Annotated in this window: 48 protein-coding genes, 1 tRNA gene, 3 rRNA genes and 1 pseudogene (1 of these 53 cut by a window edge); 15 read left to right on the top strand and 38 right to left on the bottom strand. The window is 63.6% G+C overall.

Annotated elements, in window-relative coordinates; translation table 11 throughout:
• Window positions 1-96: the final stretch of a nicotinate phosphoribosyltransferase gene (locus tag DB708_RS20510; RefSeq protein ID WP_108925126.1), read on the top strand. 1,209 nt of this gene lie to the left of the window's left edge; the window shows 96 of its 1,305 coding nt (coding positions 1,210-1,305); its start codon lies beyond the left edge, outside the window; its stop codon occupies window positions 94-96.
• A 10-nt stretch (window positions 97-106) separates the two neighbouring features.
• Window positions 107-2,122 carry an ATP-dependent DNA helicase gene (locus tag DB708_RS20515; protein ID WP_235616867.1) on the top strand — a complete coding sequence of 672 codons (2,016 nt, stop codon included), beginning with the start codon at window positions 107-109 and terminating at the stop codon, window positions 2,120-2,122.
• A gap of 6 nt (window positions 2,123-2,128) precedes the next feature.
• On the opposite strand, the gene glgP is transcribed toward DB708_RS20515, so the two are convergent.
• Window positions 2,129-4,738 (bottom strand): alpha-glucan family phosphorylase, encoded by a 2,610-nt coding sequence (gene glgP, locus DB708_RS20520; protein WP_108925128.1) that lies wholly within the window; start codon window positions 4,736-4,738, stop codon window positions 2,129-2,131.
• Window positions 4,739-4,972: 234 nt separating this feature from the next.
• Here glgP and DB708_RS20525 point away from each other — a divergent pair, with 234 nt between their 5' ends.
• Entirely contained in the window at window positions 4,973-7,063 is a 2,091-nt protein-coding gene (locus DB708_RS20525) for an alpha-1,4-glucan--maltose-1-phosphate maltosyltransferase (RefSeq protein WP_201263571.1), read from the top strand.
• Between the two features lie 26 nt (window positions 7,064-7,089).
• Complete coding sequence (gene glgB / locus DB708_RS20530; protein ID WP_108925132.1) at window positions 7,090-9,294, top strand: 1,4-alpha-glucan branching protein GlgB; 2,205 nt, start codon at window positions 7,090-7,092, stop codon at window positions 9,292-9,294.
• Here glgB and DB708_RS20535 read toward each other — a convergent pair whose 3' ends face one another.
• Both DB708_RS20535 and DB708_RS20540 read right to left on the bottom strand, forming a co-directional pair.
• The gene (locus DB708_RS20535; protein ID WP_108925134.1) at window positions 9,295-10,209 is read right to left on the bottom strand and encodes a thioredoxin family protein; all 915 of its coding nucleotides are present in this window, start codon (window positions 10,207-10,209) and stop codon (window positions 9,295-9,297) included.
• A gap of 178 nt (window positions 10,210-10,387) precedes the next feature.
• On the bottom strand, window positions 10,388-11,569 hold the full coding sequence (locus tag DB708_RS20540) for an acetyl-CoA C-acetyltransferase (protein WP_108925136.1): 1,182 nt from the start codon (window positions 11,567-11,569) through the stop codon (window positions 10,388-10,390).
• A 78-nt stretch (window positions 11,570-11,647) separates the two neighbouring features.
• On the opposite strand from DB708_RS20540, the gene mce reads away from it, so the two are divergent.
• On the top strand, window positions 11,648-12,115 hold the full coding sequence (gene mce, locus DB708_RS20545; RefSeq protein WP_165839875.1) for a methylmalonyl-CoA epimerase: 468 nt from the start codon (window positions 11,648-11,650) through the stop codon (window positions 12,113-12,115).
• A 13-nt stretch (window positions 12,116-12,128) separates the two neighbouring features.
• Here mce and DB708_RS20550 read toward each other — a convergent pair whose 3' ends face one another.
• Together DB708_RS20550 and nucS are read right to left on the bottom strand one after the other, a co-directional pair.
• Window positions 12,129-12,437, bottom strand: a complete 309-nt coding sequence (locus DB708_RS20550) for a hypothetical protein (RefSeq protein WP_108925139.1) — start codon at window positions 12,435-12,437, stop codon at window positions 12,129-12,131.
• Window positions 12,438-12,460: 23 nt separating this feature from the next.
• Entirely contained in the window at window positions 12,461-13,132 is a 672-nt protein-coding gene (gene nucS / locus DB708_RS20555) for an endonuclease NucS (protein ID WP_108925141.1), read from the bottom strand.
• Between the two features lie 45 nt (window positions 13,133-13,177).
• Between nucS and DB708_RS20560 the strand changes: the two genes are divergently transcribed.
• Window positions 13,178-14,788 (top strand): adenylate/guanylate cyclase domain-containing protein, encoded by a 1,611-nt coding sequence (locus tag DB708_RS20560; protein WP_108925143.1) that lies wholly within the window; start codon window positions 13,178-13,180, stop codon window positions 14,786-14,788.
• A gap of 13 nt (window positions 14,789-14,801) precedes the next feature.
• Window positions 14,802-15,596 carry a PIG-L deacetylase family protein gene (locus DB708_RS20565; protein WP_108925145.1) on the top strand — a complete coding sequence of 265 codons (795 nt, stop codon included), beginning with the start codon at window positions 14,802-14,804 and terminating at the stop codon, window positions 15,594-15,596.
• Here DB708_RS20565 and DB708_RS20570 read toward each other — a convergent pair.
• Both DB708_RS20570 and DB708_RS20575 read right to left on the bottom strand, forming a co-directional pair.
• Window positions 15,593-16,651, bottom strand: coding sequence for an alpha/beta hydrolase (locus DB708_RS20570; protein WP_108925147.1), 1,059 nt, complete (start codon window positions 16,649-16,651; stop codon window positions 15,593-15,595). The two genes, DB708_RS20565 and DB708_RS20570, sit on opposite strands and share 4 nt — an antisense overlap.
• A gap of 205 nt (window positions 16,652-16,856) precedes the next feature.
• On the bottom strand, window positions 16,857-18,083 hold the full coding sequence (locus DB708_RS20575) for an MFS transporter (protein WP_108925149.1): 1,227 nt from the start codon (window positions 18,081-18,083) through the stop codon (window positions 16,857-16,859).
• A gap of 90 nt (window positions 18,084-18,173) precedes the next feature.
• Here DB708_RS20575 and DB708_RS20580 point away from each other — a divergent pair, with 90 nt between their 5' ends.
• The 3 genes from DB708_RS20580 to mbtM all read left to right on the top strand — a co-directional run bounded on the left by DB708_RS20580 (window position 18,174) and on the right by mbtM (window position 21,259).
• A complete protein-coding gene (locus DB708_RS20580) occupies window positions 18,174-19,043 on the top strand; it encodes a LysR family transcriptional regulator (protein WP_165839877.1) in 870 nt (289 codons plus the stop codon).
• A 387-nt stretch (window positions 19,044-19,430) separates the two neighbouring features.
• Window positions 19,431-19,694: an acyl carrier protein gene (locus DB708_RS20585; RefSeq protein ID WP_108925153.1), complete on the top strand. Its 264-nt coding sequence runs from the start codon at window positions 19,431-19,433 to the stop codon at window positions 19,692-19,694.
• Window positions 19,691-21,259, top strand: coding sequence for a long-chain-fatty acid--ACP ligase MbtM (gene mbtM / locus DB708_RS20590; protein ID WP_108925155.1), 1,569 nt, complete (start codon window positions 19,691-19,693; stop codon window positions 21,257-21,259). The genes DB708_RS20585 and mbtM overlap by 4 nt, the downstream gene beginning before the upstream one ends.
• 8 nt (window positions 21,260-21,267) lie before the next feature.
• Here the strand turns inward: mbtM and DB708_RS27790 are convergent, their stop codons facing one another.
• From DB708_RS27790 to DB708_RS20600, 3 genes and pseudogenes are all read right to left on the bottom strand, one after another.
• Window positions 21,268-21,471, bottom strand: coding sequence for a VOC family protein (locus DB708_RS27790; protein ID WP_369692933.1), 204 nt, complete (start codon window positions 21,469-21,471; stop codon window positions 21,268-21,270).
• A gap of 95 nt (window positions 21,472-21,566) precedes the next feature.
• A pseudogene (locus DB708_RS28255) lies at window positions 21,567-21,746 on the bottom strand (VOC family protein); the annotation flags it as partial.
• Between the two features lie 32 nt (window positions 21,747-21,778).
• Window positions 21,779-22,216 carry an Lrp/AsnC family transcriptional regulator gene (locus tag DB708_RS20600; RefSeq protein WP_108925157.1) on the bottom strand — a complete coding sequence of 146 codons (438 nt, stop codon included), beginning with the start codon at window positions 22,214-22,216 and terminating at the stop codon, window positions 21,779-21,781.
• 183 nt (window positions 22,217-22,399) lie between these two features.
• Between DB708_RS20600 and DB708_RS20605 the strand changes: the two genes are divergently transcribed.
• The 3 genes from DB708_RS20605 to DB708_RS20615 all read left to right on the top strand — a co-directional run bounded on the left by DB708_RS20605 (window position 22,400) and on the right by DB708_RS20615 (window position 25,996).
• Entirely contained in the window at window positions 22,400-23,953 is a 1,554-nt protein-coding gene (locus tag DB708_RS20605; protein WP_108925159.1) for an acetolactate synthase large subunit, read from the top strand.
• Between the two features lie 67 nt (window positions 23,954-24,020).
• Window positions 24,021-25,508 carry a DNA-3-methyladenine glycosylase 2 family protein gene (locus DB708_RS20610; protein WP_108925162.1) on the top strand — a complete coding sequence of 496 codons (1,488 nt, stop codon included), beginning with the start codon at window positions 24,021-24,023 and terminating at the stop codon, window positions 25,506-25,508.
• On the top strand, window positions 25,505-25,996 hold the full coding sequence (locus DB708_RS20615; protein WP_108925164.1) for a methylated-DNA--[protein]-cysteine S-methyltransferase: 492 nt from the start codon (window positions 25,505-25,507) through the stop codon (window positions 25,994-25,996). Before DB708_RS20610 ends, DB708_RS20615 begins: the two co-directional genes overlap by 4 nt.
• A gap of 46 nt (window positions 25,997-26,042) precedes the next feature.
• On the opposite strand, the gene rrf is transcribed toward DB708_RS20615, so the two are convergent.
• The 4 genes from rrf to murA form a co-directional block, all read right to left on the bottom strand.
• Window positions 26,043-26,155: ribosomal RNA gene (gene rrf / locus DB708_RS20620) — 5S ribosomal RNA — on the bottom strand.
• Window positions 26,156-26,250: 95 nt separating this feature from the next.
• Window positions 26,251-29,337: ribosomal RNA gene (locus DB708_RS20625) — 23S ribosomal RNA — on the bottom strand.
• Between the two features lie 286 nt (window positions 29,338-29,623).
• Window positions 29,624-31,142: ribosomal RNA gene (locus DB708_RS20630) — 16S ribosomal RNA — on the bottom strand.
• Together the 16S, 23S and 5S rRNA genes form the textbook arrangement of a ribosomal RNA operon.
• A 398-nt stretch (window positions 31,143-31,540) precedes the next feature.
• The gene (gene murA / locus DB708_RS20635) at window positions 31,541-32,794 is read right to left on the bottom strand and encodes a UDP-N-acetylglucosamine 1-carboxyvinyltransferase (RefSeq protein WP_108925166.1); all 1,254 of its coding nucleotides are present in this window, start codon (window positions 32,792-32,794) and stop codon (window positions 31,541-31,543) included.
• 70 nt (window positions 32,795-32,864) lie between these two features.
• Between murA and DB708_RS20640 the strand changes: the two genes are divergently transcribed.
• Window positions 32,865-33,437, top strand: a complete 573-nt coding sequence (locus DB708_RS20640; protein ID WP_108925168.1) for a cob(I)yrinic acid a,c-diamide adenosyltransferase — start codon at window positions 32,865-32,867, stop codon at window positions 33,435-33,437.
• 25 nt (window positions 33,438-33,462) lie between these two features.
• Here the strand turns inward: DB708_RS20640 and DB708_RS20645 are convergent, their stop codons facing one another.
• The 22 genes from DB708_RS20645 to argS form a co-directional block, all read right to left on the bottom strand.
• A complete protein-coding gene (locus tag DB708_RS20645; RefSeq protein ID WP_108925170.1) occupies window positions 33,463-33,906 on the bottom strand; it encodes a DUF2550 domain-containing protein in 444 nt (147 codons plus the stop codon).
• 6 nt (window positions 33,907-33,912) lie between these two features.
• The gene (locus DB708_RS20650) at window positions 33,913-34,278 is read right to left on the bottom strand and encodes a F0F1 ATP synthase subunit epsilon (RefSeq protein ID WP_108925172.1); all 366 of its coding nucleotides are present in this window, start codon (window positions 34,276-34,278) and stop codon (window positions 33,913-33,915) included.
• 29 nt (window positions 34,279-34,307) lie between these two features.
• Window positions 34,308-35,759 carry a F0F1 ATP synthase subunit beta gene (atpD, locus tag DB708_RS20655; RefSeq protein WP_108925174.1) on the bottom strand — a complete coding sequence of 484 codons (1,452 nt, stop codon included), beginning with the start codon at window positions 35,757-35,759 and terminating at the stop codon, window positions 34,308-34,310.
• Window positions 35,760-35,782: 23 nt separating this feature from the next.
• Complete coding sequence (locus DB708_RS20660) at window positions 35,783-36,703, bottom strand: F0F1 ATP synthase subunit gamma (RefSeq protein ID WP_108925176.1); 921 nt, start codon at window positions 36,701-36,703, stop codon at window positions 35,783-35,785.
• 6 nt (window positions 36,704-36,709) lie between these two features.
• Entirely contained in the window at window positions 36,710-38,383 is a 1,674-nt protein-coding gene (gene atpA, locus DB708_RS20665; RefSeq protein ID WP_108925177.1) for a F0F1 ATP synthase subunit alpha, read from the bottom strand.
• Between the two features lie 44 nt (window positions 38,384-38,427).
• Complete coding sequence (locus DB708_RS20670) at window positions 38,428-39,768, bottom strand: F0F1 ATP synthase subunit B/delta (protein ID WP_108925179.1); 1,341 nt, start codon at window positions 39,766-39,768, stop codon at window positions 38,428-38,430.
• 6 nt (window positions 39,769-39,774) lie between these two features.
• A complete protein-coding gene (locus DB708_RS20675; protein ID WP_108925181.1) occupies window positions 39,775-40,284 on the bottom strand; it encodes a F0F1 ATP synthase subunit B in 510 nt (169 codons plus the stop codon).
• Between the two features lie 9 nt (window positions 40,285-40,293).
• Window positions 40,294-40,539 (bottom strand): F0F1 ATP synthase subunit C, encoded by a 246-nt coding sequence (locus tag DB708_RS20680; protein ID WP_090609504.1) that lies wholly within the window; start codon window positions 40,537-40,539, stop codon window positions 40,294-40,296.
• Between the two features lie 83 nt (window positions 40,540-40,622).
• Window positions 40,623-41,381, bottom strand: a complete 759-nt coding sequence (atpB, locus tag DB708_RS20685) for a F0F1 ATP synthase subunit A (RefSeq protein ID WP_108925183.1) — start codon at window positions 41,379-41,381, stop codon at window positions 40,623-40,625.
• Window positions 41,374-41,838, bottom strand: coding sequence for an ATP synthase subunit I (locus DB708_RS20690; protein ID WP_108925185.1), 465 nt, complete (start codon window positions 41,836-41,838; stop codon window positions 41,374-41,376). The genes atpB and DB708_RS20690 overlap by 8 nt, the downstream gene beginning before the upstream one ends.
• Before the next feature lie 224 nt (window positions 41,839-42,062).
• Window positions 42,063-43,271 carry a glycosyltransferase family 4 protein gene (locus tag DB708_RS20695; RefSeq protein WP_108925187.1) on the bottom strand — a complete coding sequence of 403 codons (1,209 nt, stop codon included), beginning with the start codon at window positions 43,269-43,271 and terminating at the stop codon, window positions 42,063-42,065.
• Window positions 43,272-43,313: 42 nt separating this feature from the next.
• Window positions 43,314-43,967: an L-threonylcarbamoyladenylate synthase gene (locus DB708_RS20700; RefSeq protein WP_108925189.1), complete on the bottom strand. Its 654-nt coding sequence runs from the start codon at window positions 43,965-43,967 to the stop codon at window positions 43,314-43,316.
• Complete coding sequence (gene prmC, locus DB708_RS20705; protein ID WP_108925191.1) at window positions 43,964-44,809, bottom strand: peptide chain release factor N(5)-glutamine methyltransferase; 846 nt, start codon at window positions 44,807-44,809, stop codon at window positions 43,964-43,966. The genes DB708_RS20700 and prmC overlap by 4 nt, the downstream gene beginning before the upstream one ends.
• Window positions 44,806-45,879, bottom strand: a complete 1,074-nt coding sequence (gene prfA, locus DB708_RS20710; RefSeq protein ID WP_108925293.1) for a peptide chain release factor 1 — start codon at window positions 45,877-45,879, stop codon at window positions 44,806-44,808. The genes prmC and prfA overlap by 4 nt, the downstream gene beginning before the upstream one ends.
• Window positions 45,880-45,978: 99 nt before the next feature.
• On the bottom strand, window positions 45,979-46,221 hold the full coding sequence (gene rpmE / locus DB708_RS20715) for a 50S ribosomal protein L31 (RefSeq protein WP_108925296.1): 243 nt from the start codon (window positions 46,219-46,221) through the stop codon (window positions 45,979-45,981).
• A 184-nt stretch (window positions 46,222-46,405) separates the two neighbouring features.
• On the bottom strand, window positions 46,406-47,980 hold the full coding sequence (gene fadD1 / locus DB708_RS20720) for a fatty-acid--CoA ligase FadD1 (protein ID WP_108925193.1): 1,575 nt from the start codon (window positions 47,978-47,980) through the stop codon (window positions 46,406-46,408).
• Window positions 47,981-47,991: 11 nt separating this feature from the next.
• Window positions 47,992-49,893 (bottom strand): transcription termination factor Rho, encoded by a 1,902-nt coding sequence (gene rho, locus DB708_RS20725; protein ID WP_108925195.1) that lies wholly within the window; start codon window positions 49,891-49,893, stop codon window positions 47,992-47,994.
• Window positions 49,894-50,160: 267 nt separating this feature from the next.
• A complete protein-coding gene (thrB, locus tag DB708_RS20735; protein ID WP_108925299.1) occupies window positions 50,161-51,096 on the bottom strand; it encodes a homoserine kinase in 936 nt (311 codons plus the stop codon).
• Window positions 51,097-51,121: 25 nt separating this feature from the next.
• A complete protein-coding gene (gene thrC / locus DB708_RS20740) occupies window positions 51,122-52,204 on the bottom strand; it encodes a threonine synthase (protein ID WP_108925196.1) in 1,083 nt (360 codons plus the stop codon).
• On the bottom strand, window positions 52,201-53,526 hold the full coding sequence (locus DB708_RS20745) for a homoserine dehydrogenase (RefSeq protein ID WP_108925198.1): 1,326 nt from the start codon (window positions 53,524-53,526) through the stop codon (window positions 52,201-52,203). Before DB708_RS20745 ends, thrC begins: the two co-directional genes overlap by 4 nt.
• Before the next feature lie 3 nt (window positions 53,527-53,529).
• Entirely contained in the window at window positions 53,530-54,924 is a 1,395-nt protein-coding gene (gene lysA / locus DB708_RS20750; protein WP_165839878.1) for a diaminopimelate decarboxylase, read from the bottom strand.
• Window positions 54,921-56,573 (bottom strand): arginine--tRNA ligase, encoded by a 1,653-nt coding sequence (gene argS, locus DB708_RS20755; protein ID WP_108925200.1) that lies wholly within the window; start codon window positions 56,571-56,573, stop codon window positions 54,921-54,923. The genes lysA and argS overlap by 4 nt, the downstream gene beginning before the upstream one ends.
• 114 nt (window positions 56,574-56,687) lie before the next feature.
• On the opposite strand from argS, the gene DB708_RS20760 reads away from it, so the two are divergent.
• Window positions 56,688-56,763: transfer RNA gene (locus DB708_RS20760), tRNA-Arg, on the top strand.
• Between the two features lie 78 nt (window positions 56,764-56,841).
• Here DB708_RS20760 and DB708_RS28330 read toward each other — a convergent pair.
• Window positions 56,842-57,168, bottom strand: a complete 327-nt coding sequence (locus tag DB708_RS28330) for an alpha/beta hydrolase (RefSeq protein WP_409347620.1) — start codon at window positions 57,166-57,168, stop codon at window positions 56,842-56,844.
• Window positions 57,099-57,575, bottom strand: a complete 477-nt coding sequence (locus tag DB708_RS20770) for an alpha/beta fold hydrolase (RefSeq protein ID WP_165839879.1) — start codon at window positions 57,573-57,575, stop codon at window positions 57,099-57,101. The genes DB708_RS28330 and DB708_RS20770 overlap by 70 nt, the downstream gene beginning before the upstream one ends.
• Window positions 57,576-57,671 lie beyond the last annotated feature (96 nt).

Here is a 57,671-nt window from a genome sequence, read left to right on the forward strand (position 1 = left end):
CGCGAACTGGTGGCCTCCGGCCTGCGCAGCCTGCCGTGGGAGGGCCTGAAGCTGGCGCACGGCGACCCGGCAATTTCGACGGTACGTATCCGATAACGTCGACGACGTGTCGGAGTCCGTGCCCAAGCTGCTGGCCATCGCCGTGGCCGCGCTCGGCGGCAGCGAACGCAGCGGCCAGCTGGAGATGGCCGAGGCGGTCGCGCGAGCATTCGAAACCGGTGAGCACCTCGCCGTGCAGGCGGGCACCGGAACCGGCAAGTCGCTGGCGTACCTGATTCCCGCGATTGTGCGCGCAGTCGCCGACGAGATGCCGGTGGTGGTCTCGACGGCAACGATCGCCCTGCAGCGTCAACTTGTCGATCGCGACTTGCCGCGGCTGGCCGACTCACTGGCCGATGCGCTCCCGCATTCACCGCGGTTCGCGTTGCTCAAGGGTCGGCGAAACTATCTGTGCCTGAACAAAATTCACGGAGGCGTTCTAGGCTCCGCCGACGAGCCGGATGGCGACGAGGAACGGCCACAAGAGGAGCTCTTCAACCCGATGGCCGCCAGCGCGCTGGGCCGCGACGTGCAACGGCTTACCACCTGGGCCTCGACCACCGACTCGGGTGACCGCGACGATCTCAAACCCGGTGTGCCAGACCGATCCTGGGTGCAAGTCAGCGTCTCAGCGCGGGAATGCCTCGGGGTGGCCCGCTGCCCATTCGGCACGGAGTGCTTCTCCGAACGCGCACGCGGCCGCGCCGGCGTGGCGGATGTCGTCGTCACCAATCATGCCCTGCTGGCCATCGATGCCGTCTCTGAATCGACAGTGCTGCCCGAACATTCGCTGCTGGTGGTCGACGAAGCGCACGAGCTGGCCGACCGGGTGACATCGGTGGCCACCGCGGAGCTGACGTCGGCCGGCCTTGGTGTCGCCGCGCGGCGAATCGCTCGACTGGTGAATCCGGAGTTGATCCAGCGCCTGGAGGCGACGACCGCCACCTTCGCCGCGGCCATCCATGACGCCACCCCGGGCCGAATCGATCACCTCGACGACGAGATGGCGACCTACCTGCGAACGCTGCGCGACGTGGCCGGCGCGGCGCGGTCCGACATCGATACCACCAGCGACGCGAAGGCAGCCGCGGCGCGAGCGGAAGCCGTTGCGGCACTGAGCGAGATCACCGATACCGCATCGCGGATCCTGACGTCGTTCGGGCCCGCGATCCCCGATCGCACCGAAGTGGTCTGGCTGGACCACGAGGACAACCGGGGTACACCGCGACCGGTGCTGCGGGTAGCACCGCTGACGGTGGCCGGGTTGCTGCGCAACCACGTCTTCACGCGGTCGACGACCGTGCTGACCTCGGCCACGCTGACAGTCGGCGGTTCCTTCGACGCGATGGCCTCGGCATGGGGTCTGACCGGATCCGACGATAGTGCGGTCTACCCGCCGTGGCGCGGCCTCGACGTAGGCTCGCCATTTGAGCATACGAAGGCTGGAATCCTTTACGTGGCAGCGCATCTGCCGCCGCCAGGGCGCGACGGCACCGGCTCGGCCGAGCAGCTCGCAGAGATCGCCGAACTGATCACCGCCGCCGGCGGGCGCACCCTGGGCCTGTTCTCGTCGATGCGCGCCGCCCGGGCCGCCGCCGACGCGATGCGCGAACGGCTGTCCACCCCGGTGTTGTGTCAGGGCGACGACAGCACCTCGGCGTTGGTCGAACAGTTCAGCGCCGACGCCGAGACCTCGCTGTTCGGCACGCTGTCGCTATGGCAGGGCGTCGACGTGCCGGGACCGTCGCTGTCGTTGGTGCTGATCGATCGCATCCCGTTCCCCCGGCCGGACGACCCGCTGCTGGGTGCCCGGCAGCGCGCGGTGGCCGCTCGCGGCGGCAACGGCTTCATGGCCGTCGCGGCCAGCCATGCGGCGCTGCTGCTGGCGCAGGGTTCGGGTCGGCTGCTGCGCCGCATCACCGACCGTGGCGTGGTGGCAGTGCTCGACTCGCGGATGGCCACCGCCGGTTACAGCGGTTATCTGCGCGCGTCGCTGCCGCCGTTTTGGCAGACCACCAACACCGCGCAGGTTCGCGGTGCCTTGGAGCGGCTGCGGGTCGCTCCGGACGGCCTGCCCGCCTGACCCGGGCTATCGAGCCAATGCCACCAGGCCGAGTTCGTTGCCGGCCGCGAGCATCGGGTGATGCGGCAGCACCCGGACCGTGTAGCCGACCGCACCCGCCACCGGCAGCGAAGTCGTGGTCGAGAAGACCTGGTTGCCGCCTTCGGCGGTGCCGGTGTACGACATTTCGACGGTGACCGGGTCCAGCAGCGCGTCACCGGAATCGACCCGGCCCACCACCGCCTCCACCGTCACCTCGTCGGACGCGAGACCGGCCAGCTGCACGGTCGCGGTCAGGGTGAGCTTCGAGCCGAGCACCGGAGTATCAGGCAGACCGGTGGAGTCGACGTCGGTGATCGCAACCTTGGGCCACGCCCGCTCGGCGCGCCGCCGGTAGTCGGCCAGCTCACGCGCGGCGCCGAACGTGCCGTCGCCGGTGTCAGCGATGGTCTTGCGCAACGAATCGGCCGCCGGCAGGTAGTACTGCTCGACGTAGTCGCGCACCATCCGGGAAGCCAGCACCTTAGGCCCGAGCGTTCCCAAGGTGTGCCGCACCATTTCGATCCAGCGCGGCGGCACCCCGTGTTCGTTGCGTTCGTAGAACTTCGGCGCCACCGCTTGTTCCAGCAAGCCGTACAGCGCAGTGGATTCCAGCTCGTCACGACGGGCCTCGTCGCTGACGCCATCGGCCGACGGTATCTCCCAACCGTTTTCGCCGTCGTACCACTCGTCCCACCAACCGTCGCGGATGGACAGGTTCAGACCGCCGTTGAGCGCGCTCTTCATTCCCGATGTGCCGCAAGCCTCCAGCGGCCGCAGCGGGTTATTCAGCCAGACATCGCAGCCCCAATACAGCAGCCGGGCCATGGACATGTCGTAGTCGGGCAGAAAGGCGATGCGATGGCGCACCTCGGGCCGGTCGGCAAACCGCACCACTTGCTGGATCAGCGCCTTGCCCCCGTCGTCGGCCGGGTGTGACTTGCCGGCGACGATCAGCTGGATCGGCCGTTCCTCGTTGAGCAGCAGCTGTTCCAGACGGTCGGGGTCGCTCAGCATCAGCGTCAGCCGCTTGTACGTCGGTACTCGTCGAGCGAATCCGACAGTAAGCACATTAGGATCGAAAGCCGTTGCAATCCAACCTAATTCAGCGTCGGAAGCGCCGCGCTCCAGCCATGAGCGGCGCAGCCGGCACCGCACGTCCTCGACGAGAAGCGCGCGCAGCTGCGAACGGATCCACCACAGGTGGCCGGAGTCGACTTCGCGCACTCGCAGCCACACGCCCGGGTCGCTGAACGAGTCCGACCCGGCGAGCTCGCGGCCCAGCTGCAGCCACTGCGGCGCCGCCCAGGTGCGGGCGTGCACCCCGTTGGTGATCGACCCGATCGGCACCTCGGCACTGTCGAATCCCGGCCAGAGTTCGCTGAACATGGCCCGGCTTACCCGGCCGTGCAGTAACGAGACGCCGTTGGCACGCTGCGCGAGCCGTAAGCCCATGTGCGCCATGTTGAATTTGGTCTCGTCGTCCTCGGCGCCGAGCGCGAGCACCCGCTGGATCGGCACACCCGGTAGCAACGCGGGCTCGCGATCGTCGGGGGCCTCGGCCAAATGATCGTCGAAGTACTGCCGAATCATGTCGACCGGGAAGCGGTCGATGCCGGCGGGCACCGGCGTGTGGGTGGTTAACACGGTGGCCGATCGCACCACCGCCAAGGCAGTCTCGAAGTCCAATCCCGAATCGGTGATCAGTTCGCGAATGCGTTCCACGCCGAGAAACCCGGCGTGCCCCTCGTTCATGTGGAACACCTCGGGGGCGGGCAGGCCCTCGATCGCGGTGAACGCGCGAATGGCCCGCACCCCGCCGATGCCGGCCAGGATCTCCTGGCGCATCCGGTGTTCCTGGTCGCCGCCGTACAGCCGGTCAGTGACGCTGCGCAGCTCGTGCTCGTTCTCGGGGACGTCGGAATCCAGCAACAGCAGCGGAACCCGGCCCACCTGTGCCACCCAGATCCGCGCGGACAGGCGCGCGGAGTCAGGCAGGGTCAGGTCCACCAGCGCGGGATCCCCGGCGGCGTCGGTGAGCAATCGCAGCGGGAGTCCTTGCGGATCCAGCGATGGATACGTCTCGTTCTGCCAGCCTTCCGCAGTCAGCGACTGACGGAAATATCCGGAGCGGTAGTACAGGCCGACCGCGATCAGCGGCACGCCCAGATCGGACGCGGACTTGAGATGATCACCGGCAAGGATGCCCAGGCCACCCGAGTAGTTGGGCAGCACCTCGGCAACGCCGAACTCCATCGAGAAGTACGCGATACCGTCAGGCATCGCGATACCGGCGTCCTGCTGTTGCTGGTACCACAGCGGACGGCTCAGATAGTCGTTCAAGTCAGCGGACAGCTCGTCGAGCCAGCGCAGGAACTCCTCGTCGAGTGCTAACTCGTCGAGACGCGCCGGGTTGACCGCGCCCAGCATGGCCACCGGGTCCCTGCCGCAATTCGCCCACAGCTCCGAATCAATGCTCGCGAACAGGTCTTGCGTCGCCTTGTCCCAGGACCATCGCAAATTGATGGACAACTGTTCGAGTGCGGCGAGCCGCTCGGGCAGGTGGGCGCGGACGGTAAAGCGACGGAGGGCTATCACACATGACCACCTTACTGAGGATCGCCAGACTCGCAGGATCAGTGTCGACGGTTCGCCATTGGGCGTGTGTGACCTGACACTAGGGTGGGTACGGGTAGTTAATGGGGCCGCAAAGACGCTTCCCCAGCACAGGAACTTTCCCCACGAGACGATGTTTCTTCAGACGGCCATGCAGTCCGCGACGCAGCACAATCCGCGGTTTGCTCGCAGACAATCGGACGGAACGGAGTGGTGGTGCCCGGTCGTGTCGAGATCGATAACGTCGCACCCGTAATTTCCTGCGGCGCGTACCCCGCCAAAGCAGTGGTCGGAGAGACGGTCCCGGTCAGCGCCGCAGTGTGGCGAGAAGGCCACGACGCGGTGGCCGCAACCCTGGTAGTGCGCTACCTGGGACCGCGCTATCCGCAGGTCACCGAGACCCGCCGCGTCACGGCGGTCCAGGCGCCCGAAAAGCTGGCGTCCCCGCTGGACGGCAGGCCCGTCGAGCGAGTCAAACCGCAGCAGCTGCCGATGACGATGGGCCTCGAGCCTTACGTTTTCCACGGTCAGTTCACCCCCGACCGGGTTGGGCTATGGACCTACCGCGTGGACGGCTGGGGCGACCCAATCCACACCTGGCGGCACGGACTACTGGCCAAGCTGGACGCGGGCCAAGGCGAAAAGGAATTGTCCAACGATCTGCTGGTCGGTGCCGGGCTGTTCGAGCGAGCCGCGACCGGGGTGCCGCGCGCGAATCGCGATCCGCTGCTGGCGGCGGCGGCGGCGTTGCGAGCCTCCGGTGATCCGGTGACGCGTACCGCTTTGGCGCTGGCCCCCGAAATCGAGGAGATCCTGGACGGCTATCCGCTGCGGGAAATCGTCACCCGTGGCCAGCAGTACGGAGTCTGGGTGGATCGGCCGCTGGCTCGGTTCGGCTCCTGGTACGAGATGTTTCCGCGTTCGACCGGCGGCTGGGACGTCGACGGAAACCCCGTGCACGGCACCTTCGCCACGGCGGCCGCCGATCTTGGGCGCATTGCCGACATGGGATTCGACGTCGTGTATCTGCCACCGATTCATCCGATCGGCAAGGTGCACCGCAAGGGGCGCAACAACTCCCCCACCGCCGCTCCGACAGATGTGGGATCTCCCTGGGCAATCGGTAGCGACGAGGGCGGCCACGACGCCATTCATCCGGACCTGGGCACCATCGACGACTTCGACGAATTCGTAGCCGCGGCAAAAGATCTCGGTATGGAAGTCGCCCTGGACCTGGCACTGCAGTGCGCCCCGGATCATCCTTGGGCGCGTGAACACCGGCAGTGGTTCACCGAGTTGCCGGACGGCACCATCGCTTACGCGGAGAATCCGCCGAAGAAATACCAGGACATCTATCCGATCAACTTCGACAACGATCCGGCCGGCCTCTACGACGAAGTACTGCGCGTGGTCCGGCACTGGATTGAGCACGGCGTCAAGTTCTTTCGGGTTGACAACCCGCACACCAAGCCGCCCGACTTCTGGGCATGGCTGATCGCCCAAGTCAAGGACACCGATCCCGACGTGTTGTTCCTATCGGAGGCGTTCACCCCGCCGGCCCGGCAATACGGACTGGCCAAACTCGGCTTCACTCAGTCCTACAGCTACTTCACCTGGCGCACCGCCAAATGGGAACTCACCGAATTCGGCAACGACATCTCCGCCCTCGCCGACTTCCGGCGGCCGAATCTGTTCGTCAACACGCCGGACATCCTGCACGCCATACTGCAGCACAACGGTCCGGGCATGTTCGCCATCCGCGCCGTGCTGGCGGCCACTATGAGTCCGGCCTGGGGCATCTATTCGGGCTACGAGCTGTTCGAGCACCGCGCGGTACACGAGGGCAGCGAGGAATACCTCGACTCGGAGAAGTACGAGTTACGTCCGCGCGACTACGCCGGTGCGCTGCGCGAGGGTAGGTCGCTCGAACCATTCCTCACTCGTCTCAACGCAATTCGCCGGGTCCACCCCGCGCTGCAGCAGCTACGCACCATCTACTTCCATGGGGTCGACAACGATGCGTTGCTGGCCTTCAGTAAGTTCGACCCAGCAACCGGAGACTGCGTGTTGGTGGTGGTGACGCTCAACGCATTCGAGGCTGAGGAAAGCATGCTGTGGTTAGACATGGCGGCATTGGGTATGGAGTCCTATGAGCGGTTTTGGGTGCGCGATGAGATAACCGGCCAGGAATTCCAATGGGGGCAATCAAACTACGTACGCATCGATCCCGGACAGGCAGTCGCCCACATCATCAATATGCCACTCATCCCGCAGGATTCTCGAGACACGTTGCTGCGCAGGAGGTAACAGGGCCCGAAAGGGGACACAAGAGCATGAGCCGAACCGACAGCCGAACCGATCAACCCGCCAAGACGCACCTGGCGCCCGATCCGGGCGACTTGGCCCGGCTAGTGGCCGGCACCCACCACAACCCGCACAGTGTCCTGGGCGCCCACGAGTACGGCGACCACACGGTCATCCGGGCCTTCCGCCCACACGCGCAGGAAGTCGTCGCGGTGGTCGGTGACGACGAGTTCGCACTGCAGCACCTCGAATCCGGCTTGTTCGCCGTAGCGCTGCCGTTCGCGAACCTGATCGACTACCGGCTGCGGGTGGACTACGGCCCCGGCGCACACGCCACGGCAGACGCTTACCGCTTCCTGCCGACTTTGGGCGAGGTCGACCTGCACCTCTTCTCCGAGGGCCGCCACGAGCGACTCTGGGAAGTTCTCGGCGCTCATCCTCGCTCGTTCACCACGGCCGACGGCGTCGTCAACGGTGTCTCGTTCGCCGTGTGGGCACCTAATGCCAAGGGCATCAGCTTGATTGGCGAGTTCAACGGATGGACTGGAACCGAGGCGCCGATGCGGGTGCTGGGCTCCACTGGGGTGTGGGAACTGTTCTGGCCCGGGTTCCCGCCGGACGGACTGTACAAGTTCCGCGTGCACGGCGCCGACGGCGTCGTCACCGAACGGGCCGACCCGTTCGCCTTCGCCACTGAGGTGCCGCCACACACCGCTTCACGGGTGACGACGAGCAAGCACATCTGGACCGACGAAGACTGGATGACGCAGCGCGCGCAGCGTAATCCAGTGTTCGAGCCGATGAGCACCTACGAGGTACATCTCGGCTCGTGGCGACCCGGGCTCAGCTATCGTCAGCTCGCCACTGAACTGACGAATCATGTTGTCGAACACGGGTTTACCCACGTAGAGCTGTTGCCCGTGGCCGAGCATCCCTTCGCCCCGTCATGGGGCTACCAGGTCACGTCGTACTATGCGCCGACATCGCGATTCGGCACACCGGATGACTTTCGGGTGCTCGTCGATGCGCTGCACCAGGCCGGCATTGGCGTCATCGTGGACTGGGTCCCAGCGCACTTCCCCAAAGACGCATGGGCGTTGGGCCGCTTCGACGGCACACCGCTATACGAGCATTCCGACCCCAAACGCGGCGAGCAACTCGACTGGGGTACCTACGTTTTCGACTTCGGCCGCCGCGAGGTACGCAACTTCCTGGTCGCGAATGCGTTGTACTGGCTCGAGGAATACCATATCGACGGCTTACGGGTGGACGCCGTGGCGTCGATGCTGTACCTGGATTACTCGCGCCCCGAAGGCGGCTGGACGCCTAACATCTACGGCGGGCGAGAAAACCTCGAAGCGGTGCAGTTCCTGCAGGAGATGAACGCGACAGCCCACAAGGCCGCGCCGGGTATCGTCACGATCGCCGAGGAGTCGACGTCGTGGCCCGGTGTCACGCGGCCGACTACCCTTGGTGGCCTTGGCTTTTCGATGAAGTGGAACATGGGCTGGATGCACGACACGCTCGACTACATCAGCCGCGACCCAATCTACCGCAGCTTCCACCACCACGAGATGACGTTCTCGATGCTGTACGCGTTCAGCGAGAACTACGTGTTGCCGATCAGCCACGACGAGGTAGTGCACGGCAAGGGCACGCTGTGGGGCCGGATGCCGGGCAACAATCACGTCAAAGCCGCCGGGCTGCGCAGCCTGCTCGCCTATCAGTGGGCCCACCCCGGGAAGCAATTGCTGTTCATGGGACAGGAATTCGGCCAGCGCGCCGAGTGGTCTGAGCAGCGCGGTTTGGACTGGTGGCAGCTCGACGAGCAAGGGTTTTCCAACGGGGTGCTGCGTTTCGTGCGTGACCTCAACGCCATCTATCGCGACCACGCTGCGCTGTGGAGCCATGACACCACGCCCGAAGGCTATTCCTGGATCGACGCTAACGATTCCGGCAACAATGTGCTGAGTTTCCTGCGTTACGGCAAGGACGGCTCGGTGATGGCCTGCGTGTTCAACTTCGCGGGTGCGGAGCACAGCGGCTACCGGCTCGGCCTGCCCACCGCGGGCCGCTGGCGCGAGGTGCTCAACACCGACGCGACGGACTACAACGGTTCCGGAATCGGCAATCTCGGCGGTGTCGATGCGACCGAAGACCCGTGGCACGGCCGACCAGCCTCGGCGCAGCTGGTGTTGCCGCCCACATCGGCACTGTGGCTGGAACCCGAGTAATCAGTACAGCGCGTTGGCGAGGTTTCGCCGACCGACGACGACCTCGGGGTCGGCGGGATCGAACAGTTCGAACAACTCGATCAGCCGCGTTCGCACTTGGGTGCGGTCATCTCCAGATGTGCTGCGCACCAACGTGGTCAAGCGCTCGAACGCCGCGGTCACGTCCTGGTTGAGAATTTGCACGTCGGCTGCCGCGAAGGCGGCTTCGATGTCACCCGGAGCGGCATCGGCGACGGCCATCGCATCGGGACGTCGTGCGGTCGCACGCGTGAGGAAGTCGATCTGGCGGATCGCGGCTTTCGCCTCGACACTGTCCGGGTTGGTATTCAGCAACGCCTGGTAGGACTGCTTGGCCGCGTCGAAGTCACCGGCCTCGAGCTGCTGGCGAGCTTGATCCAGCGCCGGGTCTACTTCCTCATCGTCGCCGGAACTGGTTGCGCCCTTTAACTTTCCAGCCGTGGCCGACAGCAGTTGGTCGAGCCAGCGACGCAATTGATCGGCGGGCTGCGAGCCTTGGAAGCTGGACATAGGCTGACCGGCGGCCAGGGCGACGACCGTGGGGACCGCTTCGACGCCGAAAATCTGGGCCACTCTGGGCGCCACATCGACGTTGACCGTCGCCAGCGCCCATTTGCCGTCGTCCTGACCGGCCAGGACGGACAGCGTGTCAACCAGCTCGACGCATGCCTCGCTGCGCGGCGACCACAAAACGACCACGACGGGGACTTCGTCGGAGCGGATCAGCACTTCAGCTTCGAAATTGGCTTCGGTGACCTCTGTGGTGCCCGGCCCCCCGGGCGCTGGCCGGTCCGGCGCAGCACCGGCCGAAGCGCTCTGCTGAGCAGGCTGCTTAAGACCGGACAGGTCGACCGCACCAGCAAGCGCGGGCCCGATCGGTGGTCTCGGACGCGTCACGCCGACAAGTCTGTCATGCGCGCCGACTATCGATCCACCCGGTGGCGCGAGCGCTGCGGCGTCGGCAAGTTCGGCCGAAAATCCGCGGTTTTAGCGGCCCTGGTAGGCCCGTATGAGCAAAATCACAACTATCCCGGAACCCCGCCTTCCAGCAACGCTGACCAGTGGTCAGCCTCGGTTAGCCGGCCCGCAGAATCAGTGCGTCGCCCTGACCGCCGGCCCCACACAGCGCCGCAACGCCGTAACCCGAGCCGCGACGCGCCAGTTCCAGCGCCACGTGCAGCGTGATCCGGGCACCCGACATGCCGATGGGGTGTCCCACCGCGATCGCACCGCCGTTGACGTTGACCATCTCCGGGCTGACCCCCAGTTCGCGCGTGGAGGCCAGCGCTACCGCGGCGAACGCCTCGTTGATCTCGATGACGTCGAGCTGGTCGACCGAGATGCCTTCGCGGTTGAGTGCCTTCTTGATCGCGTTGGCCGGCTGCGATTGCAGTGTCGAGTCGGGTCCAGCCACGACTCCGTGGGCGCCGATCTCGACCAGCCACGACAGCCCCAACTCCTGCGCCTTCTCCTTGTTCATCACCACGACCGCGGCGGCCCCGTCGGAGATCTGCGATGCCGAGCCCGCGGTGATCGTGCCATCGCGGCGAAATGCCGGCTTCAGACCGGCCAGCGAATCGGCGGTGGTGTTTGCCCGAATCCCCTCGTCCTCGCTGAACTGCAGCGGGTCGCCTTTGCGCTGCGGGATGTTCACGGGCACCACTTCATCGGTGAAGACGCCATCCTTCCACGCTGCGGCCGCCTTTTGATGCGACTGTGCAGCGAACTCGTCCTGCTCGGCGCGGGTGAACTTGTCGACGTCGTTGCGCTGCTCGGTCAGCGCCCCCATCGGCTGGTCGGTGAACACATCGTGCAGGCCGTCGTAGGCCATATGGTCGAGCACCGTCACGTCCCCGTACTTGTAGCCGGCCCGGCTGTCCATCAGCAAATGGGGTGCCTTCGTCATAGACTCCTGGCCACCGGCCACCACCACGTTGAACTCCCCGGCGCGAATCAGCTGGTCAGCGAGTGCAATGGCGTCGATGCCGGACAGGCACATTTTGTTGATGCTCAACGCCGGCACGTCCCAGCCGATGCCGGCCGCTACCGCCGACTGCCGGGCGGGCATCTGGCCGGCCCCGGCGGTCAGCACCTGGCCCATGATCACGTACTGGACCGCAGAGGCCGGGACGTTAGCCTTCTCCAGCGCACCGGCGATCGCGATCGCACCGAGATCGCTGGCCGAGAAATCCTTCAGCGAACCCATCAACTTGCCGATCGGGGTCCGTGCTCCAGCAACGATCACCGATGTCGTCATAACAACCTCCTAGCGACGCATGGACGGCCGATTCGGCCTCCCGGGGAAGCGCAATCTTTGCCGCCAGGTTACCTTTATGTGATGACGACCGATCAAGTTGACGCCCGTCAAATCCTGGCCACCTCGCTGGTGACTGCGATCGATCACGTCGGCATCGCAGTCGCCGACCTCGACGCCGCCATCGCCTGGTACCACGACACCCTCGGCATGGTCTTGGTGCACGAGGAAGTCAACGAGGACCAGGGAATCCGCGAAGCCATGATCGCCGTGCAGGATGGCGAGCCGGGCACCGCACAGATCCAGTTGATGGCCCCGATCGACGAGTCCTCGACGATCGCGAAATTCCTGGACAAGCGCGGACCTGGCATCCAGCAGATGGCCGTCCGGGTCAGCGACCTGGACGCCCTGAGCGAGCAACTGCGTTCGCAAGGTGTTCGACTGGTCTACGAGGCACCGCGGCGTGGCACAGCGAACTCGCGGATCAACTTCATCCACCCCAAGGACGGCGGCGGGGTGCTGATCGAGCTGGTCGAGCAGGCTTCCTAGCCGCTCACCAAATTCACGACCATTTTCGGGTCGGGCTGCGGTTTGCCCGATTGGTCCAGCACGGCGTGTGCCAATGCCGCCGGTCATCTTCTCTTGTTTGCAGTCCGCCTCCGGCTGAGTCCGCCAGCCACACCACCAGATGCGCGACACCGGAACGGATTTCGTGGTCGCAGCCCGGGCATCGATAGGTCTTGACGGCACGCGCACCGGCGACTGGGCGCACTTCGTAGTCGTGACCATCAGGCCCGGCTTCCACCCGACGCTGGGCCGGCGACAGCGAGGGCAGCTGTTGCCGGCGTGGCGGTGTGCGGCGCCGAGCCATACCGGAGAGTCTAATCCGGCAAATCAGAACAGCCGGTACTCGTCGCTGTCCATTCCCCGCATTTTGTCGTAATCCAATGTGAGGCAACGAATTCCGCGATCAGTGGCCAAAGTTCGCGCCTGCGGTTTAATCTGCTGCGCGGCGAACACTCCCTTGACCGGCGCAAGAACGCTGTCGCGATTCAGCAATTCGAGGTAGCGGGTGAGCTGCTCCACGCCGTCGATCTCGCCGCGGCGCTTGATCTCCACCGCAACCGAGCCACCGTGAGCGTCGCGGCACAACAGGTCGACGGGGCCGATCGCGGTCATGTACTCGCGGCGCACCAACGTATATCCGTCACCCAGCAGCCCGACGTGTTCGGCGAGCAGTGCCTGCAGGTGAGCCTCCACGCCGTCCTTGACCAACCCGGGGTCGACGCCCAGCTCGTGGCTGGAGTCGTGCTCGATCTCCTCGACGGTGATCCGCAGCTGTTCGCCCGCCTTGTTTTCCACCACCCAGACCGGCGTCTCGCCATTGACCTCGTCGGTCAACCAGCACGGCGGACTCATCCAGTTCAACGGTTTGTAGGCGCGATCGTCGGCGTGCACGCTGACCGATCCATCGGCCTTGAAGAGCAACAACCTACGCGCCGACGGCAAATGCGCGGTGAGCCGTCCAACGTAGTCGACGGTGCACTGGGCGATCACTAGACGCACCCGACTCACCTTAGAGCGTCGTCAACGAATTAGGCTGACGCCACCATGTCGGCCAATCAGAGCGTGGCGCAGCGCTTGGGCCGGGTGCTCGAGAGGGTGACTCGTCAGAGCGGCCGGCTGTCGGAGACGTCCGCGTACGGTTCGCTGTTGCTTGGCCGGGTGTCCGAGAGCCAGACCCGCCGACGAGTGCGCATCCAGATCATCCTGACCGTCTTCATCCTCGTGACGAACCTGATCGGGATCGGCGTCGCGCTGTTACTGCTGGGCGTCGCGCTGCCGTCGCCGAGTATTTTCGATGCACCGACGTGGATCACCTGGGCGGTCGCGCCCGGATACATCGCCGTCGCGCTGGCGCTGGGGACCTACTGGATCACCCACCGGACAATGACGGCCCTGCGGTGGGCGATCGAAGAGCGCAAGCCGACCCTCGACGACGAACGCAACACCTTCCTGGTGCCGTTCTGGCTGGCGATCGGGGTGCTCATTCTGTGGGGAATCGGGACCGCATTGTTGACCACGCTCTACGGGCTGACGAACAGCCTGTTCATCCCGATCGTGGGCTTCTCGGTGGGGATCTGTGGCATTTTGGTGTCCACCGCGTGCTACCTGTTCACCGAGTTCGCGTTGCGGCCGGTGGCGGCCCAGGCACTCGAGGCCGGACGCGCGCCACAGCGGCTGGCGCCGGGCATCATGGGCCGGACCCTGACGGTGTGGCTGCTCGGCTCCGGCGTGCCGGTGCTCGGCATCGCGCTGATCGCGTTCTTTGCCCTGGCGCTGGGCAATTTAAGCGAGACCCAATTGAGTGTGGCGGTGCTGGTCGTGTCGAGCGCCGCGCTGATCTTCGGCTTCGTGCTGATGTGGATCCTGTCCTGGCTGACGGCCACCCCCGTGCGGGTGGTGCGCGCGGCGCTGCGGCGCGTCGAGCAGGGCGATCTGCGAGGCGATCTGGTGGTGTTCGACGGCACCGAGCTCGGTGAGCTGCAGCGCGGGTTCAACGCGATGGTCGACGGCCTACGCGAACGTGAACGTGTCCGCGACCTGTTCGGCCGCCACGTCGGGCGCGAAGTCGCTCTGGCCGCCGAACGCGAGAAGCCGCAACTGGGCGGCGAGGAGCGCCACGTCGCAGTCGTCTTCATCGATATCGTCGGCTCCACGCAATTGGTGACCAGCCAACCGCCAACCGAGGTCGTTCAAATACTCAATCGCTTCTTCGCGATCGTCGTCGAGGAAGTCGACCAGCACCACGGACTGGTCAACAAGTTCGAAGGCGACGCATCGCTGGCCATCTTCGGCGCGCCGAATCGCCTCGACTGTCCCGAAGGCGAGGCGCTGGCCGCGGCACGCGCCATCTGCGAGCGGATGGCGCGTGAGATGTCCGAGCTGGAGGCCGGCATCGGCGTGGCGGCCGGACAGGTCGTCGCCGGCAACGTCGGCGCCAAGGAACGGTTCGAATACACCGTGATCGGCGAACCGGTCAACGAGGCGGCCCGGCTGTGCGAGCTGGCCAAGTCACATCCGGGTGGATTGCTGGCGACCGCGAACACCATCGGGGGGGCGAGCGAAAGTGAGCGTGCCCGTTGGTCTTTGGGTGAGACGGTGACACTGCGCGGGTACGACCACCCGACTCGGCTGGCCTCGCCCCAACGCGCCGAATAGTCGTCGTAGTTTCGTGGCCACACTCGTCGCCTTTCACGCCCACCCCGACGACGAGGTGGTCCTCACCGGCGGAACCCTCGCCGGGGCGGTGGCAGCGGGGCACCGGGTAATCCTGGTCACCGCGACCGACGGGCGCATAGCCGACGAATCCGACCAGAGAATGCATGAATTACGTTCGAGCGCAAGCATTCTCGGTGTGCATCGGGTGGTGTGCCTTGGCTACGCGGACAGTGGCTTCGGGCCGACCTTCTACCCCGATCCGCCCGGTCGGGTCAGGTTCGGGCGGGCGGAGGTCGAAACGGCGGCACAGCAGCTGGCCGCCATACTTCGCGACGAGGACGCACAGCTGCTGCTGACCTATCAGCGCAACGGCGGGTACGGCCACCGGGACCATGTTCAGGTCCATCATGTCGGCAAGCGTGCCGCCGAGTTGGCCGCGACTCCGCAGGTTCTGGAGGTGACGATGCCACGCGAATTACTGCGTCGCGTGGGCAATCTTTGTCGCCTGCTACGCGTTCCGCCGCCCTACCCATCCGACACGATTCACACCGCATATGCCCCGCGGGCGACGATCACCCACCGGATCGACGTCCGTAAGTTCGCACGACAAAAACGAGATGCGTTCGCCGCCCATCGCTCACAGATCGGCAGCGGACCGGGCGCGCGTTTGTTCGGGCTGCTGATGGTGCTGCCACCCCAGGTGTTCGGACTGGTCTTCAGCCACGAATGGTTCGTCGACCCGGAGGCGCCGCCTGGCACCATGCGCCGCAATATCTTTGACGCGCCCGCTCGAGGTGGGTGTGACTAGGACGACTGGTGGCGAAGGTGTGCCCGCAGAGCCGAGGTGATCTCGGCAACCGCCGAGGCGCAGGCGCCCCCGAGAGCATCGAATTGGCCGAAGCCGTGAATCAATGAACCGAATCGGCGTAGATCAACAACGTTGCCCGCCGCTTCGAGCGCCGCCGCGTAGGACTCGCCCTCGTCGCGCAGCGGGTCAAACCCGGCCGTAGCCACGATGGCCGGCGGCAAGCCGGTGAGGTTTTCGCCGCGCAGCGGGCAGACTCGAGGATCGGCGGCGTCCACGCCACTACCGTCCAGGTAATACGAACTCATCAGAGCGAGGTCTCTCGCGGTCAAAAGGAAGCCCTCCGCGAACAGCTTTCGCGAGGCAGTATCGGCGCCCAGATCGATTACCGGATAGAGCAGCAGCTGAAGTGCCGGCGAGATACCGTCGTCGCGAGCTTGGTGCGCGACGACGGCGGCCAGGTTGCCACCCGCGCTGTCGCCACCGACGCAGATCTTACCGGGATCGGCTTGTAGGTCGTCGACATGCGAAACGGCCCATCGATAGACCGCATAGCAATCCTCTAGCCCGGCGGGCGCGGGGTGCTCGGGAGCAAGTCGGTAATCGACTGACAGCACCTGGACCCCGGCGTCGCGACATATCAATCGGCAGAGCCTGTCATGCGTGTCAAGATCGCAGAAGATGAAGGCGCCACCGTGGTAGAACACCAACAATGGGGCCCGGCCGGCCTGCTCGGATCGGTAATGCCTTGCGGCGATGGGACCTTCAGCGCCCGGTATGGTCAAATCGTTGACGACAATGCCCGCAATCGGATTGCGATTGAACGGTGCGATCGTCTCGCGGACGTTCTTGCGTACGACAGCCGGCCGATCCCCGTCGGTGAGGTTTTCCAGTCCCATCGCTTTGCGCGCAGCCAGCATTATCTGCAGGGTAGGGTCGAGCACGTTGCCGTCAATTGTGGTCGCCCGCCGGCCTATCAGCATTCGCTTCGCACGGTCTGGTATCAGCGGTAAGGCCCTGGCACCGAAGCTGTTTCCCGCGGAGTTGACCGCTGCCATCACTCTGGAATTGGGTTCTAGCATTTGACGCACGCTCCCCGGATCTTTTAGGTTCTTTCCGCGCTCGGATATCGCATCCGTTGCCCAGACTCCAATAGTGCGGCACCGGGACGCAAGCTATCGGCCGTAGCGCGCACCATTTCGGCCATATTGCGAACGCGCTGAACTACCCTCACGTCGTCATCGACTTGGTAGCGCCAAACTACTAGGACAAACTGCGAACCCGTACCGGCACAGCCTCTTTCACCAGTGACGTCACCAGTAGCAGCGCAAAGATCAGCAGCGTTCCGACAAACCAGACCGTGACTGGCCAGCCACCCACGCTGTAGACGACCCCGCCCAACACCCCGGCTACCGACCCACCGAGGTAGTAGCTGAACAAGTACAGCGCCGACGCCTCGGCACGATCCCGAAGTGCCACGGCACCCACCCATCCACTGGCAACCGCGTGTGCGGCGAAGAATCCGCCGGTGAAGACCGCGGTTCCGAGCACGATCACCGGCAATGCATTCGAAAGCGTCGTCAGCAGCCCTGCCACCATGCTCGGCAAGGCGATACCGAGCACCAGCGCGCGCCCCCTACGGTCGGCGAACCGCCCCGCGGCGACCGAGGCCCAGGTGCCCACCAGATACAGCAGGAACAACAGGCCCACGATCGACGGCGCCAACCCGAACGGCGCGGCGGCCAGTCGATAGCCGAGGTAGTTGTACACGGTGACGAATCCACCCATCAGCGTAAAGGCCAAGGCAAAAAGCCTGAGCAACACCGGATTTCGCAGATGCACGAGAAGATTCTGCGTGGTCGCCCGCATGCTCACCGTCTTCGGCGTAAAGAACTGGGACCGGGGCACCAGCACGGCGAACACCAGCGTGGCGACCAGAGTCGCCAACGAGCACACCAACAGCGCGACCCGCCAGTTGCTGACCTCGAGCACCAGCGCCGGGATGATCCGACCGGCGCAGCCGCCAATCGTCGTCCCGGCGATGTAGCGCCCCATCGCCGATCCCAACGATGACGCGTGCACCTCTTCGGCGAGAAACGCCATTGCGACCGCGGGTATCCCGGCGAGTGCGACGCCCTGCAATGCCCGTCCGACCAGCAGAACGCCGAGCGTGGGACTGAACGGCAGCAGCAATCCGATCACGCTGGAGGTGATTCCCGAGATCAGCATCACGGTGATGCGCCCGTACCGCTCGGAGAGCACGCTTGCCGGAACCACAAACAGTGCCAGCATGCCGGTGGTGAGCGAGACCGTCAGCGCCGAGGTGGCCGGGGAGATCCGGTAGTACGCCGACAGGGCGGGAAGCAGCGCCTGGGTGCAGTACATCGCGGCAAAACTGGCCAGCCCGGTGCCGCACAGTGCCGCGGTGACTCGCCGATATCCGCTGCTGCCGGCGTAGTGCGCGGTGGGAGTGGCCGCGAGCTGTGTCATAGCAATGATGCTCCGCGACGGCCGATTGAATCGGAAATGCATTATTTTTGAAACTATGATGCTATTACGGCATAAGTAGAGGTGGTAGACATGGCCGATGGGGACTACGAGTGGTTCCTCACACTCGCCGAACTTCAACATGTGACCGCGGCGGCTCAACAACTTCATATCGGGCAGCCGACACTGACCCGGATGCTGGCGCGCTTGGAACGGCGGCTGGGGGTGGCGCTGTTCGATCGCCGCGGCCGGCGACTCTCGCTGAGCACCTATGGCCGGATCTTCTACGAGCACGCTCGCCGGGCCCAATTGGAGCTCGATTCGGCCAGGCGCGAAATCGAGGACCTGAACAACCCCGCCGCCGGCGAGATCCGGCTCGGCTTCTTGAGTTCGTTCGGATCGATCGTCGTGCCTCGCCTGATCGCGTCCTTCACACAGGTGTCACCACGCGTGACGTTCACACTCGAGGAGGGCGCTTCCGAGGTCATCAACGATCGCGCGCTGGCGGGCGTCATCGACGTCGGAGTGGTTTCGCCTAGGCCGAAGACGTCAACTCTGGCTTGGCGCAGCCTGTTTCGCCAGCGCCTTGGCGTCGCCGTCCCCCACGATCACCCGCTGACAAGCATGCCGACGGTGTCCATGACAGACCTGGCCGACGAGCCCTTCGTTGCCATGCATCCGGGATACGGCATGCGTCAATTGCTCGACGAACTTTGTGTCGCAGCGCAATTCCAGCCACGCATCGTGATGGAATCGGCGAATCTGACCACCACCGCCGGGCTGGTGGCCGCCGGCCTGGGCATCAGCCTGACACCGATCGACGGCAGCGAGCGTGCGCCCGGTGTCAGCGTGCTGCGCCTGGCCGACGCCGACGCGTACCGCGACATCGGGATGATCTGGGATTCGGCTCGGCCGTTGTCCCGCGCCGCCCGGGACTTCGTCGCTGCCGCTGCGCCCGCCTAGCTGGCGGGACCGCCCGGCTACCCGAAAGAGGTTTTCGCCGAGACCATCTCGGACATCACTGAAATCCGGGAAGCCAAACGACACGTCGGTGCCAGCCGACGCGTTATGGCCGCGCGCAAAACTCGAAAACGCTTGGAATACTGCAAGTTCGACACCCCGGCGCTGCACAGACCGAGGCTTCCACCCGAAACCCTCCCCCGAGTTAGTGGAGCCTGCCCTAACCATTGGTACCGTATCGTCATCGACTTCGCAACCCCCCGACTACGTCGGGCAACGTACAGCCAGCGAGTTTGCTTTGAACTGAACGCATTTCGCTCACAGAATCTAAATCAACCTTCTATTATTGAGCCTAGCCTTACCTAAACATCTTGTGTAGCGTGGCTCGCCATGAACTCAGCTACCTCGTCGAGGCCTCCTTCCGTCAACGAAACTTTGATTGTCATCCTGCGTGAAGATCTCGATCTCAGAGTCGAATCTGTCACTGCAACAACACGACTCATTGACGATCTAGGGATGGACTCGGTGGCCTTCGCGGCCGGACTGGTCGCGATCGAGGACCGGTTGGGCGTGCAATTGACTGAGGAAGACATCCTGACCTGCAACACCGTGGCCGACCTGCAGGTCGCGATCAACACCAAAGCATCAGCGTGAGCCCGCTCGCGAGCGCGATGCGAAGCGCGATGACACAGTCCGCACACGATCTGGTGGTGCTGGACAAGGAAACCGACACGTGGACACGCCGACCCTGGACCGAAGTGCACGGCATAGCGGAAAGCATTGCGACGCGCATACTTCGACAGGATCGCCTCGGAGCAATCGGTCTCGTCGGCGAGCCGACGGTCGAATTCATCGCGGCAATCCAAGCCGCATGGCTGGCCGGGGCGGCGGTGTCGATCCTTCCGCGGCCGCGCCGCGGCGCCGACCCGCAGGATTGGGCAAAGGCCACCCTGGACCGATTCTCGGGAATCGGCGTCAGCACGGTGCTCAGCCATGGAAGTGCGTTGGAGATACTGCGCGGCAGCGAGTCCGGGCCGGACGTCCTTGACCTCACCGCAGCAGCGCGCACCTCGACATCCACATCCCTTACTCTTCAACCCGATTCGGATGCGGCGATCCTACAAGGCACGGCGGGGTCGACCGGCAATCCGCGCACCGCGGTGCTGTCGCCGTCCGCTGCGCTCAACAATCTGCGTGGCCTCATCCAACGGCTGCAACTCGACGCGGCCCACGACCGCGGCTGCTCCTGGGTACCGATCTATCACGACATGGGACTCATATTCGCGTTGTCGTGTGCACTGAGCGGAATTCCTTTGTGGCTGGCCCCGACCGGTGCGTTCTCGGCAGCACCGCTTCGGTGGGTTGACTGGCTGTCGGACAGCAAGGCCACTTACACCGCCGGTCCCAACTTTGGATACTCCGTGATCGGCCGGTACTCCCGCAGCATTTCCAATGTCGATCTCGGGGCGTTGCGCATCGCGATCAACGGGGGCGAGCCGGTCGATTGCGACGGATTCGAACAGTTCGTTACGGCCATGGCACCCTTTGGTTTCCGTTCTTCGGCAGCGACCCCGGCATACGGAATGGCTGAGTCCACCTGCGCGGTGACGATGCCCGCGCGTGGGGACGGTTTGCGAATCGACGAGCGGACCCAGGGCGGCGCCACCCAGCAGTATGCCCTGCTGGGTGAGCCCATCGAAGGCACCCAATTGCGTATCGGCCAGGCGCAGGACGGATTTGACGATAGCGTCGGAGAGGTCGAGATCCGCGGTTCCTCGATGATGACGCACTACCTCGGCCAGGAGCCAATTCACGCCGACAGTCAGGGAGAGTGGTTTCGCACCGGAGACATCGGCTATCTCGTTGACGGTTCGTTGGTGATCTGTGGTCGATCCAAGGAGGTCATCACGATCGCCGGACGGAACATCTTTCCCACCGAGATCGAACAGGTCGCGGGGCAAGTCGACGGCGTTCGGCAGGGCGCCGTGGTCGCCGTCGGTTCCAAATCCGGTGCCGCCCAATCTCGGCTGCTCATCGCGGCCGAGTTCGTGGGGTCAGATCACGATGTCACCCGTAGCTCCGTCATCAAACGAGTCGTGTCCGTTTGCGGGGTGACGCCGTCCGATGTCGTGTTGATGGAGCCCGGCACGCTGCCCAGGACCTCCTCCGGAAAGCTGCGGAGGCTGGAGGTGCGCAGCGCGATAGAGGCCGCGCGATGAGCCGGACCTCATGGAGTGGAGGGCCGCCAGAGCTGCAGCGTGGTGCGCGCGCCCGCGGGCAGCTCGAGAATTTCGATGGGCGTGTCGTCGGGGTCGTAGACGAAGAACATTCGCACACCGCCGATGTCGACAACCGGCTCGGTGCGCACATCCGGATGCCGGCTCCGCAGGCTCGCGTAGGTGTCGTCGAGATCGGCGACGCGAAACGAGATGTTGGTGTAGCCGCGGTGCGGGCCGGCGGGCCGGCGGGTACATCGCCCAGGAAAAGCAACTCGATCATCACTCCCCCGATCAGTCCACCGACCATGCGACCCTCCTTTGCCGCGCCGCCGGTCACGGCGTCAAGTCCGCCGCCCTCGAGTTCGACATCGAAGACGACGTCGATGCCCAGCACCGCGGTGTAGAACGCCAACGAGTTCTCCATGTCGGAGACGCCGATGCAGACGTGGGAGAAGTTCTCGACGGCGATGGGTCTCGGCTGGGTCATGCGGACTCCTTCGGGGTGCTTCCCGTGGTGCGTTAACTCGACTTCACCGTTTTCATCGCAATCTGAGAGCGAATTCTCGATATCCCGGGCAGGGCCGCCAGCTTGTCCGCATACAGCTTCTCGTAGTCGGCCAGATCGGCGGCCGCGATCAGCAATACGTAATCGGGTGTGCCCATCATGCGGCGGCATTCGACGATCTCCGGAAGCGCCACGACTGCGTTTTCGAATGCTTGAATCGCGGCCGACTCGATCGGCCCCAAGTCGACATATGCCGTCACCTTGAACCCTCGCCCGAACGCATCATCGTTGATGATCGCGCGGTAGCCCCGAATCACGCCGTCCTGCTCCAAGTTTCGGACTCGCCGCAGGCACGAGGAAGGACTGAGGCCCACCCGCGTGGCCAGCTCGAGGTTTGACAACCGTCCATCCGCGGACAGATGGCGGATTATTTCATGATCCACTGCATCCATGAAATTTTATTCTAGGTAATCTGTATTGTCTGGTCAAATTTGGTGCCAAATTCGGTATCGCCTCGAATATACTTGATATCGCAGATCTCCGGCCGGCAATGACGCCACGGGCAGATTCATCAGTGAACCGAGTCAAAGCAAAAGGTCGGTAAAGTGAGCGATTCCTTGGACCGCGGTAGCGGAATGAATGGTGCCGAGAGCCTGGTGCGCACACTCATAAATTGCGGTATTGACACCTGCTTCGCCAATCCGGGCACCTCCGAAATGCATTTCGTCGGCGCTCTCGACAGGATCGACGGGATACGTCCGGTGCTCGGGCTCTTCGAAGGCGTTGTGACCGGCGCCGCGGACGGCTATGCGCGCATGGCCGACAAGCCAGCGGCAACGCTGCTGCATTTGGGCCCCGGACTTGGCAACGGTTTGGCCAATCTGCACAATGCGCGCAAGGCGCAGTCGCCGGTCGTCAACATCGTGGGAAACCACGCTACCGAGCACCAGCGGTTCGAGGCTCCATTGACGTCGGACGTCGAAGCCTTCGCCCGGACGGTCTCGCATTGGGTTCATACGTCGAAGAATTCGCAGCTGGTTGCCGCCGATGCGGCTCGTGCGGTTCAGGCCGCCCGGCAAGCACCCGGTCAGATCGCGACCCTGGTCCTGCCCGCTGACACCGCATGGACCGCCGCCGAGCGGCCAGCGGCCATGCCGGATGTCATTGGGCCGTCGCAGGTTTGCGACGATGCGGTCCGTCAGGTGGCAAAATTGCTTTCGGCGCGGCCGGGAAAGTCCGCATTTCTCCTGCGGGGCAACGCTTTGCGGGGACGCGGACTCTTGGCTGCCGGCCGGTTAGCAGCCTCCGTGGACGCCCGGCTCATATGCGACACCTTCAGCCCGCGGATCGAAAAGGGTGCCGGCCGCGTCATGGTGGAGAGGCTGCCGTACCGACCGGCGGATGCACTCACGTTCCTGAGCGGCATCGAGCATCTCATCCTGGTGGGTTCGCAAGCGCCAATTGCGTTTTTCGCGTATCCCGATCAGGCCATCGAACTCACTCCGAGTGGCTGCGTGCCCACCGTCCTCGCACACCCACATGAGGATGCGACCTCGGCTCTGGAGCAGCTGGCCAATCTGCTTGGCGGCGAAGATTACTCGGCGACCGTTGCTATCGGCAACGCACCCGAGCTGCCCACCACGGCGACGCTGACTGCCGACTCGATCATGCAGACGGTTGCCCACTATCTGCCGGAGGGGGCGATCATCAGTGACGAGAGCCTGACGTCCGGATTCGGGCGTCCGTACTCCTACCTGAATTCAGCTGCGGCGCACGACCATCTGCACTTAACCGGCGGTTCGATCGGTCAAGGTATTCCGCTGGCGACGGGTGCGGCAATCGCGTGCCCCGATCGCAAGGTGGTGAACCTCGAAGGTGACGGCAGTGGCCTCTATACCCTCCAGGCGTTGTGGACACAGGCACGCGAGCGGCTAGATATCACAACCATCATCTACGCCAACCGTTCCTACAAGGTTCTCAATGAAGAACACCAGATCGTCGGAGCCAAACATCCCGGCCCAAAGGCCGCAGCGATGTTCGATTTGGATAACCCGCAGATTGATTGGGTCGGCATGGCCGAAAGTATGGGAGTCGAAGCCTCACGTGTCACAGACGCGATGAGTTTGGCGGTCGCGGTCAAGTCCGCCTTCGCTGATCATGGCCCGCGGCTGATCGAGGCCGTCATCTGACCTGTTCATCCACGATGATGTCGCTTTTCCGCCAGTCTTGTCGGTGGATAGGTGTAACTGTGGAAGCGTGCATGACGATTTCGAACGCTGCTACCGGGCGGTCCAATCCAAGGAAGCCCGGTTCGACGGCTGGTTCGTCACCGCCGTACTGACCACCCGGATCTACTGCCGGCCCAGTTGCCCCGTGCGACCGCCGTTCGCTCGTAACGTGCGGTTCTATCCGACGGCGGCGGCTGCGCAACGGGTGGGTTTCCGAGCGTGCAAGCGATGCCGCCCGGACGCCTCCCCGGGTTCTCCCGAGTGGAATGTGCGCGGCGACGTCGTTGCGCGGGCCATGCGGCTGATCGCCGATGGCACGGTAGACCGCGACGGAGTGGCCGGACTGGCCGCCCATCTCGGGTACACCACCCGACAACTGGAACGGCTGTTGCAGGCAGAAGTCGGCGCCGGTCCGCTCGCGCTGGCTCGCGCGCAACGAGGCCAGACCGCCCGGCTGCTAATCGAGAGCACGGACCTGCCGTTCGGTGATGTCGCGTTCGCCGCCGGCTTTTCCAGCATCCGCCAGTTCAACGACACCGTGCGCCTGGTGTTCGAAAGCACTCCGACCGCCTTGCGCAGACGCGCGGCGGCCCGATTCGGATCGAAGCCGACTTCGCCTGGGACAGTGAGCCTTCGGCTGCCGGTGCGCACACCATTCGCTTACCAGGGAGTCTTTGGCCATCTGGCCGCGGGCGCGGTCCCTGGCTGCGAGGAAGTGCGCGACGGCGCGTATCGGCGCAGCCTGCGGCTCCCCTTCGGCAACGCGGTGGTCGCGCTGACGCCAGCCGTCGATCACGTCCGCTGCCTGCTCGTGCTCGACGACTTCCGCGATCTCACGACTGCGATCGCCCGCTGCCGGCGATTGCTCGACCTCGACGCCGACCCCGAAGCGATCGTGGACACGCTCAGTCGCGACCCCCTGCTTACCGCCGTCGTGGCCAAGGCACCGGGACAACGCATTCCCCGCGCGGTCGACGAGGCCGAACTCGCGGTGCGCGCGGTGCTGGGTCAACAGGTATCGATCAAGGCCGCCGGAACCCACGCGGGCCGATTGGTCGCTGCATACGGGCAACCAATCCACAACCCGGAAGGCACACTGACGCATACCTTCCCGTCGGTCGAACAACTCGCCGAGATCGATCCCAGTCATCTGGCTTTCCCCAAGTCCCGGCAACGTACGATGACCGCGCTGGTCGCCAGCCTCCGTGATGGGAGCGTTGTCCTGGACGCTGGATGCGACTGGGACAGCGCGCGTACCCAACTGCTGGCGCTGCCGGGAGTCGGCCCTTGGACCGCAGAGTTGATCGCGATGCGCGGCCTCGGTGACCCGGATGCCTTTCCCGCCAGCGACCTTGGGCTCCAACTCGCCGCCAAACACTTAGGCTTGCCGACGGATCAACGAAAACTCATTGAGCACAGCACCCGATGGCGCCCCTGGCGCTCGTATGTCACCCAGCACTTGTGGGCCACCCTCGAGCACCCGGTAAACCATTGGCCGCCAAAGGAGGTCGCGTGATCGCATACCGCACCATCGACAGCCCGATCGGATTGCTCACCCTGGCCGGCCGCGGCTCGGTATTGACCAATCTGCGGATGGTCGATCAAACCTACGAACCGAGCCGCGCCGGCTGGTCGCCCGACCCGGGAGCATTCGACAAGGCAGTCGATCAACTCCTCGCCTATTTCGCCGGCGAGCTCACGAGTTTCGATGTGGAACTGGATCTGCGGGGCACTGAATTCCAGCGTCGAGTGTGGAAGGCGCTCTTGACGATTCCATACGGCGAAACACGGTCGTACGGCGAGATCGCCGAGCAGATCGGGGCGCCCGGCACTGCACGCGCTGTCGGATTGGCCAACGGACACAATCCGATTGCTATCGTCGTACCTTGCCATCGCGTCATTGGCGCCAATGGAAGCCTCACCGGCTTCGGCGGCGGAATCGAGCGCAAGCGGACGCTGCTCGAATTGGAGAATCAACGTTCGAATCTGACGCTATTCGACTAATTAAGAATGCAAAAACGCCCCCTTTGCAGGGGGCGTTTTTGTGTATGTTCGGCGGTGTCCTACTTTTCCACCCGATCGGGCAGTATCATTGGCGCTGACAGGCTTAGCTTCCGGGTTCGGAATGGGACCGGGCGTTTCCCTGTCGCTGTGGCCGCCGTAACTCTATTTATTTTTCCATTCAAGTGTATTGATGGGGGGTGTGGTGTCGACACGACAATTAAGCCATGGACACTGGATTTATGGTTGCGAGTTGTGTTGGTAAGTTTTCGGCCGGTTAGTGCCAGTTCCCTGCACTCATTACTGAGCTTCCAGGTCTGGCCTATCAATCCCGTAGTCTGCGGGGGGCCTTATCCCTCTAAAAGGGTGAGAAACCTGATCTTGGAGAAGGTTTCCCGCTTAGATGCTTTCAGCGGTTATCCTTTCCGAACGTAGCTATCCAGCCGTGCCCCTGGTGGGACAACTGGTGCACTAGAGGTTCGTCCGTCCCGGTCCTCTCGTACTAGGGACAGGTTTCCTCAAGTTTCTGACGCGCGCGGCGGATAGAGACCGAACTGTCTCACGACGTTCTAAACCCAGCTCGCGTGCCGCTTTAATGGGCGAACAGCCCAACCCTTGGGACCTGCTCCAGCCCCAGGATGCGACGAGCCGACATCGAGGTACCAAACCATCCCGTCGATATGGACTCTTGGGGAAGATCAGCCTGTTATCCCCGGGGTACCTTTTATCCGTTGAGCGACACCCCTTCCACTCGGGGGTGCCGGATCACTAGTCCCGACTTTCGTCCCTGCTTGACTTGTAGGTCTCGCAGTCAAGCTCCCTTGTGCACTTACACTCAACACCTGATTGCCGTCCAGGTTGAGGGAACCTTTGGGCGCCTCCGTTACATTTTAGGAGGCAACCGCCCCAGTTAAACTACCCGCCAGGCACTGTCCCTGAACCCGATAAGGGTTCGAAGTTAGGTGTCCAATACGGTCAGAGTGGTATTTCAACAACGACTCCGCTCTAACTGGCGTTAGAGTTTCACAGTCTCCCACCTATCCTACACAAACAGTACCGAACACCAATACCAAGTTGTAGTGAAGGTCCCGGGGTCTTTTCGTCCTGCCGCGCGTAACGAGCATCTTTACTCGTAGTGCAATTTCGCCGAGTCTATGGTTGAGACAGTTGGGAAGTCGTTACGCCATTCGTGCAGGTCGGAACTTACCCGACAAGGAATTTCGCTACCTTAGGATGGTTATAGTTACCACCGCCGTTTACTGGGGCTTAAATTCTCCGCTTCACCCTTACGAGTTAACGGGTCCTCTTAACCTTCCAGCACCGGGCAGGCGTCAGTCCGTATACATCGTCTTGCGACTTCGCACGGACCTGTGTTTTTAGTAAACAGTCGCTTCCCACTGGTTTCTGCGGCCGGTTCCCGCTCGCAGCGCAAGGCTGTTCACGGTAAGCCGGCCCCCCTTCTCCCGAAGTTACGGGGGCATTTTGCCGAGTTCCTTAACCATAGTTATCTCGTACGCCTTGGTATTCTCTACCTGACCACCTGTGTTGGTTTGGGGTACGGGCCATGTATGCGCTCGCTAGAGGCTTTTCTTGGCAGCTGAGGATCACCGAATTCGCCTCAATCGGCTATGCATCACCTCTCAGGAATATGAGCGACGGATTTGCCTATCGCTCTCCCTACAGGCTTGCCCCAGTATTACCACTGACTGGTACGGCTACCTTCCTGCGTCACCCCATCGCTTGACTACTACCCATCCGGGTCCCACGCAGCCGGCAGTCCTCGCACCCCGAAGGGATTGATAGACCACCTTTTGGGTGGTTAGCAGAATGGATTCGTCAGGGACGCTCATACACGGGTACGGGAATATCAACCCGTTGTCCATCGACTACGCCTGTCGGCCTCGCCTTAGGTCCCGACTCACCCTGGGCGGACTGGCCTGGCCCAGGAACCCTTGGTCTTTCGGCGGGCAAGGTTCTCACTTGCCTAATCGCTACTCATGCCTGCATTCTCACTCCCCCACACTCCACCATCGGTCACCCGACAGCTTCTCTGCATGAGGGACGCTCCCCTACCCAACCTTGCGGTTGCCGCGGCTTCGGCGGTGTGCTTGAGCCCCGCTACATTATCGGCGCACAATCACTTGACCAGTGAGCTATTACGCACTCTTTCAAGGGTGGCTGCTTCTAAGCCAACCTCCTGGTTGTCTCTGCGACTGCACATCCTTTTCCACTTAGCACACGCTTAGGGGCCTTAGCCGGCGATCTGGGCTGTTTCCCTTTCGACGTACGGAGCTTATCCCCCGCCGTCTCACTGCCACGCTATACACCACGGCATTCGGAGTTTGGCTGACGTCAGTAACCTAGTAGGGCCCATTGGCCATCCAGTAGCTCTACCTCCGTGGTGAAACACGTAACGCTGCACCTAAATGCATTTCGGGGAGAACCAGCTATCACGGAGTTTGATTGGCCTTTCACCCCTACCCACAACTCATCCCCTTAGTCTTCAACCTAAGTGGGTTCGGGCCTCCACGCGGTCTTACCCGCGCTTCACCCTGGCCATGGGTAGATCACTCCGCTTCGGGTCCAGAACACGCCACTGAATCGCCCTATTCAGACTCGCTTTCGCTGCGGCTACCCCTCACGGGTTAACCTTGCGACATGTCCCTGACTCGCAGGCTCATTCTTCAAAAGGCACGCCATCACCCCACAAGGAGGCTCTGACGGATTGTAGGCACACGGTTTCAGGTACTATTTCACTCCCCTCCCGGGGTACTTTTCACCATTCCCTCACGGTACTAATCCGCTATCGGTCATCGAGAAGTATTTAGGCTTACCGAGTGGTCTCGGCAGATTCACAGCGGATTTCACGGGCCCGCTGCTACTCGGGAGTTGATACTAGGCAGGTGCCGGGTTTTCGCGTACCGGGCTCTCACCGTCTATGGCGGGCCATCCCAGGCCACTTCCGCTAACTACGACACTTTCTGACTGCCCCTCAGCCAGGTAGAGCTGAGACATATCAATCCCACAACCCCGCACACACAACCCCTACCCGGTTAAACATGCGTGCGGTTTAGCCATGTTCCGCGTTCGCTCGCCACTACTAGCGGAATCACTTTTGTTTTCTTTTCCTACGGGTACTGAGATGTTTCACTTCCCCGCGTTCCCTCCCGCACCCTATATATTCAGGTACGGGTAACACGACATAACTCGTGCTGGGTTTCCCCATTCGGAAATCCTCGGATCAACGCTCGGTTGACAGCTCCCCGAGGCATATCGCAGCCTCCCACGTCCTTCATCGGCTCTCGATGCCAAGGCATCCACCATGTGCCCTTAAACACTTACAAACACAAAAACCAAAAGAAATAAAATTACACAAAACGAACACGCAACCGTTGCCGGCGACGCATTCATTTAGATGCTCGCAACCACTATCCAATACTCAAACACCACACCCCACCACCAAGATGGAGGGACACCATATCGACCGAAGACGGCCGAGTGTTGTCTCAGGGCCCAATAGTGTGTCTGGCGATTGCCTGTTGTTGTGCACCCGGCTCTCGTCCACTACAGACAAGAACCCCTCACGGCTCACACCCCACCAATTGGAGTGTTTCTCGTGGTGCTCCTTAGAAAGGAGGTGATCCAGCCGCACCTTCCGGTACGGCTACCTTGTTACGACTTCGTCCCAATCGCCGATCCCACCTTCGACAGCTCCCTCCAAAAGGTTAGGCCACTGGCTTCGGGTGTTACCGACTTTCATGACGTGACGGGCGGTGTGTACAAGGCCCGGGAACGTATTCACCGCAGCGTTGCTGATCTGCGATTACTAGCGACTCCGACTTCACGGGGTCGAGTTGCAGACCCCGATCCGAACTGAGACCGGCTTTAAAAGGATTCGCTTAACCTTACGGCATCGCAGCCCTTTGTACCGGCCATTGTAGCATGTGTGAAGCCCTGGACATAAGGGGCATGATGACTTGACGTCATCCCCACCTTCCTCCGAGTTGACCCCGGCAGTCTCTCACGAGTCCCCGGCATTACCCGCTGGCAACATAAGATAAGGGTTGCGCTCGTTGCGGGACTTAACCCAACATCTCACGACACGAGCTGACGACAGCCATGCACCACCTGCACACAGGCCACAAGGGAACTGATATCTCTACCAGCGTCCTGTGCATGTCAAACCCAGGTAAGGTTCTTCGCGTTGCATCGAATTAATCCACATGCTCCGCCGCTTGTGCGGGCCCCCGTCAATTCCTTTGAGTTTTAGCCTTGCGGCCGTACTCCCCAGGCGGGGTACTTAATGCGTTAGCTACGGCACGGATTCCAAGGAAGGAAACCCACACCTAGTACCCACCGTTTACGGCGTGGACTACCAGGGTATCTAATCCTGTTCGCTCCCCACGCTTTCGCTCCTCAGCGTCAGTTACTGCCCAGAGACCCGCCTTCGCCACCGGTGTTCCTCCTGATATCTGCGCATTCCACCGCTACACCAGGAATTCCAGTCTCCCCTGCAGTACTCCAGTCTGCCCGTATCGCCCGCACGCCGAGGGTTAAGCCCCCGGTTTTCACGAACAACGCGACAAACCACCTACGAGCTCTTTACGCCCAGTAATTCCGGACAACGCTCGCACCCTACGTATTACCGCGGCTGCTGGCACGTAGTTGGCCGGTGCTTCTTCTGCAGGTACCGTCACTTGCGCTTCGTCCCTGCTGAAAGAGGTTTACAACCCGAAGGCCGTCATCCCCCACGCGGCGTCGCTGCATCAGGCTTGCGCCCATTGTGCAATATTCCCCACTGCTGCCTCCCGTAGGAGTCTGGGCCGTATCTCAGTCCCAGTGTGGCCGGACACCCTCTCAGGCCGGCTACCCGTCGTCGCCTTGGTAGGCCATCACCCCACCAACAAGCTGATAGGCCGCGGGCCCATCCCACACCGCAAAAGCTTTCCACCACAAGACATGCGTCTCGTGGTCATATTCGGTATTAGACCCAGTTTCCCAGGCTTATCCCGAAGTGCAGGGCAGATTACCCACGTGTTACTCACCCGTTCGCCACTCGAGTACCTCCGAAGAGGCCTTTCCGTTCGACTTGCATGTGTTAAGCACGCCGCCAGCGTTCGTCCTGAGCCAGGATCAAACTCTCCAAACAAAAACTCCTCGATAAACGAGGTGAATTTACAATCAGAGAAAATCTGACCTAACAAAAAGACACCAATTAACTGGCATCAAAAAACGACCATACCTACACACGGGGAGTGTTAAAAGTATGGTCAAAAAAACAACAACAAACAAAAACACCAAACACACTATTGAGTTCTCAAACAACACTCTTGCTTGTCTCGCCACTCTTGCTTGTCTCGCCCGCTTCGGGGCAACCCTGCCAGCTTAATACAGTCCCGGCAGTGGCGTCAACCCCCAAATTTCTTGCGATCGTGGTGATCGCTGCGAGGGCAGCCGTGCCAGGCTAGTACCAATCCGGCGAGGGAGTCAAGCCCCGGTCTCGGTCTCCTTCAAGTGGTGACCGCGCCTGTGGGGCACTGACTTTGGTTACTGTACCCGCTCGATCTCCGCTCCCAAAATCGCCAGGTTTTCCACGAACAACGGGTAGCCCCGATCGATGTGAAAGACGTCGTGGACCTCGGTGTCACCGTCGGCGACGAGCCCGGCGAGCACCAGGCCGGCACCGGCCCGGATGTCCGAACACCAGACGGGCGCGCTGGAAAGTTGCGGCAGACCTCGCACCACGGCGTGATGGCCGTCGGTGCGGGCGTCGGCGCCGAGCCTGATCATTTCTTCGACGAATCGGAAGCGCGCTTCGAACACGTTCTCCGTGATCATCGAGGTGCCGTCGGAGATCGATGCCAGCGCGATCGCCATCGGTTGCAGGTCGGTCGGAAAGCCGGGAAACGGCAACGTTGCAACGTTCATGGCTTTCGGGCGCTCGTACTGCGCCACGCGAAAGCTGTTGTCCGTCTGGGTCACGGTCGCACCCGCGTCGTGCAGTTTGTGCAGCACCACCTGAAGATGCGCAGGATCGATGCCGGACACCGATATGTCACCGCGGGTGATGGCGGCGGCGATCCCCCAGGTGGCGGCGACGATGCGGTCGCCGATCACGCGATGCTCGGTGGGGTACAGCCGCGGGACGCCGGTGATGGTCATAGTCGGTGAACCGGCACCTTCGACCTTGGCGCCCATCTGGTTGAGCATCGTGCACAGATCGACTACATCGGGTTCGCGCGCTGCGTTGTGAATCGTGGTGACACCCTCGGCCACGACGGCGGCCATCAAGATGTTCTCGGTAGCTCCGACCGAAGGAAACTCCAGCTGAATCTCCGCGCCGCGCAACGTGTCTGCCTGCGCGACCACACAGCCGTGCTCGATGTTGCACTGCGCGCCCAGCTGCCTCAGACCCGCCTGGTGCATGTCCAGCGGACGCGATCCGATCGCGTCACCACCGGGCAGCGCCACCTTGGCTCTCTTGCATCGGCCGACCAGCGGACCCAGCACGCAGACCGAGGCGCGGAACTGCCGCACCGCCGCGAAGTCGGCGTCGTACTTCGGCTCGTCAGGTGAGGTGATGCGGGCGACGTCGCCGTCAAGTTCGACAGTGGCGCCCAAGCCGCGCAGTACCTCGGCCATCAACGGCACATCGAGGATGTCCGGGCAGTTGGTAATCGTGCTGGTGCCTTCGGCCAGCAGAGTCGCGGCCATCAGCTTGAGCACGCTGTTCTTGGCGCCCCCCACTGCGACTTCGCCTGACAACCGGTTGCCACCGGTCACCACGAATCGCTCAGCCACCCGCGTCAGTCTAGTAAAGCGGTATCGGCTTGTCAGTCGGCTAACTCAGTTAGCCGAGTACGGTTTGTTCATGGCAGTGCACCTGACCCGTATCTACACGCGGACCGGCGACGACGGAACCACCGGATTGAGCGACTTCTCCCGGGTGTCGAAGAACGATCCCCGGCTGGTTGCCTACGCGGACTGTGACGAGGCCAACTCCGCGATCGGCGTTGCCATCGCTTTGGGTCAGCCTGATTCCGAACTAGCGGGCGTGCTGCAGCAGATTCAAAACGACCTGTTCGACGCCGGTGCGGATCTGTCGACCCCGGTCGTCGAGAACCCGAAGTATCCTCCGCTGCGAGTCGCCCAGTCCTACATCGATCGTCTCGAAGGATGGTGCGACATATACAACGAACCCCTGCCGGCACTGAACTCCTTTGTGCTGCCGGGTGGTACGCCGTTGTCGGCACTACTGCACGTTGCCCGCACTGTGGTGCGCCGGGCCGAGCGATCGGCGTGGGCCGCGGTCGATTCCGCGCCCAGCGAAGTCAACGTGCTACCGGCGAAATATCTGAATCGGTTGTCGGACTTACTCTTTATCCTGTCCAGGGCAGCCAACGCAGGTGACGATGTGCTGTGGAAGCCGGGCGGCGGCGCTTAAACCGGTTGAGCCACCGGAGTTTTGGTCAAATGCTGCGACGGCGTGCGCGCGGCGAAGGACGGGACTCTAGCCAGGACAAGAACGCGGTCAACGCGCCCTGATCGAGTGCGATCTCGTAACCCGACCTACGGTCCTGGGTGGTATCGCGCAGTTCCAGCACCACGATCTCGTCGGTCATGATGTCGAACTCGTCGCCGCGGGGCGCGCGCCGAGCCACGATCTCGACACCTCGCCGGGACAGCCGCCGATCCGGCCACAGACGCAGGCTGGACAGCCGATAGAACGCCGCTTCGCCGCCGCGGTAGCGGATCACGCCGTGTCGCCAGCCATGACCTCCGACCGCCGGGATGTCGCGCATAATGGCGGCGGTTCCGCCCTGCCGTAGCTTCCACAACCGGTAGCTCAGCGCGAGAACGGCCGCCCCTAACACGACGACGAGCACGACCATGCCAACCATGGGCGCGCTCATCGGCGGCTAGTCGATCGCGCCGACGGCGCGCAATCTAGCGCGGCCCCTGGCGGCAATACGAGGATCGTCGGACTCGGAATCCTGCTTGGCGGCGGCCTCGTCGATCTCCGACTCGAACTCGGCGGACTCGGCGAGGATGGTGACGCTCTCCTCGGTCACCGACAAGAAACCGCCGTCCACCGCGACCCGCAGATCGTCTTGGCCGTCGCGCTCGACGCGCACCATTGCGTCGTCGACCAACTGGGCCACCAACGGGATGTGGCGGGGCAGGATGCCGATCTCGCCGGCGGTGGTGCGGGTGAACAGGAACGATGCCTCACCCGACCAGATCTTGCGGTCGACGGCGACGATCTCGACATTCAATTCAGCCATGCCACACCACCTTTCGACTCAGCCAACAGTTAGAGCTTGGCACCAAGAGTCTCGGCCTTCTTCGCCAGGTCGTCGAGTCCACCGATTAGGAAGAACGCCTGCTCGGGCACGTGGTCGAAATCACCCTTGCTCAGCCGGTCAAACGCCTCGATGGTCTCCTTGACCGGGACCGTCGAACCCGGCTGGCCGGTGAACTGTTCGGCGGCCATCATGTTCTGCGAGAGGAACCGCTCGATGCGACGGGCTCGGTTGACCAGTTGCTTGTCCTCCTCGGACAACTCGTCGATACCCAGGATCGCGATGATGTCCTGAAGGTCCTTGTACCGCTGCAGGATTCGAATAACTTCCTGTGCAACGCGGTAGTGCTCGTCACCGACGACGCTGGGATCCAGGATGGTGGAGCTGGACGCCAGCGGGTCCACGGCGGGGAAGATGCCCTTGGAGAACACCCCACGGGACAGCTCAGTGGTGGCGTCAAGGTGGGCGAACGTCGTCGCCGGCGCCGGGTCCGTGTAGTCGTCGGCCGGCACGTACACCGCTTGCATGGATGTAATCGACTTGCCTCGCGTCGAGGTGATGCGCTCCTGCAACTCGCCCATCTCGTCGGCCAGTGTGGGCTGATAACCCACCGCCGACGGCATCCGGCCGAGCAGTGTCGACACCTCTGATCCGGCCTGAGTGAACCGGAAGATGTTGTCGATGAACAGCAGCACGTCCTTGCCCGCCTCGTCACGGAACCATTCCGCCATCGTCAAGGCGGACAGGGCGACTCGCATACGGGTACCGGGCGGCTCGTCCATCTGACCGAACACCAGCGCGGTGTCCTTGAGCACATCGGCTTCCTTGAGCTCGACCCACAGGTCGTTGCCCTCACGGGTACGCTCCCCCACCCCGGCGAACACCGAAGTGCCGGAGAAGTTACGGGCGATGCGGTTGATCATCTCCTGGATGAGCACGGTCTTGCCCACGCCGGCACCGCCGAACAGCGCGATCTTGCCACCGCGCACATACGGGGTGAGCAGGTCGACCACCTTCAGCCCGGTCTCGAGCATCTCGGTGCGAGGCTCGAGATCCTCGAACGCAGGCGGCTTGCGGTGAATCGACCAGTGCTCGAAGTCCTCTCCATATCCCGGCTTGTCCAGGCAGTGCCCCAGCGCATTGAACACGTGCCCCTTGACATCCTCACCGACCGGCACGGTGATCGAATTACCGGTGTCGGTCACCTCGACGCCGCGCACCAGTCCGTCGGTGGGCTGCATCGAGATGGTGCGCACCAGGTTGTCGCCGAGGTGGTTTGCCACCTCCAGCGTGAGGGTCTTCTTCAGCTCCTCGAACGTGACCTCGGCGTGCAATGCGTTGAACAGTTCGGGGACCGAGCCCCGCGGGAACTCGACGTCAACGACCGGGCCGGTCACCCGTACCACGCGGCCGCTGGTGTCCGATTTCGTCGGCTTGCCGGTCTTCTCGGCAGTAGCGCTCATATCTTTTTCGCTTCCTCGTGGGGCTACTTGGCGGCGTCGGCGAGCGCGTTTGCGCCACCGACGATTTCGCTGATTTCCTGGGTGATCTGGGCCTGCCGCTCGCGGTTCGCCATCAACGTCAGGGCTTTGATGAGATCGTCGGCGTTATCGGTGGCCGATTTCATCGCCCGCTGACGCGACGCCAGCTCCGATGCGGCCGACTCGAGCATCGACGCATAAACCCGCGTGGTCAGATAGCGCGGGAGCAATGCCTCGAACAGTGTTGTCGCGTCCGGCTCGAACGAATACAGGGTGCGTGGTCCGGTGTCTTCCTCGACATACTCCACGACCAAGGGAGCCATCCGATGAGCCACCGCCGTCTGCGACATCATCGACTTGAACTCCGAGTACACGATGTGCAGCTCGTCGACGCCCGCAATGTCGTCGGCCTTTTGATCGTCATCATCCCCGGCGCCCTTCATGAACGCGTCCACCAAGGTCGAACCGATCTCCGCGGCGTTGTCATAACTGGGTTGCTCGGAGAAGCCCGTCCACGACGCCGCGATGTCCCAGTTCCGGAAGGTGTAGTAGCCCTGCGCCTTTCGGCCCACCGTGTAGAGGACCGGCTCTTTTCCCTCTTCTCGAAGCTGGGCGAAAAGCTGCTCGGAGCGACGGAAGATGCCGGAGTTGTATGCGCCGCACAAACCGCGATCGGAGGACACCACCAGGACGCCGGCGCGTTTGGGTTCTGGACGCTCGACGAGCAACGGATGGTCTAGAGCGGCTTCGCCGGCCAGGGTGGTGAGCATCCGGGTGATCTCGAAGGCATAGGGCCGGGCGGATTCGAGTCGATTCTGCGCCTTGGGCAGACGCGACGTCGCGATCAACTCCTGGGCCTTGGTGATCTTCTTGATCGAGCCCGCGGAGCGGATCCGCCCGCGTAGTTCGCGAAGTGTGGCAGCCATCGTTAGCTACTTCTTGTCCTTCTTGGACTCGTTCTTGGCGTCTTTCTCCTGGGGCTCAGCCTTTTTGACCTTCACCGATTCTTTACCGTCGTCCTCCTTGGCCTCGGCATGCTCGTCGGGCACCACCGACCCACCGCCCGTAGCCGCGAAGCCCTTCTTGAAGTGATTGATGACCTCGGTCAGCGCGTCGGCGTTTTCCTCGCTGAGCTTCTGGCTCTTGCGGATCTCTTCGAGGATCTTTTCTTCGGAGCCCCGGATGTGGTCCAGCAGTTCGGTTTCGAACCGCTTGACATCCTCGACCGGCACCGAGTCCACGTGCCCGCCGGTGCCCAGGAACATGGAAACCACTTGCTCTTCGACGGGCATCGGCTGGTTTTGCGGCTGCTTGAGCAGCTCGACCAACCGCGCGCCACGCTCTAGCTGTGCTTTCGAGGTGGCGTCCAAATCAGAAGCAAAAGCCGCGAAGGACTCCAATTCGCGGTACTGCGACAGGTCCAAACGGAGACTTCCTGCCACCTCTTTCATTGCCTTGATCTGCGCCGCACCACCGACCCGGGACACCGAGACACCGACGTTGATGGCCGGCCGCACACCCTGATTGAACAGGTCAGTCTCTAAGAAGCACTGCCCGTCGGTGATCGAGATGACGTTGGTCGGGATGTAAGCCGAGATGTCATTGGCTTTGGTCTCGATGATCGGCAAACCCGTCAGCGAACCGGCACCGAGCTCGTCGGAGAGTTTCCCGCAGCGCTCCAACAACCGCGAGTGCAGGTAGAACACGTCGCCGGGGTAGGCCTCGCGCCCGGGCGGCCGGCGCAGCAGCAGCGAGATGGCGCGGTACGCCTCGGCTTGCTTGGTCAAGTCGTCGAAAACGATCAGCACGTGTTTGCCCTGGTACATCCAGTGCTGGGCGATTGCCGAACCAGCGTACGGCGCAAGCCATTTGAAGCCTGCGGCATCTGACGCGGGCGCCGCGACAATAGTGGTGTAATCCATCGCGCCGCCCTCTTCCAGCGTGCGGCGCACGGACGCGATCGTGGTGCCCTTCTGCCCGATGGCCACGTAGACGCAGCGCACCTGCTTCTTTTCGTCGCCCGTCTCCCAGTTCTGGCGCTGGTTGAGGATGGTGTCGACGCAGACCGTGGTCTTGCCGGTCTTGCGGTCGCCGATGATCAGCTGACGCTGGCCACGCCCGATCGGTGTCATCGCGTCGATGGCCTTGATACCGGTCTGCAGCGGTTCACTCACGCTCTGCCGCTGCACCACCGAGGGCGCCTGGAGTTCCAGCGCGCGCCGCGTCTCGGCATCGATGTCGCCGCCGCCGTCGATCGGCTGGCCGAGGGGGTTGACCACCCGCCCCAGGAAAGCGTCACCGACGGGGACCGAGAGAACTTCGCTGGTGCGCTTGACCTGCTGGCCTTCTTCGATCTTTTCGAAGTCACCGAGGATCACCGCGCCGACGCTGTGCTCGTCGAGGTTGAGAGCTACACCGAGGACACCACCCGGGAACTCAAGCAGTTCCTGGGTCATCACCGACGGCAGACCCTCGACGTGCGCGATGCCGTCCCCGGCATCGATGACCGTGCCAACCTCCTCGCGGGAGGTGTCGGAGGTGAAGGAATCTACGTACTCTTCGATCGCACTCTGGATGTCATCAGCGGAGATTGTCAACTCGGCCATAGCTTTTCGTCTTCCTACTTCGATTATTGCTGACTAGTTCGTGTTCAGTCGGGCAGTTGAGCCTCGGCCGCGGTCAGACGCGACGAGAGCGTACCGTCGATCACTTCGTCGCCCACGGAAATGAGGAGCCCACCCAGCAGCGCGGCGTCGATCTGCAGCTGCACAGCCACCGGATGTCCATAAATGCGGCTGAGCACCTCGGTGAGGCGAGTGCGCTGCGCATCGCTGAGCTCGGCCGCCGCATTCACCTGCGCTACGACTTCGTTGCGCCGTGCCACCGCCGCTTCGGCCAAGAACATCACGGCGTCGTCGGCCGACTGTCCTCTCAACAGCTCGATAGTCTGGGACAGCAATGAGTTCGTGATCCTGTTGCTACTGCCGCTTGCACTATTGAGCACGTTGCGCAGCAACCCGACCCGGCCTTCGGCCGGCACCCCGTACTCACCCAACAGGACGCTCAGGCGTGGTTGCGCCTCAAGGATCCGGGCGAACCGGAACAATTGGTCTTCGACCTCGTCGACCCGATCCTCGCGCGCGGCGACTTCCAACAGCGCTTGCCGAGCCACGTGTTCGACGGCGTCGCCCAGATCCGAGTTTGCAGACCATCGCTCCGAAACGGCCGTCCGCAACAACTCCAAAGTGGGATCGCCGACTTTGCCGGATAGCAGCCGCTCGAGCAATCTGACCCTGGGCCCGCCGTCTTCGGAAGGTTGGGTGAGATAGCGGGTGACGACTATTTGGCCGTTCAGCATTTTGACTACCGAAACCAGCTCGCCGGCAAGCTTTTCCAGTCCTTGATTGTCGAGATCCTTGGCTATGGCATCGAACCGGTCCGTGACCGTCTGCAGAGCCCGCCGACTGGCCGAGCGCATCTTCGCCCGCAACGGGAACTTGACGTCAGCCGGGGCGGGCGCCATGGCATCGAGCTCGTCCAAGAAACGGTCGACAGTGGCCGCCTGCTGGTCCGCGTCTGCGACGTAGTTGCGCACCAATTCCTCTGCCTGGCGCACAGATTCGTGCCCGAGCTCCAGCCGAAGCTGACGGGTCAGCTGTGCCCGCAACAGCTCACTCTGGCGAGCGCCCTGCGCTTTGATGCGCTGCGCATCGATCTCGGCCTGGGCCTGGAGCTGCTCGGCAATACGAACAGCGTCTGTTTTGGCCTCTTCGACGACCCGCTCAGCGTCCGCCTTGGCGGCTTCCACCGCCTTGCTGTGCGCAGTCGTCGACTCAGTCAGCCGCTCGGCGGCCTCCGCCGCGTCGTCCAACTGCTGGCGCACCGTCTTCTGCCGAGTAGCCATCAAATTGCGTACTGGCGGCACGACATAGCGCACTATCAGCAACACGATGGCCGCGAACCCAATTAACTGTCCGATAAACGTCGACATCGGTGACTACTTCGTCGCGGCCGAGGTAGTGACGTCGACGCCGAGGATCCGACTGGCCAGGGTCGCCGACATGGTCGCCACGTTGGCGCGCAGATCCAGTTCCACTGCGTCCCGCTCCCGCTTCAATTGCTCGGCAGCCTGTTGCAACGTCGCCAACACTTGCTGCTCGGCTCCGGCGCGCGCGTCGTCAACGACCTTGCGTCCTTCCGCCCGAGCGGTGTCGCGCAACGACGACGCCTCAACGCGGGCCTCCCTCATGGCATTCTCGTAATCCGCTTGAGCGGCTTCAAACTGCTCGTTCGCCTTCTTGGTGTCGCTGGTGGTCTTGGCGACCATCGCGTCGCGTTCACGCAACACCTTCATGACCGGCGGCACGACGAACGTGCCGATGACAGCCAGCACGATCAGAAAGATCGCCAGCACGAAGAAGAACGTGCCGTTGGGGACAAGGAAGTTATTGCCCCCCTCTGCTGCTAGCTGGCTGGATGCCAGAATGCCGCGGCTCGCATCACCCATCACAGCGAACTAGCCGACGGGGGTGGCGAAGACGAACAGCGCCATGAAGGCCAGGTTGATGAAGTAGGCCGCCTCAACCAGACCGACGGTGATGAAGAACGGCGTGAACAACCGGCCTTGCGCCTCGGGTTGCCGGGCAATACCCGCGACCAGCGCGTTACCGGCAATACCGTCACCGATACCGGCACCGATTGCGCCGCCGCCCATGATGATTCCACCGCCGATGAGAGCAGCAGCAGCGACTTGGGGGTCCAGGGCCATGCTTATCCTCCTTATAACTGGTAGCGGTCTACCAGGCTTCTGTAATGGTGTGTGGCTCGGGCCAATTCACGGTGTTCTCAGTCATGGTGATCCTCGAGCTCCATGGCTTGGCTGAAGTACAAGATCGTCAGAATCGAGAAGATGAACGCCTGGATCGCACCGACGAACAGGTCGAAGGATTTCCAGATCGCGTTGGGCGCCCACATGATGTAGGGCGGGAACAGCGCGATCAGCGCCACCAGGATCCCGCCGGCGAAGATGTTGCCGAAAAGTCGGAGCGACAACGAGATCGGCTTCGCGAGCTCCTCGACCAGGTTGATCGGCGCCAGGAACGCCACGTGACCCTTGAGCACCGCCAGCGGGTGTCCGACGATGCCGCGGCGCCAGATGCCGGCCACGTGGTAGCAGACGAATACGAACAGCGCCAGGGCGAGCACGTAATTGATGTCCGCGGCCGCTGAGCTGAGCAATTCGGTAGTGCGCCCGGATTTGTCGGTGTACTGCAGCGGCAGCACCGACAGCCAGTTGGAAATCAGGATGAAGATGAAGATGGTGACCGCCAGTGGCAAGACAAACGGCGCGATCCGCATCCCGACAGCGCTCTCGATCTGGTCGCGCATCTGGACGGTGATGGCCTCCCAGAACAACTGGACGCCGCTGGGGACGCCGGTCGAGGTGATCTTCGCGCGTAGGAAGAAGGCCAGCGCCAGCACGATCAACGCAGCGATCCCGGTGGACAGAATGGTGTCGGTGTTGACGGTCATCCCAAGCCAGGTGGCGTGGGTGTGCTCGCCGACCTCGATTGCGCCCTCGGCAAGGAACCTCGTCTCAGTCATCGCTGGTGTTCCCTCTTTCGGTTCCGTCCGATGCCGTGTCCGCCCAGTCGCCGGCGCGCAGCTTCTTCCATACCGGCAGTGCGGTCGACAACACCAACACCACCTGGAACAAGGCCAAGCCGAACACCACGCCTAAGCCGGCGGGCCGGAAAATGTAAGCAATGATCAAGCCGATGACGGTGATGATGGCCAGCCGCGTCGCTGAGTTCAGCGCCATCGTGGCCTTCATCGGATGGTCTTTCGCGGTTATCGATGCAACCGAGCGGCGCACCAAAAGGGCGTTGAGCAAACCCAGCAGCAAGCCGACGCCGAAGAACGCTCCGACCATCACGTGACCGGAGAAAGCGGCGGCAGCTACCGCCACCGCGGTGATCGCAACGCTCGTGATCAAAAGCCGGACCGGATTGAATGCAACAGAGGGAAACACCAACGGCGCGTCCTGCGCTGGTGTCGTCACTGCAGCACCTCAATCCGGATTGATGGAGCGGAAAGCTTCCGACCGACTGATCGGTGGCTCGCCGAGCGTATCGCACGTCACAGTGGAATCACTCAAGGGGTATCTCCCTTTGTCGGTCGTCGATCGGCACTGTCGGAAAACGATCCGACGGGCCGGTTGGCCGGCAACCCTAAGGATTCTTTTCGGGGTTCTACCAGCACCGTACCATATGCACGACGCTGCTACTACTCCTCGTCGTAGTAGTCGTCACGACGGCGCAAGAGGGGGATCGCCGTCGCGACGGCGGCGATCACAATGGCGCCCAGCATGACCGCGCCGGTATCGCGCGGGTTGAAGAAGATCGTGCTGGCGGCGCCGAACGCAACGATGCCCACCCAGAGATAGATGAGCAGCACCACCCGCCGATGTGAATGCCCGATCTGCAGCAATCTGTGGTGCAAATGCATCTTGTCGGGGCTAAACGCGCTGCGGCCCGCACGGGTGCGCCGCACGATGGCCAGCAGCAAGTCGAGCATCGGAAAGAACATCACCGCCACCACCAGAAGGAACGGCGACAGCAGGGCAAACACGTCACGGGCGCCGTAGGCGTTTTGGGAGACCGGGCCGGCCGCGGTGGTGGATGCGGCCGCGAGCATCAAGCCGATCAGCATCGAGCCGGAGTCGCCCATGAAGATCTTGGCGCGATGGAAGTTGTGCGGCAGGAAGCCAAGACAGGCTCCGGCAAGCACGATCGAAATAACGGCCGGCGGATAAAACAGCACGTCGCCGCCGTGGTCGCGGAGCAGGCCGACCGAGAACATACAGATCGCCAGAGCCATGATGAGACCCAGCCCGGCCGCCAGCCCGTCAAGTCCATCGACGAAGTTCATCGCGTTGACGACCGACACTGTCAGCGCCAATGTCAGCAGGATCGACGAAGCCTGGTCCAACACAACGGTGCCGACGCCACCTAGCGGGATGTAGAGGACGCTCCACGCAACACCCATAGTGACCAGCACGCTGGCGGCGGTGATCTGGCCGGCGAATTTCGTCAGGGCGTCCAGGCCCCACCGGTCGTCGATGAGTCCGATCCCCATGATCACCGCCCCCGCCACCAAAACCGCGGGCATACCAGTGGAATAGACGAATCCGCGGGTGAGCGCGGGAAGCTGGGAAGCCAAGAACACCGCGGAGAGAACACCGACAAACATGGCCAGCCCGCCCATGCGTGGTGTCGGCGTCACGTGCACATCGCGTTCCCGCGGATAGGCGACCGCACCTAAGCGGGTGGCCAACACCCGCACCGGGCCGGTCGCAAAATAGGTGATGATCGCGGCGGTCAGTCCGACCAACGCGAGCTCGCGCAGCGGCACTCCGGCGCCGCGATCCGACAGGGCGTGCAGACCAGCGGCAAGACTTGCTACGTCGCTAGACACCACGCGACCGTACGCCATCAACCTTTCGACCTGAATCCGCGCTTCGCGACCGGTTGGCCGCTAGGCGATCAACCGTCCAGCGTCAATTCCGAGCACTTCCGCGACTCGCTCCACACTGACCGGTCCGGCTCGCAGCAGACGCGGGGTGTCGCCGGTGAGGTCGATGATCGTCGAGGCGGCCTGCTGCTCGGAAGGCCCCGCGTCGAGATAGACGCCGACGAGATCGCCGAGTTGGTCGCGGGCCTCGGTGGCGTTCACCGCAGGCGGACGACCAGAGACGTTGGCGCTGGACACAGCCATCGGCCCGACCTCGCGCAACAGCTCGATCGCGACCGGGTGCAGCGGCATCCGCAGCATGACGGTGCCACGGGCATCGCCGAGATCCCACTGCAGCGACGGCGCCTGCGCCACCACCAGACTTAGCGCGCCAGGCCAGAATGCGCGGATCAGTTCGCGGGCTCCATCCGGCACCGTGTAAACCAGGCCCTCGATGGTGTGCCACGAGCCCACCAGCACGCCGACCGGCATATCGCGGCCGCGACCCTTCGCCGCCAGCAGTGCGGCCACGGCGGAGTTGTCGAAGGCGTCCGCGCCGATGCCGTACACCGTGTCCGTCGGCATCACAACCAGCCGGCCGCCCTTGAGCGCCCCCACCGCCGAGGCGATTCCGGTCGAACGCTGTTCGGAATCAGCGCAATTGAATACCTCAGTCACACCGCACCGTCCCTCGAGGCAGTGACGAATCTTGGCCGGCCGGTAAGATCTTGGCGTCCCCGGACGTCGTCGAAAAGCCCGGTGCTGTCCAGCAATTCGACGGTCCGCGACGATGTGGTGTCATCGTGCTCGACGGCGAACAGGCCACGCGGGCGAAGCCAGCGCCCGGCAAGGCCGACGATCGCGGGGATCACCGCCATCCCGTCCGGGCCCCCGAACACCGCGTGTGCGGGATCATGCTGGGCGACTTCGGGTTCCAGCGAGACACTGTCGGGCACGTAGGGCGGGTTGGCCACGATCAGGTCAACTCGCCCGTCCAGTCCGGGAAGCAGACCCGGTGTGGTGACGTCGGCGCGGACCAGTTCGACCGAGGTGCCCTCGACATTGCGGCGCGCATATTCCAGGGCTGCATCGGAGTCGTCAATGCCGATAACGCGCGCCGCCGGCCAGTGGCGGGCCAGCGTCACCGCCAATGCGCCGGATCCGGTACACAGGTCGACGATCACCGGCGCCGCGGACAAACGCTGGGCCGTGGCCCATTCCAGGATGGCCTCGGTCTCCGGGCGTGGGATGAAGACGCCGGGGCCGACGTGCAGCACCACGGGCCCGAATGGCGCCGTGCCGGTGAGATGTTGCAACGGCACTCGCCGCGAGCGCGCGGCGATAACGTCGTGATATCGCACCAAGAACTCGTCGTCTATCGACTCGATCAGGGTCAGCCGGCCGCGGTCGGCGCCCGCGACGTGCGCAGCCAATTGCTCGGCATCGCAACGCGCAGAATCGATTCCGGCTTCGGCGAGCAACGCCGCAGCAGAGTCGATCGCGCGCCGCAGGACGGTCATGCCTGTTGTAACCGGGCCTGTTTGTCGGCGGTGCCCAATGCGTCGAACAACGCATCCAGGTCACCGTCGAGAACCTGGTCGAGATTGTGTGACTTGAAACCGATTCGGTGATCGGTGATCCGGTTCTCCGGAAAGTTGTAGGTGCGAATTCGTTCGCTGCGATCCACGGTGCGGATCTGGCTGGCCCGATCCGCCGACGCGTCGGCTTGCGCCTGCTCCTCGGCGACTGCCTGCAGCCGGGCAGCCAGCACCTGCATTGCCCGGATCTTGTTCTGCAGCTGTGATCGTTCGTTTTGGCAGGTGACCACAATTCCGGTGGGCAGGTGGGTGATCCGCACCGCCGAGTCGGTGGTGTTGACACCCTGCCCGCCTTTGCCGGACGACCGGTAGACATCGATGCGAAGATCAGTCTCGTCGATCTGCACCGCGCCGACTTCCTCGGGCTCGGGATAGACCAGGACGCCTGCGGCCGAAGTGTGTACGCGGCCTTGGGATTCCGTCACGGGCACCCGCTGTACGCGGTGTACCCCACCCTCGAACTTCAAGCGTGACCACACCCCGTCGACCGAGTCGCCCTTGCTGGCAATGGTAAGGGTGGCATCTTTGTAACCGCCCAGATCAGAGGTGGTTTCGTCCAGCACCGTCACGGTCCAGCCATGCCGCTCGGCGTAACGGATGTACATCCGGGCCAAATCGGCGGCGAACAATGCCGACTCCTCGCCGCCTTCACCGGATTTGACTTCGAGCACCACGTCGTCGGCGTCATGCGGGTCGCGCGGCGCCAGCATGTCGGTGAGTTGGGTGTCCAGTTCGGCCACCCGTTCTTCGAGTTCGACGACCTCTTCGGCGAACGACTCGTCATCGGCCGCCAGTTCGCGTGCGGTTTCCAGATCACCGCGGGCCGACTCCAACCTGCGATGCGTGGCGACGATCGGGGCCAGGCGCGCGAATCGCCGGCCGGCTTTGCGTGCCTCGTCGGGATTGCTGTGCAGTGCGGGGTCGGCCAGGCGCTGCTCTAGTTCGGCGTGTTCAGCGAGCAGCACGTCAATCGTCTGTACCGGCTGCGTCATCACACCTCCTCCCCCATCTCCGCGAGCTTGTTTGCCGCAAACGCGGACCGACGCCCGGCCTGCGCAACGTCGAGCGCAGTTCGGGCGTCGGTAAGACAGCTATTTGTCGGTCGACTCAGCTTTGTCGGCTCCGGCCTTCCGCTTTCCGTACCGCTTCTCGAAGCGCGCCACACGGCCACCGCTGTCCAGGATCTTCTGCTTACCGGTGTAGAAGGGGTGGCACTGCGAGCAAACCTCGACGACGATGTTGCCGCCCTCTTTGGTGCTACGCGTCTGGAATGTGTTCCCGCACCCGCAGTGCACCGTGGTCTCCGCGTAGGCGGGATGGATGTCAGCTTTCATGATGTCCTCTTCGATCGTTGTCGCCCTGGTAACCCGTAGGTATCCGGCCATTGGGCGGGAACTGAAGAACCTGACTCGGTTCCGGGCAGTCGACGCTCGATTATGCCAGGTCAACCACCTTCTCCCCAAACACCGAGATGCGCCCGCACATTCCCGGCGAGATAACCCGGCCAGCGTTCGCGGTTCAGGACAGTGTGTAGGCGCTGCTATGCGCGTTGCGCGTCCACAGCACGCCACCCTCGGGCGCCGTTCCGCGGGCGGTCAGCTCCCGTTTGAGGACCTTGTTGGTCGCCGTGGTCGGCAGCCGATCGGTGAGCCAGACATAGCGTGGCCACGCCTTACCCGACAGGTCGGGCTGACCAGCCAAAAACCGCTCGAACTCCTCGGGCGTCAGCTCGGCGCCGTCCTGCAAGACGATCGCCGCCATCACCTGATCGCCGACGTGTTCGTCCGGGACCGCGTACACCGCGACCTGGCTGATCGGCGTCAATCGTTGCAGGATCCGCTCAATGGGCGCCGTCGTCATGTTCTCGCCGTCGACGCGCAGCCAATCCCCGCTGCGACCAGCGAAGTAGATCCACCCGTCGGCGTCTCGGTACGCCAGGTCTCCCGACCAGAACATCGCATTCCGAAGGCGCGCGTCGGTGGCCTCGGGGTCGTTGTAATAGCCGGCGAACAATCCCCCGCCGGTGGTGTTGACCAGCTCCCCGATCGCTTCCTCGGCATTGGCCAGCGCGCCATCGCTGCCGAACGCGGCGACCGGGCACTCCGTCTGGGTCTCCGGGTTGTAGATGGCGACGCCCGGGAAGCCCTTCCCGAGCGATCCGGGCGGACAGCCGTCCTCGCGAGTGATGATGATCGCTCCCTCGCTGGAGCCGAAACCGTCCCACACGGTGCAGTCGAAACGACGACTGAACTCGGCGATATCGCGATCACTCGCTTCGTTGCCGAAGGCCACCCGCAGCGGATTGTCGCTGTCGTCGGGCTGCTCGGGCGTGGCGAGCACGTAGGCAAGTGGCTTGCCGACGTAGTTCATGAACGTGGCGCCGTAACGGCGCAGATCGGGGAGGAGCCGCGACGCCGAGAACGCTGCCGGGGCCATCGCCGCACCGGAACAGACCGCCACGCCCCAGCCGGCCAGCAGCGCGTTGGAGTGAAAGAGCGGCATCGACATGTAGCAGACGTCGTGGGCCTGCACCGCGAACCGCTCGATCAGCGTCATGCCGGCAAATAGCACGGTCAGATGCATCATCTGGACGGCCTTGGGGTCGCCACTGGTACCCGAGGTGAAGATCATCATGAAGGTGTCGGTGGGCGCGACCTTGCGATACGGCGTCAGTGGTCCAGCGCTGTCGCGTCGCACCGACCACGGCTCACCCGACACGTCGAACACCTGCACACCCGGCAGGTCCAGCCCGTCCAGCAGCGTCTTGTGTGCTGGATCGGTGAGCAGGATCTGGCAGTCGGCTCGCAAAATATCCCTGGCGAGCGGGGCGCCACGGCGGGTGTCGTTGATTCCGCACAGCACATACCCGCCGAGTGCGGCCGCCGCCATGGCGGTCAGCATCTCGGGGGTGTTGCCCAGCAACGCTCCCACATGCAGCGGACGAGCCGGATCGGCGGCGCCGATCACGGCGGCGGCACTAGCGCTCGCATCGGCGAGATGTTCTCGCCAGCTCCACATCCGCTCGCCGTACTTCAGCGCGGGATCGTCCTGCGCGACCCGTTCACGCAGCAGCTGCTGAAGCGTTTCCGCCACAGCTCGCGAGACTAGTCGTTATCCATATTTCCCGGTGTCGTCTTGGACACCTGGACGAGGAACTCGTAGTTGGTCTTCGTCTTGCGCAGCTGCGACATCAGCAAGTCGATGGCCTGGTGGGAATCCAGACCCGACAGCACGCGGCGCAGCTTGTGCACAATGCCGAACTCGTCTGGCGAGAGCAACAATTCGTCCTTACGAGTACCGGACGGGTTGACGTCGACCGCCGGGAAGACCCGGCGCTCCGAAATCTTGCGGTCCAGCTTGAGCTCGGCGTTACCGGTGCCCTTGAACTCCTCGAAGATGACCGTGTCACCGGTGGATCCGGTCTCGACCATCGCCGTGGCGATGATGGTGAGCGATCCGCCTTCTTCGATGTTGCGCGCCGCGCCCAGGAAACGCTTCGGCGGGTACAGCGCGGTGGAGTCGACACCACCGGACAGGATCCGGCCCGACGCGGGTGACGCGTTGTTGTAGGCGCGGCCCAGCCGGGTGATCGAGTCCAGCAGCACCACGACGTCTTTGCCCTGCTCGACGAGCCGCTTGGCGCGCTCGATCGCCAGCTCGGCGACGGACGTGTGGTCCGACGGCGGCCGGTCGAAGGTCGAGGCGATGACCTCGCCCTTGACCGAGCGCGTCATGTCGGTGACCTCTTCAGGGCGCTCGTCGACGAGCACGACCATCAGGTGGCATTCCGGGTTGTTCTGGGTGATCGCGTTGGCGATGTCCTGCAGGATCGTCGTCTTACCGGCCTTGGGCGGGGAGACGATCAAGGCACGCTGGCCCTTACCGATCGGCATGATCAGATCGATGACTCGGGTGGTCAGCCGGTCGGGAGTGGTTTCCAGACGCAGCCGCTGGTTGGGGTACAACGGTGTCAATTTTTGGAAGTCGGGGCGCTTCTTGACGTCTTCGACCGGTCCACCGTTGACGCTGTCCAGGCGGACCAGCGGGTTGAACTTCTGCCGCTGGTTGGGCTGTTCGCCTTCCTTGGGCACCCGAACAGCGCCGGTCACCGCGTCACCGCGGCGCAAGCCGTTCTTGCGCACCATATTCATGGACACGTAGACGTCGTGCGGGCCGGCCAGGTAGCCGGAAGTGCGCACGAAGGCGTAATTGTCAAGAACATCAAGGATGCCGGCTACCGGTTGGACGACGTCGTCCTCCCGCAATTCGGTGTCGGGGCCGCCCTCGCCTGAGCGTTCACCGCGACGCCTGCGATCGCGATCGCGGAACCGGCGGCCCCGCCGGCCTTGACGCCCGTCGCCGTCGTCATCTTGCTGATTCGAGCCGCCACGATTCTGCTGGCCGCCCGAGCCTTGCTGGTCGCCGCTCTGGTCGCCGGCGTCTGATGAGCGCTCGTCCGTCTTGTTTTCCTTCTGGCCCGCGTCACGTTGGCCAGCGTCACGCTTGTCGGAGTCGCGCTTGTCGGAGTCGCGCCTGTCACCCTCACGAGTGGCGGTGCCGTTGCGGTTCTCCGAGCTCTCCTCATCGGCGGTCCGGGCGGTCGACCCTGCGCTACGGGAAGCGCCGCGTCGTTCCCGGCGCGGGCCACCCTCGGTGGCTGAATCCTTCTGTTCCCCTTGGGCAGTCGGTGCTTCGCCGTCAGTTTTCTGTTCGTTCTTTTCTTGGTCAGACTTGGCGCTGTCCTCGGATGGGGCGGCGCCGGCGGAAGTGCCGTTGGCTTGTCCCCTGACTTCCTTGATCGCGGCAATGAGTTCGTTCTTACGCATACCCGACGTCCCCTTGACGCCGGCTTGGTTGGCCAGCGCACGCAACTCGGGCAGCACCATGGTGGACAGGGAGCCGGTCGAGACGTTGGGTTTCACGTCCGGGGTGTCTGTGGTCACGGCGTTCGACAGCTGATTGCTGTCGGTGCTTTCGTCAGCCGTGAACAGGTCCGTATCAGTCACGGATTTCCTTTCTTCCCTCGCTGATCACGTCATACGAGGGGTTCGTTGCATTCAGCCAAATTGCCGAATGCGCCCAATCATCGACTCTGCGACGGTGGTCGCCTGGATGGGCGGAGTAAACGGCGAACCTCGTCAGCGAGAAGAATTGGTGTTATCCCAGCGGGAAGGCAGTATGTATGCAGATGCAGATCCTGCGATTGCTGGACGAAGCCGAGAATAACCCGCATCTGAGCTTGAAGCAAGCAAACCCTCCGGTGAGCCTGTGGATTAACCAGCGATCGTGACGCCAGGACTCCAGCGAACTCCTTCGCCGGCCGTCATCTCGGCAATGGTAAATCCATGGGCAAAGCCATAGTCCAGCGCCTCCGACGGTAGCTCCGGCTTCGTAGTCATTGCGATGACAGACGGACCCGCCCCCGAAAGCGTCGCTGACACCTTAAGACGCCGCAGCAGCCGCAGATATTCCGCCGACGCCGGCATTGCGGGTGCGCGTTGCGGCTGGTGAAGCACATCTTCGGTAGCCGCCATAAGCAGATCGGGGCGTTTGGTCAGCGCGACCACCAGCAGTGCGGCGCGGCTGACGTTGAACCTGGCGTCCTGGTGACTGACCTGAGCGGGCAGCAGCACCCGGGTCTCCGCGGTCGACGAGCGGTCCTCGGGGATCGCGCAGAACAGCCGGATATCGGGATGCAGCCCCAGCGGGACAGCCGAGTAGTCGGGCGTGTCGCCGGTCCGGTCGATCCAGGAAACCACCGCGCCACCCAGCACCGCGGCGGCAGCGTTGTCAGGATGACCCTCGAACTCCGAGGACAGCTGGATTAGCTGCGCGGCGCTGAACGGGTTCGAATCTGTCTGCGCAACAAGACCATTGACCGCAGCAAGGCCGCTCACCACCGCCGCCGCGGACGAGCCGAGACCGCGAGAATGCGGGATGGCGTTGCGACAGCGCACCACCATGCCGGGAACCCTGACGCCGGCAGCCTGCAACCCACGCTCAATGGCGCGCACCACCAGATGCTCGGGACCCAGTGGTACCTGACCGGCACCCTCGCCCTCGACGTGCACAACCAGGCCGGAATCGGTTGTCTCCAAGACGATCTCGTCGTGCAGACTCAATGCCAGACCGATACTGTCGAAACCCGGGCCGAGGTTGGCGCTGGACGCCGACACCACGGCGCTGGCCACCAGCCCGGCGGGCAGCATCTGATTCACGGACAGGCCTTAACCACTACGCCAGCCCCAACTTCTCGACGACGAGTACCGGATCCACTGGCAGCGCGGACACGCTCGGCATATCTTTCAGCGCCGTGTCGGGATCCTTGAGGCCGTTGCCCGTCACCGTGCACACCACGGTCGATCCGCGCGCTACCCAACCGTCTTCGACGGATTTGAGCAGACCCGCGATGCTGGCCGCGGACGCGGGCTCGACGAACACGCCTTCAGATTCGGCTACCAGATGGTAGGCCGCCAGGATCTCCTCGTCGGTCGCGGCTAGGAAGCGTCCATTGGATTGCTCCTGAGCCGCAACGGCAGCTGACCACGACGCCGGGGAACCGATGCGGATCGCGGTGGCGATGGTTTCGGGGTTCTTGACGGGTTTGCCGTGGACCAACGGCGCCGCCCCCGCGGCCTGGGTGCCGAGCATCCGGGGCAGCTTCTCGAACACGCCCTCCTGGTGATACTCGGTGTAGCCCTTCCAGTACGCGGTGATGTTTCCCGCGTTGCCGACCGGAAGCGAATGGACGTCCGGAGCGGTGCCCAGGGCGTCCACGATTTCGAACGCGGCCGTCTTCTGGCCCTCGATGCGCACCGGGTTGACCGAGTTGACCAACGAGATCGTCGGGAAGTCGGCGGCCATCTTGCGGGCCAGCTCCAGACAGTCGTCGAAGTTGCCATCGATCTGAATGATCTTGGCGCCGTGCATAACCGCCTGCGCGAGCTTGCCCATCGCGATCTTGCCCTGCGGTATCAGCACCGCGCAGGTGATGCCGGCGCGCGCAGCATAAGCGGCCGCGGATGCTGAAGTGTTTCCGGTCGACGCACACAACACGGCCTGTTGCCCGCGGGCCACCGCGTCGGTGACCGCCATCGTCATGCCCCGGTCTTTGAAGGAGCCGGTGGGGTTGAGGCCTTCGACCTTAAGGTGGACCGTGCAACCGGTCTGCTCGGAGAGCCGGGTCGCGGGAATCAGCGGGGTACCACCCTCGAGCAGGGTGATCGGCGTCCAGTCGTCGCCTACCGGCAACCGGTCACGGTAGGCGGCGATCAGGCCCGGCCAGGGTTTGTGGATAGCGGTGCGCGGCGTGCTCATATGCTGGTTCCTTCCAATCTCAGCACGCTTGCCACACTCTGCACGACGTCCAAATCGGCCAGCGCATCAACGGTTTCGGAGAGTGCCGCGTCGGTGGCGCTATGCGTGACCACCACGATGCGGGCCCCGACCCGACGTCCGCCTTCGTCCGCGACACCTTCCTGACGGACCTCGGCGATGCTCACCTCACGCTTGCCGAACTCGGCTGCCACCGCGGACAACACGCCGGGCTTGTCGGCGACGTTCATGCTGACGTAGTAGCGAGTGGATATGAAACCCATTGGCGCGATCGGCAATTGCGCGTACTTGGATTCTTTCGGCCCACGGCTGCCCAGCACCCGGTTGCGGGCGGCCATCACCAAGTCGCCGGTCACTGCCGATGCGGTGGGCGCACCGCCGGCGCCCTGGCCGTAGAACATCAGCCGGCCCGCCGCCTCGGCCTCCACCACCACGGCGTTGAACGCACCGTTGACGGTGGCCAGCGGATGCGACAGCGGAACCAACGCGGGGTAAACGCGCGCCGAAACCCGTTGCTGGCCATCGTCGCCGGCGATGCGTTCGCAGATGGACAGCAGCTTGATGTTGCAGCCCAGCGCGTGTGCGGATACGAAGTCGGCCGGGGTGATCTTGGTGATGCCTTCGCGATAGACGTCGTCGGCGGTCACCCGGGTGTGGAAGGCGATGGACGCCAGGATCGCGGCCTTGGCCGCGGCGTCGTAGCCCTCGACATCGGCGGTGGGATCGGCCTCGGCGTAGCCCAGCGCACTCGCGTCGGCCAGCGCACTTTCGTAATCGGTGCCGGTGCTGTCCATCGCGGAAAGGATGTAGTTGGTGGTGCCGTTGACGATGCCGGCCACCCGCACCACGGTGTCACCGGCCAGCGACTGGGTGAGCGGACGGATGACCGGGATCGCACCCGCGACCGCCGCCTCGAAATACAAGTCGACATGTGCATTTTCGGCTGCCTGCGCCAGCTCTTCGGTGGACGTGGCCAACAACGCCTTGTTAGCCGTCACGACGGACTTGCCGTGCTCCAGCGCAGCCAGGATTGCCTTGCGCGACGGCTCGACCGGCCCCATCAACTCGACGACGATGTCGACGTCTTCCCGCGACACCAGCTCGTCGATGTTGTCGGTGAGCAGCTCGATGGGGACACCGCGATCGGCAGCGACGCGCCGGACCCCGATGCCGCGCAGCGCGAGAGGCGCGCCGACACGGGCCGCGAGATCGTCGGCGCTCTCCTCGATGATGCGGACGACTTCGCTGCCGACGTTGCCGAACCCAAGCACCGCTACGCCGACAGGCTTTTCATTACCGGACACAGTTCACCTCACTTCCAGACTCAGCAAATCGTCGACCGTCTCCCGGCGCAGGATCAGGCGTGACCGCCCATCGCGAACCGCGACCACGGCGGGCCGGCAGATCATGTTGTAACGACTCGACAGCGAATAGCAGTAGGCACCCGTCGCGGCCACCCCCAGCAGGTCGCCTGGCCCCAGGTCACCCGGTACCCAGGTGTCGCGAACGATGATATCGCCGCTCTCACAATGCTTTCCGACGATACGGGCCAGCGTGGCCGGCGCATCGCTGATCCTGGACACCAGCCGGGCGTCGTACTGCGCGTCGTAGAGCGCGGTGCGGATGTTGTCGCTCATGCCGCCGTCGACGCTCACGTAACGCCGGATTGCCGTCGCGCTGACCTCGACGTCCTTGACGGTGCCGACTTCGTACAGCGTGATGGTGCCCGGTCCGGCGATCGCCCGCCCGGGCTCCACCACCAGACGCGGTACCGGCAGTCCTACGGCCGCGGACTCATTGCTGATGATCGTGGTCAGCTTGGCGGCCAGTTCGGCCATCGGCGGCGGGTCGTCGGAGGCCAGGTACGAGATGCCCAGGCCGCCACCGAGATCGACAGTGGAGATCTGCGCGGTCTTGTCCACCCCGAACGCGGCGACAACCTCCTGCAGCAGGCCGAGGACACGGCGCGCGGCCAGCTCGAAGCCGGCGACGTCGAAGATCTGCGAACCGATGTGGCTGTGCAGCCCGACCAGTCGCAGGTTATCGGTCGCGAATACCCGCTCCACCGCTGCCATCGCCGCGCCGCCGGCCACCGACAGGCCGAACTTCTGGTCCTCATGCGCGGTGGAGATGAACTCGTGGGTGTGTGCCTCGACGCCGACGGTGAGCCGAACGAAGACGTCCTGCACGACGCCCGCCTCGCCCGCAATGGTTTCGAGACGCTCGATTTCGGTCATCGAATCCACAACCACGTGACTCACACCGGCTTTGACCGCGGTAGTCAACTCCGCGACGGATTTGTTGTTGCCGTGAAACGTGATCCGCTCCGGCGGGAAGTTGGCGTGCAACGCAATGGCCAATTCCCCGCCGGTGCACACGTCAAGCGAGAGGCCCTCTTCGTCGATCCAGCGCGCTATCTCGGTGCACAGGAATGCCTTAGCGGCGTAGTGGACATTGGTGCCGCCGCCAAATGCCGCCGCAATCTCTTTGCAGCGCGCGCGGAAGTCGTCCTCGTCGATGACGAAGAGCGGCGTTCCGTACTGTTGGGCCAGATCGGTCACCGGGATCCCGGCGATGACAGCGATTCCGTCATCGTTGCGAACCATGTTGCGCGGCCAGACATTCGGCGCCAACAGCAGCAACTCTTCGGGCGACTGCGGCCGGGGCGGGCTATCCGTGGTACCGGCGGAGTGGACGTTCACATTCTCTCCGGGGCGCTGACGCCGAGTATTGCCAGGCCGTTGGCGATGACCTGGCGGGTGGCCTGGCACAGCGCCAGGCGTGCGGTGTGCAGGTCGGTGGGTTGTTCATCGCCCTGGGGCAATACCCGGCACGAGTCGTAGAACCGATGATAGTCACCGGCGAGGTCTTCCAGATAGCGGCAGATCCGATGCGGTTCCCGCAGGGACGCAGCGGTTTCGAGTACCCGTGGGAATTCTCCGATGGTGCGCAGCAGCGCACCTTCCTTCTCATGGCTGAGCAGTTCGAGGTGCCCGGTGTCGGGGATCAGGCCGAGCTCGGCGGCGTTGCGTGCCAGCGCCGAGAGCCGAGCATGCGCGTATTGCACGTAATAGACCGGGTTTTCGTTCGATGCCGAGGACCACAGCGCGAGATCGATGTCGATGGCGGTGTCCACCGAGGAGCGGGTCAGGCTGTACCGTGCGGCGTCGACGCCAAGCGCGTCCACCAGGTCGTCGATCGTGATCACGGTGCCGGCGCGCTTGCTCATCCGCACCGGCTGGCCGTCGCGGACCAAGTTGACCATCTGTCCGATCAGCACCTCGACGGTCGCCGGGTCGTCGCCGAAGGCGGCGGCCGCGGCTTTGAGTCTGGCGATGTAGCCGTGGTGGTCGGCACCGAGCATGTAGATGCACAGGTCGAAACCGCGTTGCCGCTTGTCCAGGTAGTAGGCAAGGTCGCCGGCAATGTAGGCGGGTTTGCCGTCGCTCTTGATCACGACGCGGTCCTTGTCGTCGCCAAAAGCGCTGGTGCGCAACCAGCTTGCGCCGTCTTTGTCGTAGATGTTGCCGGACTCGCGAAGCCTGGCAACGGCTTCGTCGACCCGGCCGCTGGTGTGCATCGACTCTTCGTGCGTGTAGACGTCGAAGTCGGTGCCGAACTCGTGCAGCGATGCCTTGATGTGGGTGAACATCAGGTCGACGCCGATTTCACGGAAGGTCTCGTGCATCTCGGCTTCGGGCAGGCTCAGCGCGTCGGGCGCCTTCGCCAGCACCTGCGCGGCGATGTCGTTGATGTAGGTGCCGGCGTAGCCGTCCTCCGGGGTGGGTTCGCCCTTGGCCGCGGCGATCAGAGAGTTGGCGAACCGGTCGATCTGCGCGCCGTGGTCGTTGAAATAGTATTCGCGGACCACGTCGGCACCCTGTGTCGAGAGCAACCGGCCCAGGGCATCGCCGACGGCGGCCCAGCGGGTCCCGCCGATGTGGATCGGCCCGGTGGGGTTGGCGGAAACGAATTCCAGGTTGACCTTGCGGCCGGCCAGCTCCTCGGAGTGACCGAAGCGGTCGCCGGCGTCGATGACATCGTTGACGACCTTGGCTTGGGCCGAGGACTCGAGGCGCAAGTTGATGAAGCCCGGCCCGGCGACTTCCGCCGACGCCACACCGTCGGCACCGGCCAGCGCCTCGGCCAGCCATCCGGCCAGTTCACGCGGGTTGGTGCCGACCTTCTTGCCCAGCTGCATCGCCAGGTTGCTCGCGTAATCGCCGTGCTCGGGATTACGGGGACGCTCGACGGTGACCGTCGCCGGTAGCGCAGACACGTCGAGGCCATGCTCGGCAAGCACCGCGGATGCGGTGGTTTTGAGCAGCTCAGCCAGGTCAGCGGGGGTCACGAGCGTCCATCCTATTGGTTGGCGCGCTTACGCCCCGAATCCATTGCGGTGACGACGCAGCCACCTCGATGCGTTAGTCTGTCGGGGCCCAATGGCGCAGTACCAATATCGTGCGCCCCCGTAGCTCAGGGGATAGAGCGTCTGCCTCCGGAGCAGAAGGCCGCAGGTTCGAATCCTGCCGGGGGCACCACCGTTTACGCAGGTCAAGCCAGTTCAGGCTGCCGAGCTGAGTTGCCGGGCCGCACTCTTGCAGTGAGATGCACGGCCCTCAAGCTGACGTTTGGCGTGCGATATCGCTGTCATCGCCCGATGTCAGCAAGTGACACAACTCATCTGGTTTCGACCAGAACGGGGAATGTCCGGCGTCGAACTCGACCACCTCGTCACAGAACTGCCCGGCCGCCTGGCGGGCCCATTCCGGGTTGAGTGCGCAGTCCGCAGTGCACACCACATAGCGACTGCGCGTGAGTCTTTCGTCGGGCAGCGGGATCGGCTCGGAGAACAGTCTGGTGGCACGCTCTGTGGTCAGCCGCGGCAGGACAGTGCTCCTGACATCGTCGGGCGCGCAATCGTGGTAAAAGAATTCCTCGGCGATCGCGGGGTCAACGTCGTCCCGCCGAACTCGTCTCGCGACATCCCAGCAAAGGCTTGGCCCCACGCGTCCAGCAACATGCGCTCGCCATCGGCGATCCGTTCAAGGACGCTGACAGCGCGCCGCGGAAGGAATGCGGCCACCAACACAAGTTCACGCAGCGCCAACCGGCGCGCGACGACACTCGCCGCTAAGCCAGCCGACGAATGCGCGACTAGTACAACGTCATTCAGGGGTGGCTCGATGGCCATCTCGATCGCGGTGACATAGTCCATGACATCCGCCCACGGATCCCCGCTGGGCAGATCGACGGTCGCAACCTGGTGGCCTGTGCCGACCAGGATGGGCCTGACTCGCTCCCAGCACCAGGATCCGTGCCATGACCCATGAGCAAAGACGAATTTGGTCAACGTTCCCCCCCCCCACGACAGGTTTGGGCTCGCCACACGCCGCGGGGCGGGCGGGATGCAATAAATGCACCCGATAGCCAGTTAAAAGTGGATTGG

Origin of the sequence: Mycobacterium montefiorense, from assembly GCF_003112775.1 — a bacterium.
Classification (GTDB): Bacteria; Actinomycetota; Actinomycetes; order Mycobacteriales; family Mycobacteriaceae; genus Mycobacterium; species Mycobacterium montefiorense.

What these genes read in the sequence shown, in the direction of transcription:
- glgB (WP_108925132.1), top strand. Translation starts at nt 7,090, where the DNA reads ATGAGCCGAACCGACAGCCGAACCGATCAACCCGCCAAGACGCACCTG.
- DB708_RS20540 (WP_108925136.1), bottom strand. Translation starts at nt 11,569, where the DNA reads ATGACGACATCGGTGATCGTTGCTGGAGCACGGACCCCGATCGGCAAG.
- DB708_RS20550 (WP_108925139.1), bottom strand. Translation starts at nt 12,437, where the DNA reads ATGGCTCGGCGCCGCACACCGCCACGCCGGCAACAGCTGCCCTCGCTG.
- DB708_RS20560 (WP_108925143.1), top strand. Translation starts at nt 13,178, where the DNA reads ATGTCGGCCAATCAGAGCGTGGCGCAGCGCTTGGGCCGGGTGCTCGAG.
- DB708_RS20570 (WP_108925147.1), bottom strand. Translation starts at nt 16,651, where the DNA reads ATGGCAGCGGTCAACTCCGCGGGAAACAGCTTCGGTGCCAGGGCCTTA.
- DB708_RS20575 (WP_108925149.1), bottom strand. Translation starts at nt 18,083, where the DNA reads ATGACACAGCTCGCGGCCACTCCCACCGCGCACTACGCCGGCAGCAGC.
- DB708_RS20580 (WP_165839877.1), top strand. Translation starts at nt 18,174, where the DNA reads ATGGCCGATGGGGACTACGAGTGGTTCCTCACACTCGCCGAACTTCAA.
- DB708_RS20585 (WP_108925153.1), top strand. Translation starts at nt 19,431, where the DNA reads ATGAACTCAGCTACCTCGTCGAGGCCTCCTTCCGTCAACGAAACTTTG.
- DB708_RS20600 (WP_108925157.1), bottom strand. Translation starts at nt 22,216, where the DNA reads ATGGATGCAGTGGATCATGAAATAATCCGCCATCTGTCCGCGGATGGA.
- DB708_RS20605 (WP_108925159.1), top strand. Translation starts at nt 22,400, where the DNA reads ATGAATGGTGCCGAGAGCCTGGTGCGCACACTCATAAATTGCGGTATT.
- DB708_RS20640 (WP_108925168.1), top strand. Translation starts at nt 32,865, where the DNA reads ATGGCAGTGCACCTGACCCGTATCTACACGCGGACCGGCGACGACGGA.
- DB708_RS20645 (WP_108925170.1), bottom strand. Translation starts at nt 33,906, where the DNA reads ATGAGCGCGCCCATGGTTGGCATGGTCGTGCTCGTCGTCGTGTTAGGG.
- DB708_RS20650 (WP_108925172.1), bottom strand. Translation starts at nt 34,278, where the DNA reads ATGGCTGAATTGAATGTCGAGATCGTCGCCGTCGACCGCAAGATCTGG.
- atpD (WP_108925174.1), bottom strand. Translation starts at nt 35,759, where the DNA reads ATGAGCGCTACTGCCGAGAAGACCGGCAAGCCGACGAAATCGGACACC.
- DB708_RS20660 (WP_108925176.1), bottom strand. Translation starts at nt 36,703, where the DNA reads ATGGCTGCCACACTTCGCGAACTACGCGGGCGGATCCGCTCCGCGGGC.
- atpA (WP_108925177.1), bottom strand. Translation starts at nt 38,383, where the DNA reads ATGGCCGAGTTGACAATCTCCGCTGATGACATCCAGAGTGCGATCGAA.
- DB708_RS20670 (WP_108925179.1), bottom strand. Translation starts at nt 39,768, where the DNA reads ATGTCGACGTTTATCGGACAGTTAATTGGGTTCGCGGCCATCGTGTTG.
- DB708_RS20675 (WP_108925181.1), bottom strand. Translation starts at nt 40,284, where the DNA reads ATGGGTGATGCGAGCCGCGGCATTCTGGCATCCAGCCAGCTAGCAGCA.
- atpB (WP_108925183.1), bottom strand. Translation starts at nt 41,381, where the DNA reads ATGACTGAGACGAGGTTCCTTGCCGAGGGCGCAATCGAGGTCGGCGAG.
- DB708_RS20695 (WP_108925187.1), bottom strand. Translation starts at nt 43,271, where the DNA reads ATGGCGTACGGTCGCGTGGTGTCTAGCGACGTAGCAAGTCTTGCCGCT.
- prmC (WP_108925191.1), bottom strand. Translation starts at nt 44,809, where the DNA reads ATGACCGTCCTGCGGCGCGCGATCGACTCTGCTGCGGCGTTGCTCGCC.
- prfA (WP_108925293.1), bottom strand. Translation starts at nt 45,879, where the DNA reads ATGACGCAGCCGGTACAGACGATTGACGTGCTGCTCGCTGAACACGCC.
- rpmE (WP_108925296.1), bottom strand. Translation starts at nt 46,221, where the DNA reads ATGAAAGCTGACATCCATCCCGCCTACGCGGAGACCACGGTGCACTGC.
- thrB (WP_108925299.1), bottom strand. Translation starts at nt 51,096, where the DNA reads ATGCTGCCCGCCGGGCTGGTGGCCAGCGCCGTGGTGTCGGCGTCCAGC.
- thrC (WP_108925196.1), bottom strand. Translation starts at nt 52,204, where the DNA reads ATGAGCACGCCGCGCACCGCTATCCACAAACCCTGGCCGGGCCTGATC.